The organism is Microbacterium sp. KNMS, assembly GCF_053851835.1.
Map to the genome: position 1 here is coordinate 1 of NZ_JBSQBP010000018.1, position 57,671 is coordinate 57,671.

At 72.2% G+C, this 57,671-nt stretch carries 46 protein-coding genes (1 of these 46 running past the window's edge); 29 read left to right on the forward strand and 17 right to left on the reverse strand.

What is annotated here, in order from left to right:
- Window positions 1-311 precede the first annotated feature (311 nt).
- Entirely contained in the window at window positions 312-2,291 is a 1,980-nt protein-coding gene (locus tag ACWXWW_RS11940; protein WP_455970055.1) for a DEAD/DEAH box helicase, read from the forward strand.
- 60 nt (window positions 2,292-2,351) lie between these two features.
- Here the strand turns inward: ACWXWW_RS11940 and ACWXWW_RS11945 are convergent, their stop codons facing one another.
- Entirely contained in the window at window positions 2,352-4,562 is a 2,211-nt protein-coding gene (locus tag ACWXWW_RS11945) for an MMPL family transporter (protein ID WP_455970056.1), read from the reverse strand.
- Window positions 4,563-4,747: 185 nt separating this feature from the next.
- Between ACWXWW_RS11945 and ACWXWW_RS11950 the strand changes: the two genes are divergently transcribed.
- A complete protein-coding gene (locus tag ACWXWW_RS11950; protein ID WP_455970057.1) occupies window positions 4,748-5,233 on the forward strand; it encodes a hypothetical protein in 486 nt (161 codons plus the stop codon).
- A 33-nt stretch (window positions 5,234-5,266) separates the two neighbouring features.
- On the opposite strand, the gene ACWXWW_RS11955 is transcribed toward ACWXWW_RS11950, so the two are convergent.
- Window positions 5,267-5,455 carry a hypothetical protein gene (locus ACWXWW_RS11955; RefSeq protein ID WP_282979334.1) on the reverse strand — a complete coding sequence of 63 codons (189 nt, stop codon included), beginning with the start codon at window positions 5,453-5,455 and terminating at the stop codon, window positions 5,267-5,269.
- A 188-nt stretch (window positions 5,456-5,643) separates the two neighbouring features.
- On the opposite strand from ACWXWW_RS11955, the gene ACWXWW_RS11960 reads away from it, so the two are divergent.
- Entirely contained in the window at window positions 5,644-6,171 is a 528-nt protein-coding gene (locus ACWXWW_RS11960) for a hypothetical protein (protein WP_455970058.1), read from the forward strand.
- Window positions 6,172-6,178: 7 nt separating this feature from the next.
- Here the strand turns inward: ACWXWW_RS11960 and ACWXWW_RS11965 are convergent, their stop codons facing one another.
- Window positions 6,179-6,661: a hypothetical protein gene (locus tag ACWXWW_RS11965; protein WP_282979336.1), complete on the reverse strand. Its 483-nt coding sequence runs from the start codon at window positions 6,659-6,661 to the stop codon at window positions 6,179-6,181.
- A 549-nt stretch (window positions 6,662-7,210) separates the two neighbouring features.
- Between ACWXWW_RS11965 and ACWXWW_RS11970 the strand changes: the two genes are divergently transcribed.
- A complete protein-coding gene (locus ACWXWW_RS11970) occupies window positions 7,211-8,128 on the forward strand; it encodes an aldose 1-epimerase family protein (RefSeq protein ID WP_455970059.1) in 918 nt (305 codons plus the stop codon).
- A 4-nt stretch (window positions 8,129-8,132) separates the two neighbouring features.
- On the opposite strand, the gene ACWXWW_RS11975 is transcribed toward ACWXWW_RS11970, so the two are convergent.
- Window positions 8,133-9,188: an Rv2578c family radical SAM protein gene (locus tag ACWXWW_RS11975; RefSeq protein WP_324012813.1), complete on the reverse strand. Its 1,056-nt coding sequence runs from the start codon at window positions 9,186-9,188 to the stop codon at window positions 8,133-8,135.
- A gap of 106 nt (window positions 9,189-9,294) precedes the next feature.
- On the opposite strand from ACWXWW_RS11975, the gene ACWXWW_RS11980 reads away from it, so the two are divergent.
- Window positions 9,295-10,278, forward strand: coding sequence for a M15 family metallopeptidase (locus tag ACWXWW_RS11980; protein ID WP_455970060.1), 984 nt, complete (start codon window positions 9,295-9,297; stop codon window positions 10,276-10,278).
- Between the two features lie 10 nt (window positions 10,279-10,288).
- Here the strand turns inward: ACWXWW_RS11980 and ACWXWW_RS11985 are convergent, their stop codons facing one another.
- The 6 genes from ACWXWW_RS11985 to ACWXWW_RS12010 are packed head-to-tail and all read right to left on the reverse strand — an operon-like array spanning window position 10,289 to window position 15,617.
- The gene (locus tag ACWXWW_RS11985) at window positions 10,289-11,128 is read right to left on the reverse strand and encodes a siderophore-interacting protein (protein ID WP_455970061.1); all 840 of its coding nucleotides are present in this window, start codon (window positions 11,126-11,128) and stop codon (window positions 10,289-10,291) included.
- Between the two features lie 22 nt (window positions 11,129-11,150).
- Window positions 11,151-11,963 carry an energy-coupling factor transporter transmembrane component T gene (locus ACWXWW_RS11990; RefSeq protein ID WP_455970062.1) on the reverse strand — a complete coding sequence of 271 codons (813 nt, stop codon included), beginning with the start codon at window positions 11,961-11,963 and terminating at the stop codon, window positions 11,151-11,153.
- The gene (locus ACWXWW_RS11995) at window positions 11,960-13,663 is read right to left on the reverse strand and encodes an ABC transporter ATP-binding protein (protein WP_455970063.1); all 1,704 of its coding nucleotides are present in this window, start codon (window positions 13,661-13,663) and stop codon (window positions 11,960-11,962) included. Before ACWXWW_RS11995 ends, ACWXWW_RS11990 begins: the two co-directional genes overlap by 4 nt.
- Before the next feature lie 45 nt (window positions 13,664-13,708).
- Window positions 13,709-14,275 carry an ECF transporter S component gene (locus tag ACWXWW_RS12000; protein ID WP_455970064.1) on the reverse strand — a complete coding sequence of 189 codons (567 nt, stop codon included), beginning with the start codon at window positions 14,273-14,275 and terminating at the stop codon, window positions 13,709-13,711.
- A 20-nt stretch (window positions 14,276-14,295) separates the two neighbouring features.
- Window positions 14,296-15,282 (reverse strand): pirin family protein, encoded by a 987-nt coding sequence (locus ACWXWW_RS12005; protein ID WP_455970065.1) that lies wholly within the window; start codon window positions 15,280-15,282, stop codon window positions 14,296-14,298.
- Entirely contained in the window at window positions 15,279-15,617 is a 339-nt protein-coding gene (locus ACWXWW_RS12010; protein ID WP_271173511.1) for a GNAT family N-acetyltransferase, read from the reverse strand. Before ACWXWW_RS12010 ends, ACWXWW_RS12005 begins: the two co-directional genes overlap by 4 nt.
- An 86-nt stretch (window positions 15,618-15,703) precedes the next feature.
- Between ACWXWW_RS12010 and recQ the strand changes: the two genes are divergently transcribed.
- From recQ to ACWXWW_RS12040, 6 genes are all read left to right on the forward strand, one after another.
- Window positions 15,704-17,698, forward strand: coding sequence for a DNA helicase RecQ (gene recQ, locus ACWXWW_RS12015; RefSeq protein WP_455970066.1), 1,995 nt, complete (start codon window positions 15,704-15,706; stop codon window positions 17,696-17,698).
- Between the two features lie 141 nt (window positions 17,699-17,839).
- A complete protein-coding gene (locus ACWXWW_RS12020; RefSeq protein ID WP_455970067.1) occupies window positions 17,840-21,580 on the forward strand; it encodes a choice-of-anchor G family protein in 3,741 nt (1,246 codons plus the stop codon).
- Between the two features lie 189 nt (window positions 21,581-21,769).
- Window positions 21,770-22,471, forward strand: a complete 702-nt coding sequence (locus ACWXWW_RS12025) for a DUF5819 family protein (RefSeq protein WP_310090260.1) — start codon at window positions 21,770-21,772, stop codon at window positions 22,469-22,471.
- The gene (locus tag ACWXWW_RS12030; RefSeq protein ID WP_455970068.1) at window positions 22,468-23,658 is read left to right on the forward strand and encodes an HTTM domain-containing protein; all 1,191 of its coding nucleotides are present in this window, start codon (window positions 22,468-22,470) and stop codon (window positions 23,656-23,658) included. The genes ACWXWW_RS12025 and ACWXWW_RS12030 overlap by 4 nt, the downstream gene beginning before the upstream one ends.
- Window positions 23,659-23,733: 75 nt before the next feature.
- Window positions 23,734-25,158, forward strand: coding sequence for a DUF222 domain-containing protein (locus ACWXWW_RS12035; RefSeq protein WP_455970069.1), 1,425 nt, complete (start codon window positions 23,734-23,736; stop codon window positions 25,156-25,158).
- A gap of 169 nt (window positions 25,159-25,327) precedes the next feature.
- Complete coding sequence (locus ACWXWW_RS12040; protein ID WP_455970070.1) at window positions 25,328-27,394, forward strand: acyl-CoA dehydrogenase family protein; 2,067 nt, start codon at window positions 25,328-25,330, stop codon at window positions 27,392-27,394.
- 10 nt (window positions 27,395-27,404) lie between these two features.
- Here the strand turns inward: ACWXWW_RS12040 and ACWXWW_RS12045 are convergent, their stop codons facing one another.
- Both ACWXWW_RS12045 and ACWXWW_RS12050 read right to left on the reverse strand, forming a co-directional pair.
- Window positions 27,405-29,456 carry a SpoIIE family protein phosphatase gene (locus ACWXWW_RS12045; protein WP_455970072.1) on the reverse strand — a complete coding sequence of 684 codons (2,052 nt, stop codon included), beginning with the start codon at window positions 29,454-29,456 and terminating at the stop codon, window positions 27,405-27,407.
- 10 nt (window positions 29,457-29,466) lie between these two features.
- The gene (locus ACWXWW_RS12050) at window positions 29,467-30,024 is read right to left on the reverse strand and encodes a MarR family winged helix-turn-helix transcriptional regulator (RefSeq protein ID WP_271173519.1); all 558 of its coding nucleotides are present in this window, start codon (window positions 30,022-30,024) and stop codon (window positions 29,467-29,469) included.
- An 84-nt stretch (window positions 30,025-30,108) separates the two neighbouring features.
- Between ACWXWW_RS12050 and idi the strand changes: the two genes are divergently transcribed.
- The 17 genes from idi (at window position 30,109) to ACWXWW_RS12135 (ending at window position 52,246) form a co-directional block, all read left to right on the forward strand.
- Window positions 30,109-30,654, forward strand: coding sequence for an isopentenyl-diphosphate Delta-isomerase (idi, locus tag ACWXWW_RS12055; protein WP_455970073.1), 546 nt, complete (start codon window positions 30,109-30,111; stop codon window positions 30,652-30,654).
- Complete coding sequence (locus ACWXWW_RS12060) at window positions 30,654-31,700, forward strand: polyprenyl synthetase family protein (protein WP_455970074.1); 1,047 nt, start codon at window positions 30,654-30,656, stop codon at window positions 31,698-31,700. The genes idi and ACWXWW_RS12060 overlap by 1 nt, the downstream gene beginning before the upstream one ends.
- The gene (locus ACWXWW_RS12065; protein WP_455970075.1) at window positions 31,697-32,569 is read left to right on the forward strand and encodes a phytoene/squalene synthase family protein; all 873 of its coding nucleotides are present in this window, start codon (window positions 31,697-31,699) and stop codon (window positions 32,567-32,569) included. The genes ACWXWW_RS12060 and ACWXWW_RS12065 overlap by 4 nt, the downstream gene beginning before the upstream one ends.
- Window positions 32,566-34,110 (forward strand): phytoene desaturase family protein, encoded by a 1,545-nt coding sequence (gene crtI / locus ACWXWW_RS12070; protein ID WP_455970076.1) that lies wholly within the window; start codon window positions 32,566-32,568, stop codon window positions 34,108-34,110. The genes ACWXWW_RS12065 and crtI overlap by 4 nt, the downstream gene beginning before the upstream one ends.
- Window positions 34,107-34,436 (forward strand): lycopene cyclase domain-containing protein, encoded by a 330-nt coding sequence (locus ACWXWW_RS12075; RefSeq protein ID WP_271173523.1) that lies wholly within the window; start codon window positions 34,107-34,109, stop codon window positions 34,434-34,436. The genes crtI and ACWXWW_RS12075 overlap by 4 nt, the downstream gene beginning before the upstream one ends.
- Window positions 34,433-34,735 (forward strand): lycopene cyclase domain-containing protein, encoded by a 303-nt coding sequence (locus ACWXWW_RS12080; RefSeq protein WP_271173524.1) that lies wholly within the window; start codon window positions 34,433-34,435, stop codon window positions 34,733-34,735. Before ACWXWW_RS12075 ends, ACWXWW_RS12080 begins: the two co-directional genes overlap by 4 nt.
- Entirely contained in the window at window positions 34,725-35,585 is an 861-nt protein-coding gene (locus ACWXWW_RS12085; protein WP_455970077.1) for a prenyltransferase, read from the forward strand. The genes ACWXWW_RS12080 and ACWXWW_RS12085 overlap by 11 nt, the downstream gene beginning before the upstream one ends.
- Before the next feature lie 32 nt (window positions 35,586-35,617).
- Window positions 35,618-36,784, forward strand: a complete 1,167-nt coding sequence (locus tag ACWXWW_RS12090) for a ferrochelatase (protein WP_455970078.1) — start codon at window positions 35,618-35,620, stop codon at window positions 36,782-36,784.
- Between the two features lie 134 nt (window positions 36,785-36,918).
- Window positions 36,919-43,020: an Ig-like domain-containing protein gene (locus ACWXWW_RS12095; RefSeq protein WP_455970079.1), complete on the forward strand. Its 6,102-nt coding sequence runs from the start codon at window positions 36,919-36,921 to the stop codon at window positions 43,018-43,020.
- A 27-nt stretch (window positions 43,021-43,047) separates the two neighbouring features.
- Window positions 43,048-44,010 (forward strand): AAA family ATPase, encoded by a 963-nt coding sequence (locus ACWXWW_RS12100; RefSeq protein ID WP_282979370.1) that lies wholly within the window; start codon window positions 43,048-43,050, stop codon window positions 44,008-44,010.
- Window positions 44,007-45,269, forward strand: a complete 1,263-nt coding sequence (locus ACWXWW_RS12105) for a DUF58 domain-containing protein (protein WP_455970080.1) — start codon at window positions 44,007-44,009, stop codon at window positions 45,267-45,269. Before ACWXWW_RS12100 ends, ACWXWW_RS12105 begins: the two co-directional genes overlap by 4 nt.
- A complete protein-coding gene (locus tag ACWXWW_RS12110) occupies window positions 45,266-47,605 on the forward strand; it encodes a transglutaminase family protein (protein ID WP_455970082.1) in 2,340 nt (779 codons plus the stop codon). Before ACWXWW_RS12105 ends, ACWXWW_RS12110 begins: the two co-directional genes overlap by 4 nt.
- A gap of 1 nt (window position 47,606) precedes the next feature.
- Window positions 47,607-48,902 carry an RDD family protein gene (locus tag ACWXWW_RS12115; protein ID WP_455970083.1) on the forward strand — a complete coding sequence of 432 codons (1,296 nt, stop codon included), beginning with the start codon at window positions 47,607-47,609 and terminating at the stop codon, window positions 48,900-48,902.
- Window positions 48,899-49,708, forward strand: a complete 810-nt coding sequence (locus tag ACWXWW_RS12120) for a PP2C family protein-serine/threonine phosphatase (RefSeq protein WP_271174725.1) — start codon at window positions 48,899-48,901, stop codon at window positions 49,706-49,708. Before ACWXWW_RS12115 ends, ACWXWW_RS12120 begins: the two co-directional genes overlap by 4 nt.
- Entirely contained in the window at window positions 49,705-50,220 is a 516-nt protein-coding gene (locus ACWXWW_RS12125) for an FHA domain-containing protein (protein ID WP_455970085.1), read from the forward strand. The genes ACWXWW_RS12120 and ACWXWW_RS12125 overlap by 4 nt, the downstream gene beginning before the upstream one ends.
- Window positions 50,217-51,761 carry a serine/threonine-protein kinase gene (locus tag ACWXWW_RS12130; RefSeq protein WP_455970086.1) on the forward strand — a complete coding sequence of 515 codons (1,545 nt, stop codon included), beginning with the start codon at window positions 50,217-50,219 and terminating at the stop codon, window positions 51,759-51,761. The genes ACWXWW_RS12125 and ACWXWW_RS12130 overlap by 4 nt, the downstream gene beginning before the upstream one ends.
- Before the next feature lie 62 nt (window positions 51,762-51,823).
- Window positions 51,824-52,246, forward strand: a complete 423-nt coding sequence (locus ACWXWW_RS12135; RefSeq protein WP_271174722.1) for a recombinase family protein — start codon at window positions 51,824-51,826, stop codon at window positions 52,244-52,246.
- A 13-nt stretch (window positions 52,247-52,259) separates the two neighbouring features.
- Here ACWXWW_RS12135 and ACWXWW_RS12140 read toward each other — a convergent pair whose 3' ends face one another.
- Window positions 52,260-52,523: a glutaredoxin family protein gene (locus tag ACWXWW_RS12140; RefSeq protein ID WP_271174721.1), complete on the reverse strand. Its 264-nt coding sequence runs from the start codon at window positions 52,521-52,523 to the stop codon at window positions 52,260-52,262.
- A gap of 58 nt (window positions 52,524-52,581) precedes the next feature.
- Between ACWXWW_RS12140 and ACWXWW_RS12145 the strand changes: the two genes are divergently transcribed.
- Window positions 52,582-53,385 carry an alpha/beta fold hydrolase gene (locus ACWXWW_RS12145; RefSeq protein WP_455970088.1) on the forward strand — a complete coding sequence of 268 codons (804 nt, stop codon included), beginning with the start codon at window positions 52,582-52,584 and terminating at the stop codon, window positions 53,383-53,385.
- Window positions 53,386-53,394: 9 nt separating this feature from the next.
- On the opposite strand, the gene arfA is transcribed toward ACWXWW_RS12145, so the two are convergent.
- The 4 genes in view from arfA to ACWXWW_RS12165 are tightly spaced (at most 20 nt apart) and all read right to left on the reverse strand, a layout consistent with a single transcriptional unit that may run on beyond the window.
- Complete coding sequence (gene arfA / locus ACWXWW_RS12150; protein ID WP_455970089.1) at window positions 53,395-54,930, reverse strand: arabinosylfuranosidase ArfA; 1,536 nt, start codon at window positions 54,928-54,930, stop codon at window positions 53,395-53,397.
- Between the two features lie 20 nt (window positions 54,931-54,950).
- Window positions 54,951-55,847: a carbohydrate ABC transporter permease gene (locus tag ACWXWW_RS12155; RefSeq protein WP_271174718.1), complete on the reverse strand. Its 897-nt coding sequence runs from the start codon at window positions 55,845-55,847 to the stop codon at window positions 54,951-54,953.
- Window positions 55,844-56,809 (reverse strand): carbohydrate ABC transporter permease, encoded by a 966-nt coding sequence (locus tag ACWXWW_RS12160; RefSeq protein WP_455970090.1) that lies wholly within the window; start codon window positions 56,807-56,809, stop codon window positions 55,844-55,846. Before ACWXWW_RS12160 ends, ACWXWW_RS12155 begins: the two co-directional genes overlap by 4 nt.
- Window positions 56,806-57,671 carry the 3' portion of an extracellular solute-binding protein gene (locus ACWXWW_RS12165; RefSeq protein WP_455970091.1) on the reverse strand. The gene runs 472 nt beyond the window's last position, so only the last 866 of its 1,338 coding nucleotides appear in the window; the start codon falls outside the window, past its right edge; the stop codon is at window positions 56,806-56,808. The genes ACWXWW_RS12160 and ACWXWW_RS12165 overlap by 4 nt, the downstream gene beginning before the upstream one ends.

Below are 57,671 nucleotides of genomic sequence, written 5' to 3' on the forward strand. Positions count from 1 at the left end.
GATCGCTGGGGCTGGTGTGCGCGTGTCGGGCTCATGAGTCGACAGGGGCCCCATGAGTCCGATTCGGGGGACGGCGGATGGCCTGCCGGGCGGTTTCCCAGACCGGTCCGGTAGTGTCGTCCGGTCGGCTTCGGACACCGCGCGCGCAGCGCGGACGTTTTGGCAAGGTGTGAGTCCAGGGGCCGATGGTGAGCGTCGATCGACGCGCATGAACCATCACATGAATGGCCCCCGGCCGACGACTGTCCGGGTCTGCTCGCGCCTGCGTGCGTCGAGCGCTGTTCTCGTGCGAGAACCCGAAGGACACACCCATGCCCAAGAACAAGAAGCCCGCCGGCGGTCGTCCGGCTCAGAACTTCGACCCCCGCTACGCCAAGAAGAGGCCCGGCGGCCCCTTCCGCGGCAACGACGGTGCGTCTCGCGGCCCGCGTCGCGACGACGCGCGCACTGCGCGTGACGGCGACCGCTTCGACCGCTCGTCGAGCGACCGCTTCGAGCGCCGCGACGACCGCGGTTTCGGTGGTCAGCGCCGTGAAGGCGGATACGCCCGTCAGCGTCGCGAGGGAGGTTACGAGCGTCGCGACGACCGCGGTTTCGGTGGTCAGCGCCGTGAAGGCGGATACGCCGGCCAGCGTCGCGAGGGTGGCTTCGAGCGTCGCGAGGGCGGCTACGCCGGCCAGCGTCGTGAGGGCGGTTTCGCCGGTCGTGACAACGGTCAGCGTCGCGAGGGTGGCTTCGAGCGTCGCGAGGGCGGCTACGCCGGCCAGCGCCGTGAGGGCGGTTTCGCCGGTCGTGACAACGGCCAGCGTCGCGAGGGCGGCTTCGAGCGTCGGGAGGACCGTGGTTTCGGCGGTCAGCGTCGCGACGGTGGCTACCAGCGTCGCGAGGGTGGCTACGAGCGCCCCCGATTCAACCGCGACGACCGTACCGAGCGCCCGCGCTTCACCCGCGACGACCGCGCGCCCCGGACGGACCGCCCGTCGTTCCGCGACGACCGTCCGCGTCGGGACGAGCGCCCCGCGCGCTCGGACGCGCAGGAGCAGCAGATCGACGTCGTCCACGAGCGTCTCGAGGCCCAGGCGGTCCAGACGAGCGAGGCCGTCGACGTGTCGTTCGGCGAGCTCGGCCTCGGCGACAACATCGAGCGCGCTCTCGCCGAGCTCGGCGCGGCGAAGCCGTTCCCGATCCAGGCTGCGACCATCCCCCCGATCATCGAGGGCCGCGACGTCCTCGCTCGCGGACGCACGGGCTCGGGCAAGACCATCGCGTTCGGTGCACCGCTCGTCGAGCGCGTGCTCCGCTCGAAGGCCGGCCAGAAGCGCGAGTTCGGCCGCGCGCCGGTCGCGCTCATCCTCGCCCCGACGCGCGAGCTCGCCCTGCAGATCGACCGGACCATCCAGCCGATCGCGCGCAGCGTCGGCCTCTTCACGACGCAGATCTACGGCGGCGTGCCGCAGGCCCGCCAGGTGGGCGCGCTGAAGAAGGGCGTCGACATCATCATCGGCACTCCCGGGCGCATGGAGGATCTGCACGCGCAGGGCAAGCTCGACCTCTCGCAGATCAGCATCGCCGTCCTCGACGAGGCCGACCACATGTGCGAGCTCGGCTTCCTCGAGCCCGTTCAGCGTCTCCTCCGTCTCACGGCCGACGGATCGCAGAAGCTGCTGTTCTCGGCCACGCTCGACCGCGAGGTCGCCGCGCTCGTCGACGAGTTCCTCGTCGAGCCGTCGGTCTACGAGGTCGCCGGCGAGACGCAGGACTCGGGCACGATCGACCACCGCGTGCTCGTGATCGACCAGCGCAGCAAGGGCGAGATCCTCGAGACGCTCGTCGACCGCGAGGGCAAGACGCTCGTCTTCTCGCGCACCCGCGCCTACGCCGAGCAGCTCGTCGAGCAGTTCGAAGACGCGGGCCTCACGGCCGTCGCCCTCCACGGCGACCTGAACCAGGCCAAGCGCACGCGCAACATCGAGAAGTTCTCGAAGGGTCGCGCGCAGGTGCTCGTCGCGACGGATGTCGCCGCGCGCGGAATCCACGTCGACGACGTCGATCTCGTGGTCCAGGCCGACGCGCCGACGGAGTACAAGACGTACCTGCACCGCGCGGGCCGCACAGGTCGTGCCGGCCGCGAGGGCCGTGTCGTCACGCTCATCACGCGGATGCGCCAGCGCCGCATGAGCGAGCTGCTCGAGCGGGCCGAGATCGACGCGCCCTTCGACCAGGTGCGCCCCGGCGACGACCTCCTCGAGGAGCTCGCGGGCGCCCCGACCGCGGAGCAGCTGACCGCGTAGCCCCGGTACATGAAGAACGGCCCCGTCATCCGACGGGGCCGTTCTGCGCCAGCGCTCCGGTCAGCGCTCGCCGCGGCTGAGCTTCGACGGCCACCAGACGGCACGGCCGATGTCGTATGCGAGCGCCGGCACGAGCAGCGACCGGACGACGAACGTGTCGAGCAGGACGCCGAACGCGACGATGAACGCGAGCTGCACGAGGAACAGCACCGGGATCACCGACAGCGCCGTGAACGTCGCCGCGAGCACGAGGCCAGCCGACGTGATGACGCCGCCCGTGATCGCGAGACCGCGCAGGACGCCGTCGCGGGTCCCGTGCGCGAGCGACTCCTCGCGCACGCGCGTCATGAGGAAGATGTTGTAGTCGATGCCGAGCGCGACGAGGAAGACGAACCCGTAGAGCGGCACCGCGGGGTCGGCGCCCGGGAAGCCGAGGAGCTCGTTGAAGACGAGCGCCGAGACGCCCATCGCCGTTCCGAACGACAGCACGGTCGTGAGGATGAGCAGCACGGGCGCGAGGATGGCGCGCAGCAGCAGCATGAGGATCACGAGGATGACCGCGAGGATCACCGGGATGATGAGGTTGCGGTCGTGGATCGAGGCGTCGTTCGTGTCGACGTCGGTCGCCGTGACGCCTCCGACGAGCGCACCCGGAACGGCGTCCTCGAGGGTCGCGCGCAGGTCGCGCACCGTCTGCTCCGCATCGGCCGAGTCGGCGGCATCCGCGAGCGTCCCCTGGAGCAGCACATCGCCATCCGCCACCGTCGGCGCGGGCGCGGGCGTTCCGGGAGGCCCGAATGCCGTGACGCCGTCCTCCGTGACGGGCGCCGTGCCGCTGTCGGTGTCGGCCGACACGGCCACGCCGTCGATCCCGTCTTCGGCGAGGAGCACGTCGGCCGCGGCCTGCAGGTCGTCCTCCGCGACGACGACGTACACGGGGCTGCCCGAGCCTGCCGCGAAGTGCTCGCCCAGCACCGCCTGCCCGTCGCGCGCCTCGGACGAGCCGAGCACGAGCTCGGACTGCGGCACGCCCGACGCCTGGAACTGGGTGAAGCCGAGCGATCCCGCCGCGAGGACGAGCGCCGTGACGATCCAGATGAGTCGGGGCCGTCGCTCCACGAGACGCGAGACACGCGCCCAGAGCCCGCGCGACGGCACCGCGGCCGACGGCGCGTTCGGCGCGTAGACCGGGCGGCGGGGCCAGAACGACGCCCGCCCGAACACGTACAGCAGAGCGGGCAGCAGCGTCAGCGCCGAGAGCATCGCGAAGACGATGCCGATGGCGGCCACCGGGCCGAGGGTGCTGTTCGACTTGAGGTCGCTCAGGAGGAGGCAGAGGAGCCCGGCGATCACGGTGCCGCCCGACGCGAGGATCGGCTCGAACGACCCGCGCAGCGCACGCATCGAGGCGGTCCAGCGGCGCTCCTCGTGGATGAGCTCGTCGCGGTAGCGGGCGACGTAGAGGAGCGAGTAGTCGGTCGCGGCCCCGATGACGAGGATGAAGAGGATGCCCTGCGTCTGCCCGCTCAGCAGCAGGACGCCCGCCTTGGCGAGCCACCACACGGTGAGCAGCGCGACGCACAGCGCGAAGAGGCTCGTCGACAGCACCGCGAGCGGCAGGAGAAGCGATCGGTAGACGATCACGAGGATGACGAGCACGGCCAGCAGCGCGACGAGCAGCAGGATGCCGTCGATGCCGGCGAACGCCGACACGAGGTCGTTCGAGAAGCCCGCCGGGCCCGTGATGTGGACCTCGACCCCGTCCGGGAGTCCGTCGCGGAGCGTGCTCCCGAGCTCGGAGATCGCCTCCCCGAGCTCGGCCCCCGACGACACGGGCACGAACGCCTGCGCCGCGAGCTCGTCTTCCGAGGGGATGGCCGGCGACACCTCGTCGACGGCGGGCAGGTCGGCCGCGGCGGCGAGCCGGTCGTCGATCGCGGCGAGGGCATCGCCGTCGAGGGGCTCATCCGACGAGAACACGACGACGGCGGGGATCGCGTCGCCGTCCGTGAAGTCGGACAGGCGCTGCTGCACGGCGGTCGCGTCGGCGCTCTCCGGCAGGTACGTCGTCTGGTCGTTCGATGAGACCTCGTCGACCTTGCCGAAGTACGGCCCGCCGATGGATGCGGCGGCGAACCAGACGAGGATGAGCACTGAGGGGAGGAGGATGCGCAGCCAGCGCGGTGCACGGGGGCGGCTGCCGTCCTGCGGCCTCACCGTCTGGACCCGGGGTGCGGAGGGAAGGGCTGCGGGCGTGCGGCGGTCGCGCATGGAGCTCCTGTTCGGCGAAAGTCTTTAGCCAGGCTAGCAAACTCGGAGGGCCGGCGAGCGCGGTCATTTGGCCCTATGCCACGATGGTGCTGGTCCGTTCGGGGGGACCGTCGTAATCCGCATTGACGGGATGGATCATTGTGAAGAGGACGATCGCGGCGCGCGCCGCTGTCACGACCGCCGCCGTGCTCGGCCTGACCTTCGGCGTCGCGGCATGTGCGCCGTCAGCGCCATCCGGCGGCGCTCAAGCGCCGGTGCCATCGGGGCCCACGGAAAGCCCCGCCTCCCCCACTCCGACGCAGCCTGAACAGGAGGCGCTTGCGGTTCCCGACGGCGTGTACTACGCCGTCTTCGACGACCAAGGCGAACCAGGCACCCCGCTGTCGCAGCGCGGGATCTTCACCACGTGGACGTTCGAGGGAGCCGCCGTCGACTTCGGGGAATTCGAATGCACCGAGGAGCGTCCGCTGTTCGAGCGATCGGGGGAGATCGTCGGGCAGAGCGTCCGCTGGAACAGCTATGACGGCGAGACGCCGATTCTCACGCCTCACGAAGACGGGAGCGTGGGCGTCGAGGACATGTACGACACCTTCGTCCTCTTCCCCGACGGCTCACCCGAGGCAGACGATGTGAAGGCACTCGTCGCGGCGAATCCCAACTGCGCCGGGTGACGACCGCCGCAGCGAACGAGGCCTATCGGAGTTCTACTCGGCGCCGTTCGGCTCCGGGGAGCCGGCCTTCTGCTCGGCCTGTTCGCGTTCCCACTTCTCGCGCTGGGCGGCGGCGAGTTTGGTCTCCCAATCGGGGTCCTCTCCGTCGATGCCGAATTCGTCGAGAGTCTTCTCCCAGGCCATGAACTCGTCGAGCCACTCGTTGTCGTGCGCGTCACTCATCTCGGCTATCCCTCTCCGTCTAAAAGGCGCTGCCGTCGGGAGGCTACACGGTATCGCAGAGGGGTGGCCAGGCCGTCGGAGTCGGTGAAGGTACCCGGTGAGTGCGTTCATGGCGTCGATCGCCTATGCCAGGATGGTGCTGGTCCGTTTGGGGGGACCGTCGTAATCCGCATTGACGGGATGGATCCATGCTGAAGAGGACGATCGCGGCGCGCGCCGCTGTCACAACCGCTGCCGTGCTTGGCCTGACTTTCGGCGTCGCCGCGTGCGCGCCGTCAGCGCCGTCGGCAGGAGGCGCTGAGGAGCCGGTGCGCTCGGCGGAGGCCACCCAGGCCCCCGCGACCCCCGAGCCGCAGCCTGAGGAGGCGGTCGTTGTCCCGGACGGCAGGTACCTCCTCGATGACGGAGACGACACCCCCACAGAGCTCTCGATGATGGGCGCCTTCTGGACGTGGACGTTCGAAGGCACGACGGTGACGTGGGAAATGAGCCAGTGCGACCAGTCGGACATCTGGGTGGAGGACACTGGACTAATCGTCGGCGCACGTGTCGATTGGGGTTCGGAGCACATTGCATCGTCGACACTCACGTTGAATGAGGATGGGACGGTATCGGCCACGTCGTCGAACTCCGACCTCACTCTCATCCCCGAGGGTACGCCCGGTGCAGAGGCGATCAAGGCCCGCGCCCTCGAGCAGCCTGGGTGCGAACAGTAAGAGCGCGTCAGAGGTTCTTCAGCCGCTCGGCGTCGTACTCGGCGATCGTCTCGGGTGGGCGCCCTCTGCGGGGCGCATGGCGGTCGATGTAGTCAAGCACCGCCCATTCAGCCGCCTGCGTCAGGCGCGAGCGGCTCACAGTGATGATCACGATGAGCGCGGCAACGGTATTCGCGATCGCGTAGGCCGCGATGGCGACCACAACGAGGACGTGAGGTGAACCCGTTCCGAGCCACCACGCTGCGGCGGCGCACGCGCCGAGATTGACGAGGACGGCGGCGAGGTAGGCGTCGAGCAGGTCGTCCAACGGAGCCAGCTGAGTCGGAATGCACCGTGCCCGCAGCGCGGTGCGTATGCGACGCGGCATCAGTGCGCTGGCTATGACGATGAGCGTGCGAGTGCCCATGTCGACGAAGCCGGCTCGCCACCACGCCGCCGAGCGCCACCATCCCGGTGGGAAGTCGTCACGGACGTCCTGACGGAAGCCCACGTCACATCATCTCCGGCGATCTCGCGCTGCGCGTCGCGTGAGCGGAGCCGGCGCTGGTGTGGCGGTCGGCCTCGGCGCCGCAGTGGGAGGCTGCGCCGGTGTGCTCGCGGGCGGCATCGCGTGTGCCGGCGGTACCGGTGCCGGCGGGCGCGCCGGAACGGCCGCCCTAGTTGGAACGGGGCGTACCGCAACTGGCGGGGGTGTCGGAACGGGTTCGACACCCGTGACGCGCTCGGTCTGCCGGGGGACATGCGCGGCGGATCGGGCACGGCCGTCGCCGGTTGCGGCGCGGCCGCTGACGGCTCGCGCTGAAGCGAAAGCCGAGTGCGAGCGCATGACTCGCTTCCCCTGACTTGTCGCGCGCTCAATCTACCCCATTCAAGAGAGACGCGAATGGCTATCGAATTGACCACCGGTCGATTCGCATAGGGCAGTCCGACGCGATCTGCTTCGATCGAGTGCCGCCAGCGAGCCGCGCCGGCGGGCTCGGACGGCCGCGGAGCGCGATACTGGGGATGCGGCGGGTGGTCGCGGAAGCAGGGAGTGGCGATGAAGCGAATCGATCCGACCGGCGAGCAGGTCGTTCTCCGGGCACAGGGCGCGTTGGGCGAGGTCACCGCGCAGATCGCGCAGGTCGGGGCGTCGCTGCGCGCGCTGACGGTCGGCGGCGTCGACCTCGTGTCGCGGTACCCGGAAGGCGAGCGGACGCCATCCGCATCGGGCATCGTGCTCGTGCCATGGCCGAACCGCATCCGCGACGGACGCTGGTCGCAGCGCGGCGCCACGGAGCAGCTCGGCATCTCCGAGCCGAAGTACGGCAACGCGAGCCACGGGCTGCTCCGCTTCGCGCCGTACGAGATCGTCGCGGGCGACGCCGAGGCGACGCTGTCGGCCGTCGTCTATCCCCAGACCGGCTACCTGTTCACCCTCGCCACGAGCGTGACCTACACCCTGGTCGACGACGGGCTCGCGGTGACGCACCGCATCCGGAATGCGGGAGATGGCGAGGCGCCCGTCGCGCTCGGCACTCACCCGTTCTTCGAGATCGGCGGCGTCGACACGGCGGATCTCGTCATCGCTGCGCCGGGGACGACCTGGTTCGAGGTGGACGACCGGATGCTGCCCGTCGCCGAGCACGACGTCGACGACGCGACAGACCTCCGCGGCGGCGTGCGCCTCGGCGACGTCGCGCTCGATCGCGCGTACGGCGACGTCGTGCGAGGGGAGGACGGGCTCGCCCGCACCACTCTGACCGCACCCGACGGGCGCACGCTCACCGTGTGGCAGGACGAGAGCTTCGGCTTCGTGCAGGTCTTCACGACCGAGAACTATCCCGGGCGCGACCTGGCCGTCGCGATCGAGCCGATGACCGCCCCCGCCGACGCCTTCAACTCCGGTCGAGCGCTCACGTGGCTCGCGCCCGGCGAGGAGTGGGTGCTGCGGTGGGGCGTGTCGTACTCGGGGTGAGCGCTCAGAACAGCGTGGGCGCCGCCGCCGGAGCCGAGCGCGTCTCGATGAACCGCGGTGCCGCGCGCGGCGTGACGCGTGTGCGCGGGGGCTCGTCCTCCTCGGCATAGCCGTTCAGTCCGTGCGCGCGGATGAGCGGGCGGATGCGCTGCGCGAGCCACGTGCGGTACCCCTTCGGCGCCTCGACGGACGCCCCGGGATAGAGCCCGCGATACGCGGGGACGAGGTCGGGATGCTCGCGCTGCAGCCACTGGAAGAACCACGGCTTGACGCCGGGCCGCAGATGAAGCGCGCCGTAGACGACCCGGTGCGCTCCCGAAGCCTTCACGCGCGCGAGCGCATCGTCGAGCGCTTCGACCGAGTCGCTGAGGTGCGGCACGATCGGCATGAGGAAGACCTGCACCCGGAATCCGAGGTCGGCCGCCGCGCGGACCGTGTCGAGCCGCGCCTGCGCCGAGGGCGTCCCCGGCTCGATCGCGTGCTGGAGCGCATCGTCGTAGACGGCGATCGACATCGCGAGCGAGATGTCGACATCCGCTCTGCGCCTCGCGAGCTGCGGGAGATCCCGCCGCAGCAGCGTGCCCTTCGTGAGGATCGAGAACGGCGTCCCCGAGTCCGCGAGCGCATCGATGATGTCGGGCATCAGCCGGTAGCGCCCCTCCGCTCGCTGGTACGGGTCGGTGTTCGTGCCGAGCGCGACGTGCTCGCGCTGCCACGACGGGCGGGAGAGCTCGCGCCGCAGCACCTCTGCGACATTCACCTTCACGACGATCTGGGAGTCGAAGTCGCGCCCGGCGTCGAGCTCGAGGTACTCGTGCGTTCCGCGAGCGAAGCAGTACACGCAGGCATGGCTGCAGCCCCGATACGGGTTGATCGTCCAGTCGAACGGCATCGAGCTCGGCCCGGGAACGTGGTTCAGCGCCGACTTGGCCATCACCTCGTGGAACGTCATCCCCGCGAACTCGGGTGTGGTGACGGTCCGCACGCCGGCGTCGACGCGGTCGAGACCGGGGAGTGCCGATGCGTCCACGGCACCCAGACGCTGCCCCTGCCACCTCATCCCTCCATAGAACAGATATCCGAAACTGATGTCAAGTCTGCACTGGACAGAAGTTCGATCTGGGGAGTCGGAGGATCGTCAGGGTCGGGTCCGCGACAATGGGGGCATGACGAACGGGCGCTACGCACGGCGCCGCGGGCTCGTCGCGCGACATGCGGCGCGGCCGCCGCGGCTGCTCTCGGGGCGCGGCCTCGTCGTGCTCGCGACCGCAGCGGGCGTCGTCGCCGCGTGCGTCCTGGGTGCCGTCTGGTCGGTCGCCCACGACGAGCGCCCCGCGCACGCGTCGTCCGTGCAGACGGCGTCGCCGGCGCCCGTCGAGACGCCTCCCGGCTCGATCGAGTCGCTGCCCGTGCCGCAGTTCGAGGTGGTCGTCGCGGAGGATCCGTGCCAGTCGCCCGCCGCAGCGGCGGCCGGAGACGCCGCCGCGGTCATCGCCGCGTTCGGCGGAGCGGAGGAGTTCCGCGAGGCCGCGGCGGAGGGCGCCTCGTGCATCCGCCTCGACGACCCGACGCAGCCCTGGGTCGTCGTGAACAAGCAGCGGCCCGTGAACCCGATCGACTACGCCCCCGAGGTGATGGTGCCCGCGGGTACGCGGAGCCTCGTCGGCGGCGGCCTGCGGCCGGACGCGGCCGCCGCTCTCGACGCGCTCGTGGCGGATGCCGCCGCATCGGGCGCGGGGGACGTGGCGCTCCAGAGCGGGTACCGCTCGTATCAGACCCAGGTCAGCACGTTCCAGGGGCAGATCGGCGCGCTCGGAGAGGAGGGCGCCGAGGCGATCTCCGCGCGCCCGGGCTTCAGCGAGCACCAGCTCGGTCTCGCCGCCGACGTCGTGGCCTGCACGTCGGGCGGCTGCGGCACGATCTACGACATCGCCGGCACGCCGCAGGGCGACTGGATCGTCGAGAACGCGTGGCGGCACGGCTGGATCGTCCGCTACGAGAGCGGCCACACCGACACGACCGGCTACAACCCGGAGCAGTGGCACCTGCGCTACATCGGGGTCGAGCTCGCGCAGGCCTACCACGAGGGCGGCTACCACACGCTCGAGGAGTTCTTCGGGCTCCCCGCTGCGCCCGACTACGCCGACTGAGCGGCCTCGGTCACCCGCCCGCGCCGGCCCCGACCCGCCAGTATCCGCAGAAGCCGATATCGGCCTTGTCGACGCCGCGCTCGTGGACGAGGAGCCGTCGCGCGCCGGTGGCGAGCTGCTGCTCCCCGACGAGGAAGGCGTGGAAGCGCTCGGTCGGGAGCGCGGCATCGCGCAGCGCCGCGAGGGCGGCGGCGCCCGGGCGGGTGTGCGGATCCTCGCGGATGACCCAGTGCACGGCGACTCCCTCGGGGTGCGCGAACGGGAGCGCGTCGTCGTGCGACGGCACCTCGATGATCGCGAGGCCGGTCGCGTCGGCGGGGAGCGATGCGCAGATGCCCGCGATCGCCGGCGCCCCCGTCTCATCCGAGACGAGCACCACGCGATCGGTGCCGCGCTCGGGATGGAAGACGAGGCCCTCGTCGATGATCGCGACGTCCTCGCCCGGCTGCGCGGCGACCGCCCACCTCGGCGCGGGGCCCATCGAGCCGTCCGGAGCCTCGTGCACGACGAAGTCGACGTCGAGCTCGGCGCCCGCCGCGCCATCCGCGGGGCGGAACGCGCGCACGGTGTAGCTGCGCATCGCGGGCCGCATCCCCTCGGGGATCCGCAGGAACTTCAGGTACCCGAAGAGGCGGTTCGCCTTCGCGGGCACCCGCTCGAGCCCCGCCTCCCCGTGCACGGGGAGGAAGATCCGGAACCACTGGTCGTAGCCCATCGGGCGGAAGCGCGCGATGTCGCCGCCGCCGAGGGTGACGCGCATCCAGTGCGGGGAGAGTCGCTGCGTGCGCAGCACGGTCAGGCGCAGCAGCTCCTGCGTCTCGGGCTTCACGAGTCGGCTGGCGACGGCCATGGCGTTCCTTCGGGTCGGGGCGTCAGCCGAACGGGCGGATGAGCGCGATGAGCAGGGCGGTGCACGCCCAGAAGGCGAGGACGAAGACGGTGTCGCGGGTGCGCCAGAGCACGACGTGCCGCTCGGTGCGCGTGGGATGGGCGCCGAACGCGCGCGCATCCATGGCCAGGGCGACGCGCTCGGCATGCCGGATGGCTCCCGCGAGCAGCGGCACGATGGTGCCGAATCCGCGTCGCACTGCCGCGAGCGGGCCCCGGCCGCCGTGGTGCCCGCGCACGCGGTGGGCCGCGCGGATGAGCTCGAGCTCGTGCCGGAACCGGGGCACGAACCGGTACGCCGCGAGCGCCGCGTAGCCGATGCGGTACGGCAGCCGGAGCGTCCGGATCGCGGCGCGCACGAGATCGGGCCCCTCGGTCGTCGCGCCGCCGATGAGCGCGAGGGCGAGGAGCGCCGCGAGACGCAGCGACGTCGCGAAGCCGACGGCCAGCGCTCCCGCGTGCAGCCGCCATCCGCCGATCTCCGCGACGACGGGCGTCCCCGCGACACTCGCGGCGTCGGTCCAGATCGAGAACCCCGCGCCGACCGCGAGCACCACCGTGGGCAGGGCGACGCCGAGCAGGAGCGCGACGCGCCGCGTGAGGCGGGCGCCCGCGAGGATGAGCGCGCACGCGAGCGCGAGGAAGGCGGCGGGAGTCGCGAGGTCGCGGCTCAGCAGCACGATCGCCATCGCCGGCAGCGGGGCGGCGATCTTCGCGAGCGGATTCAGGGCGAGGAGGGGAGGGCGGCGGCGGACGGATGGCGCGGTGCGCGCGACCGAGGACGAGGCGATCGTCACGCGGGCACCTCCGCCTCGAGCGCGGCCGCTGCCGCGGGGTGCGCTGCGAGCACGCGCCGCAGGGGCGGCGGGCGCAGACCGGCGCGCGCGAGCAGCCCCGCGTCGTCGAGCGCATCCGCTGCCGCGCCGAACCCGACGACCGTGCCGTCGGCGACGACGGCGACGTGCGTCGCGTGCTGCTCGACGACGGAGAGGTCGTGCGTCACGATGACGACGGTCGTGCCCGCCTCGTGCAGGCGCGTGAGGATGGCGAGCAGCTCCTCGGCGCGTGCGCGGTCCTGGCCGAAGGTCGGCTCGTCGAGCACGAGCACGCTGGGCGCCGTGATGAGGGCGGTCCCGACGGACAGGCGCCGCTTCTGGCCGCCGGAGAGGCGGAACGGGTGCGCGTCGGCATGCGCGGTCAGGCCGAAGCGCTCGAGCATGTCGCCGACGCGCTCTCGGATCTCGGGCTCGGGAACCCGCCGGATGCGCAGCCCGTGCGCGAGCTCGTCGAAGACCGTGTGCGCGATGAACTGGTGCTCGGGGTTCTGGAAGACGAAGCCGACCCGCGCAGAGATCTCGCGTGCCGACGCGCGCCCGACATCGAGGCCCTGCACGCTCACACTCCGCTTCGGCGGGGCGACGACGCCGGCGATCGCCTGCACGAGCGTGGTCTTGCCTGCGCCGTTCGGGCCGACGACGGCCGTGAACGACCCCGCGGGAAGATCGAGATCGACGTCGCGGATGGCGACGGCGCGGCCCAGGCGGACGGTGAGACCGCGCACGCTCACGGCGGTGCCGCGAGCCTCGACACCTCGGGTGGTCGCGGCGGGGGACGGTGCGATGCCCGACGGCGGCTCCTGCCCGTTGAGCGCCGATGCGAGCTCATCGGGAGTGAGCGGCAGGGCGTCGAACCGCCATCCCTGCCGCTCGAGGCGGCGTGCCGCGATGAGAGCGGACGGGAGCCAGATGCCCATCCGCTCGAGTGCGTCGACCCGCGTGCGCAGGACCTCGACCACCGGTCCGTCGAACGCGAGCCGGCCGGAGGCATCGAGCACGATCGCGCGCGTCGCGAGGGCGACCGCGGCGTCGAGATCGTGCTCGATGAGCACGATCGCCCGGTCTCCGGCGGACACGAGATCGTGCAGCGCCTCGTACACGTCGGCGACGCCCTGCGGATCGAGGTTCGCGGTCGGCTCGTCCAGGACGACGACGTCGGCGCGCGCCGCGAGTGCGCACGCGATCGCGAGGCGCTGGCGACCGCCGCCCGAGAGGGCATCGGGGTCGAGGTCGCGCTGCTCCCACAGCCCGACGCGGCGCAGGGCCGCCTCGGAGCGGGAGAGCACCTCGTCGACGGGGAGCAGGAGGTTCTCGAGGGTGAACGCGACCTCGTCGAGCACGGTCGCGGTGACGATCTGGGCGTCGGGATCCTGGAACACGATGCCCACGCGCGTGCTGAGCCGGGCCGGCGAGCTGTCGCGGGTGTCGATGCCGTCGACCTCGACCGTGCCGGCGAGCTCGGCGTCGATCGCGTGCGGGATGAGCCCGTCGAGCGTGAGCGCGAGCGTCGACTTGCCCGAGCCGCTCGGTCCGAGGACGAGCACGACCTCGCCGCGCCGGACCTCGAACGTCACGCCGTCGGGTGCGCGTCGCTCGCTCTCCGGGTAGGCGACCGAGACCTCGCGCACGCGCAGGAGCGGCTCGTCGTCGGCGGGGGTCACCCCACCAATTTAGCCTTACCTAACCTGAGTGAGCGGTCTGTCGGCTCACGGGGTCCGCGCGGGCTGCCTCCGTGGCGTCGCGACGCCGGCGCGTCGGAGGCCGGCGCCGACGGCGAGCCCGACGAGCGTCCAGGCGAGCGGCCCGAGCACCGAGAGCACGAGGTAGGCGACCTGCGCCCAGGTGGGAAGGGCTGCGATGTCGGCGGCCAGTGCGACGATGACCGCCACGAAGACGCCGATCGCCGCACCGGAGAGGAGGAAGCTCCACCACGACCACGCGCGATAGCGGAACAGGGCGGCGACGCCCTCCTGCAGACCGCCGAAGAGCAGCGCCGTCATGAGGAACTGGAGCGTGAACGGCGGCGCGACCGTGGCGCTCACGAGCGCGGCGAGCACGTGCGCGAGAAGCGCGACCCAGGGCATCCGGAGCAGCTCCTGAGCGACGATGCCCGGGAGCACGTGCACGCCGAGGAGGAACCCGTAGATGATCGGCGCCCCGGCCAGCACCGGCGTGACGAGCCATCCCTCGATGCCGCCGAGAGCGCCGGTCGCGACCCCGATCGCGGCGCAGACGAGCAGGACGCGCGTGGACAGGGCGGAGTTGCGGGGCACGAAGCCCAGCCTAAGTCCGCTCAGATGCGACGGCGCCGAGTGGTCAGGCGGACGTTCGGCAGGGGAGGGGCCGGGATGCGCTGCTCGGGCGGATGGCCCTCGACCGTGCCGAAGCGGGCCCCCGCCGCCTCCCACTCCTCTCGCGCGACGGCGATCTCGTCGTGCGATCGCCCCACGAAGTTCCACCACATGACGATGTCGTCGGGAAAGGGCTCGCCGCCGATGAGGAACAGGAGGGCGCCCTCCTCCGTCGCGAGCTCGATCTCGTCGCGGTGCACGCCGAGGTAGAGGAGATCCTGCGCCCGCACGGGCGTCTCCTCGGGGTCGGAACCGGTCACGACTCGGAGGTCGCCCTCGATGCCGACGACGGCGTGCTCCCAGTCGTGCTGCAGCGGAACGCGCACGCGAGAGCGGGGCGGGAGCGAGATCTCGGCCCCGACGATGGGCGTGTGCATGGTCGCCGGTGAGGCGACGCCGGCGAGCTCGCCGACCACGACGGTCGCCTGTGCCGCGTCGCCGTCGCGGGTCGGGAGCGACAGGGTCGGCAGGCGGTCGTGCCGCTCGAACGCGGGGCCGCCGTGGCGGCGCTCCTCGGGGAGCGCGACCCACAGCTGCAGGGCGTCCAGGGGCACAGCGCCCTCGCCGAGCGAGTACTCCGAGTGCGAGATGCCCGCCCCCGCGGTCATGATGTTGAGCGAGCCGCGGCGGACGACGACGTCGCTGCCGATGCTGTCGCGGTGGTGCACCTCGCCGACGAGCGGCCAGGTCACCGTCTGGAGCCCGATGTGCGGGTGCGGGTCGACGCGCATGACGGCCTCCTGCGGACCGAAGCGGTCGAGGAAGCACCACGCGCCCACCGTCGGGAGCTCGCGCTGCGGGAGCGAGCGGTGCACCTCCATCGCACGCACCCCGCCCAGCGGGACCTCCCGCGCGGCGAGGAGCACGGCCCGCGGGCCGTCGCACCGGGTCGAGCCGCTCTCCTCGACGCCGGCGTCGAGCCGGGTCATCCCGGCTGCTCTCCCGGGGTCGCGGCGTCGTGCGGCGTGCCGTCGGGCCACTGCACGACCGCGCCGGAGACCTCGTTCTCCTTGAGGTACTTCGCGATGAAGGGACACAGCGGGATGATCGTGTCGCCGCGGCGGGCCACATCGGCGAGGGCGTCGGACGCGAGCATCTCGCCGTACCCGCGGCCCCGGAACTCGCGCTCCACGACCGTGTGCGTGAACCGGATCCGGCCCGTTCCCTGCTCGAACTCCGCGTAGCCCGCGACGACGCCCGCTTCGCCGTCGTGAAGCTCGTACCTGCTCAGCTCGTCGTTCCGGGTGACCGTGAGATCGCTCATGGACGCTCCTTTCCTGGGGCTTCCACGCTAGGGCAGATCCCGGGCACCGGGGACGGATGTCGCGGGTCGTCTTTAGACTCGAGGGCATGCCCGCGCATCTGCAGAGCGACCCCCAGGGCGATCCGTGGATCGTCGCGCGCATCCCCGACGACGACAGCTGGGTCCCGCCGGAGGAGCCGTACGACGACGGCCCGCCGGAGGGATGGATCCCACCGGATGACGCGCCCCGGGCGCCCCGCGAGCCGTCCCGCGCGCCGCGGGCCGCGCCATCCCGCTTCCCCCGCGCGATCGACGCACTGCGCACGGTCTACGGCTACGAGTCGTTCCGCGGCGATCAGGAGGCGATCGTCGAGCAGGTCATCGCGGGCGGCGATGCCGTCGTGCTCATGCCGACCGGTGGCGGCAAGAGCGTCTGCTACCAGGTGCCGGCGCTCGTGCGCGAGGGCACGGGGCTCGTCGTGTCGCCGCTCATCGCACTCATGCACGACCAGGTCGACGCGCTGCGCGCGAACGGCGTGCGGGCAGCGTACCTCAACTCCACGCAGGCGCCCGACGAGCGCGCCGCGGTCGAGCGCGCGTACCTCGCGGGTGAGCTCGACCTGCTCTACGTGGCACCAGAGCGGCTGAACGGCGAGCAGACTCTCGCACTGCTCGCGCGCGGAGCGCTCAGCGTGATCGCGATCGACGAGGCTCACTGCGTGAGCCAGTGGGGCCATGACTTCCGACCCGACTACCTCGCGCTGGGCGGGCTCGCCGAGCGCTTCCCCGGCGTTCCGCGGATGGCCCTGACGGCCACGGCCACGCGCGAGACGCATCGCGAGATCACGGAGCGGCTGCGCCTCCCCGAGGCCAAGCACTTCGTCGCGAGCTTCGACCGCCCGAACATCCGCTACCGCATCGAGCCGAAGACCGACGTCCGTCGCCAGCTGCTGCAGTTCATCCGCTCGCAGCCCGAGGGATCGGCCGGCATCGTCTACGCGCTGAGTCGCAAGTCCGTCGAGCAGGTCGCGGCGTTCCTCGCCCAGCAGGGGATCGACGCCATCCCATATCACGCCGGTCTCGACGCGCGGATGCGCGCGGCGCATCAGGCGCGGTTCCTCCGCGAGGACGGTGTGGTGGTCGTCGCGACGATCGCGTTCGGCATGGGCATCGACAAGCCCGATGTCCGCTTCGTGGCGCACGTCGACCTGCCGAAGTCGGTCGAGGGCTACTACCAGGAGACCGGGCGCGCGGGTCGCGACGGCGAGCCGTCGGTCGCGTGGATGGCATACGGCCTGGGTGACGTCGTGCAGCAGCGGCGGATGATCCAGCAGAGCGACGGCGACCGCGCCATCCAGCAGCGCCAGGGGCAGCATCTCGACGCGATGCTCGCGCTGTGCGAGACGGTCTCGTGCCGTCGGCAGAATCTGCTCGGCTACTTCGGGCAGGAGTCGGGCCCCTGCGGCAACTGCGACACGTGCCTCGAACCGCCCGAGACGTGGGATGGCCTCATCGCGGCGCAGAAGCTCCTCTCGACGGTCGTGCGGCTGAAGCGCGAGCGCGGGCAGTCGTACGGCGCGGGCCACATCATCGACATCCTGCGCGGGGCGTCGACGGATCGCATCCGGAAGTTCGGGCACGAGTCGCTCTCGACGTACGGGATCGGGCAGGACCTCTCCGAGCAGGACTGGCGCAGCGTCATCCGACAGCTCCTCGCGCGAGGCCTGCTCGCGGCCGAAGGGGAGTACGGCACCCTGGCGCTGAGCCCGGCGTCCGCGGGCGTGCTCCGAGGCGAGACGGCGGTGCCGCTGCGGAAGGACGTCATCGGACGCGCGTCGCGCGGTCCCCAGCGCAAGGCGAGTGCCGCCGATGCGCTCGCGCCCGAGAATCGTGACCTGTTCGAGACGCTGCGGGCCTGGCGGGCGGAGACAGCTCGCGAGCAGGGCGTTCCCGCGTACATCGTCTTCGGCGACGCGACCCTGCGTGCACTGGCGGAGATCCGCCCCACGACGCTGTCGCAGCTCGACGGCGTCACCGGCATCGGCGCGAAGAAGCGCGATGCCTACGGCGAGGCCGTGCTCGCCGTCATCGCGCGGCATTAGGCGACTCGCCGCGTCACAACCGGTATCCCAGACTGGACACCCGTACTGATATAACGCCATACTCAAATTCGACGTGTGTGCACAGTGTGCCCGGGGGGTGCCCGTGCATGGCGTTCTCCCAACCCCAGAACCAGGAGACCCATGGATAACTCGACTGCGGGCGCGAGAGCGCCCCGCAAGCGAAGGCTCGCGCCTATCGCGACGCTGGCCGCGGCCAGCCTCGTCGCGGGCGGCGTCGCCTACGCGGCGAATGTGAACACGACAGGCGCGGCGAACGCCGCCGCGTCGGACAACTCGGAGGCGCTCGGCCAGCTGATCGCCTCCGAGCTCCTCGGAGCAGAGCTGCTCGAAGCGGCAAGCTCGCAGACCGGCAACCCGAGTGCACCCGGCCCCGTCTCGACCCCGCTCAATCTCGAGGCCCTCGGCGCGCTGGACATCGACCTCGGCGGGGGCCTGGTCCTCCCGCTCATCAGCGGTCCGGGTGGAGACGGCCTGCTCGACCTGGGCCAGGTCGGCGCGCTCAACTCCTTCGCGACCTCGCCCAGCGGCACCACCTCGACGGCCAGCGCCGGTGCGGTCGGCGCCGACGGCGCTATTGCCGTCGACCCGGAGAACCCCGGCGCGTTTGGCCCGGCTACGGTCAACCTGACCGATCTGTTCACGCAGCTCGGAATCGACCCGGTCACTGACGGCATCGTCGACTTCGCGGGCCTCGAGATCGGCGCACTCGCGTCGACGGCCACCTCGACGAACGACGTCGTCACCTCGGAGTACGTCATCGCCGGCGCAGACCTGCGTGTCAGCAGCCCTCTCGTCGAGACGCTGGCCGCGACCCTCGGTACGGCACTGAACGGCGTCGCCGATCAGGTCGGCGGCGCTCTCGCTGCCGATGGCCTCGTCGACCAGATCGTCGGTCTCGTCGACCTCGATCTCGGCATCGCGTCGCTGAGCCTCGCGGGCGGAACGGTCAACGTCACGGGTGTCGAGGAAGGCATCAACTCCCTCGTGACGGACGTTTTCGACACGCCGATCACGAGCGGAAACGGCCTCGTGACCGTTGACTTCTCGACCGGCGACATCGTCGTGCACCTCGAGAACCTCGTCGAGGGCGGCAGCCTCAACGGTCTCGATCCCAACACGCTCCTCCTCAGCAGCGAGACCGGCACCGCCATCTCGGGTGCGGTGACCGAGGTGCTCCAGACCGTCACGGACCAGCTCGTGTCCGGTGTCACGGGCGTCATCAACGGCATCACGCTGACGATCGACCTGCCTGCCGAGCTGACAGCAGTCCTTCTGCCTGTCGCCGAAGGCAATATCAACATCACGACCACAGTGGGCGACTTGCTCACGGGCACCGCGCCGGTCATCGACGTGGATCTCGTCGCGCTCGGCGCGATTGATCTCGGGCCGCTCACGACGGCCGTGCTCAACGCGTTGACCGGTCCGGTTTCGACCGTGCTCGGCGGCCTCGTTGCGCCCGTCCAGACGGTTCTGGGCACCCTCGGCAGCACGGTCGATGGCGTCGTCGACCCGCTCCTCGCCGGCCTCGACCCCGTCTTCGGGGTGGTCAACCAGCTCGTCGAGATCACGATCAACGAGCAGCCCGCGCCGGGTTACCTCGGCGATGAGTCGTTCACCGTGAACGCGCTCAGCCTCGAGCTTCTCCCTGGGCTCAGCGCAGTCAACCTCGACCTCGCTTCCTCGACTGTCCGCTCGGCCGCTGTCGCGCCGTACGACACGTCGATCGAGGCGAACCCGAGTGAGGTGCCGGCCGGCGGGACCACGACGATCACCGGTGAGGGCTTTGCACCCGAGGAGACCGTGACGATCACCGTCGGCGACGACGAGCCCTTCACGGTCACGACGACGCCCGAGGGCACCTTCTCGACGCCCTACGAGGTTCCGGCCGACGCGACGCCGGACACCGTGACGGTCACGGCGGAGGGCGAGGTCTCGCAGACACCGGCAACGACGGAGCTCACGATCACCGAGGGCAACGCAGAGGTCGACGCATCGGCCGACACGTCGGCTTCGGCTGAGGCGAACACCAACGCATCGGCATCCGCCGCTGCTTCGGCTGACGCCACCGCTGATGGCGACCCGGCGGCGCAGGCCGCGGCGCAGGCCACTGCCCTCGCGGACGCCACGTCGGTTGCGTCCGCGGCCTCGGACGCGGACGCGACGGCTGCTGCCGCCGCTGCCGCGAACGAGGAGGCATCGGCTGACGCCTCGGCCGAGGTCGAGACGGACGCCAACGCCTCCGCAGCTGCCGCTGCGACCGCCGCCGCTCAGGCCGACGCGACCTCGGCTTCGGAGGCCGACACCAGCGCTGCCGCCAACGGCAACGCATCCTCCGCTGCCGCAGTTGCGGCCAACGCCGACTCGTCGTCCGACGCTTCGGTCGAGGCCTCGGCCAACGCCAACGCATCGTCCTCGGCCGCCGCTTCGGCGAACGCCGACGCGGACAGCAACGCGGTGGCTGAGGCCGCTGCTCAGGCTGCTGCCTACGCGGATGCAACGGCAGAGACGTCGGCTGCTGCCGACGCCACGGCGAACGCCGCCGCCCAGGCGGCTGCGACTGCTGACTCGTCGACGAACGCGTCGGCTGACATCTCGGCTGACGCGAACGCATCGTCGGCTGCGGCTGCTCAGGCTGCCGCTCTTGCGGACGCGACGACGGACGCCAACGCAGAGGCCTCGGCCGCTGTCGAAGGCAACGCTTCGGCTGCCGCGGCTGCGGCATCTGACACCGACTCGTCCAACGAGGCCTCGGCCAACGCCGCAGCTGACGTGAACGCGGACGCTGACGTGAACGCGGACGCTGACGTGAACGCGGACGCTGACGTGAACGCGGACGCTGACGTCGATGGCGCGAACGCTGCCGCTGACGCGGACGTCAACGCGTCGGCTTCGGCCTCGGCCTCCGCTCGAGCGGACGACGAGTCGAACGCCTCGGCTCAGGCCGCGGCGCAGGCTGCTGCCCTTGCGAACGCAGAGACGGACGCTTCGGCTGCTGCCGACGTGGACGCTTCCGCGGCTGCACAGGCTGCGGCCACGGCGGATGCTTCGACGAACGCGTCGACGGATGTCTCGAGCGACGTCAACGCTGCGGCTCAGGCTGCTGCGCAGTCATCGGCTGAAGCGGACTCGCAGGCGGACTCCACGGCCGCTGCCAACGCGAACGCATCGGCCGCTGCTTCGGCGGCTTCGAACGCTGATTCGTCGACCAACGCTTCGGCTGAGGCCGCTGCGAACGCGGATGCGACGGCCAACGCCAACGTCGACGCGAACGCGGATGTCGAGTCCGAGGCCAACAACGACGCCGACAGCTCGGCCGCCGCAGAGGCGTCGTCCGCCTCGGACAGCGACTCGACTTCGGACAGCGACTCGACTTCGGACAGCGACTCGGCTTCGGACAGCGACTCGGCTTCGGACAGCGACTCGTCGGCGACGGCCTCGGCCAACGCCAACGCGTCGAGCGACTCCGACGGCAGCGCGATCTCGATGGAGCTCGAGCACGACCGCCGCATGGTCGGGCAGGTGCAGATCGCCTACGGTCACGGCTTCGAGCCGGGTGAGACCGTCGCGGCGACGATGTACTCGACGCCGCACGAGCTGGGCACCCAGGTGGCTGACGAGAACGGCGACGTGACCTTCACGTGGACGATCAAGTCGGGCACGCCCACGGGCGACCACCGTGTCGAGCTCGTCGGCGCGACGTCCGGCTCGGTCGATGCGACCTTCGAGGTCTACGCGAAGTCCGGTCAGCTCTCGCCCACGGGCGGCGACCTGACCCTCCCGCTCGGCGGCCTCGCCGCAGCGATGCTCCTCGGAAGCGCCGCCATCTGGATGATGGTGCGCCGCCGCGGGGCGGACGTCTGATCCAGACGTGAGAGCCGGGTGCTTCGGGCTGGCAAGGCCCGAAGCACCCGGTAACCTTTTGGGATATCGGCAGTGCCCCGGTGAACGCTCACCGGGGCACAGTCGGTTGGCAAGGAACTCCGGCCAGGGGAGGCGGCACCAGTGCCCGAAAAGACCGTCCCACGACGACGTGTGTACACGCGCGTCGTGATGATCCTCGCGGTGGCCTTCACGGCCTGGCACGTCTTCGCGTCGTTCCTCTGGATCGCGCCGTGGTCGCCGTTGCGCGAGGTCGTCTCGCAGAAGGCGCTCTCGGCGTACATGCTCCCGTTCTTCGGCCAGTCCTGGAGCGTCTTCGCCCCCGAGCCCATCAACGGCGACTACCGGTTCGAGGTCCGCGCGATCGTCGACGGGCAGGAGACCGAGTGGGTCAGCGCGAGCGACGTCGAGCTCTCGATGATCCGCTACAACCTCTTCACGCCGCGCGCCGGCATCCAGGCGATGGATGTCTCGAGCCAGCTCAAGGGCGCCTGGGCCGATCTCAACGACGATCAGAAGGCCGTCGCCGAACTCAACTACTTCAAGGACGACTGGGAGGCGCGGATGTCCGAGGCTATGACGGCGTACGGCGACGCGGAGGTCGTCGACGCGTACGTCGCTCAGGAGCACCGCGCGACCGCCTACGCGACGCAGGTCGCCCTCGCGGTGTGGGGCGACGACGTCGAGCGGGTCCAGTACCAGGCCACGCGGCAGAACGTCATCCCGTTCGCCGATCGCCACGATCCCGAGGCCGAGCGCCCGGCCATCCAGTACTCGCCGACCGGATGGCGCGGGCTCGTGGTGAACGACGGGCAGTCCCAGCAGGCCTTCGAGGACGTCTTCCTTCCCGCCTACGAGCGGATGGCCGAATGAGCGCGCGCGAGAAGGCCGGGATCGCGGATCGCCTCGGCGAGGCGCGCGCGATCGCCGCCCGCACGCCGCGCGCGCTCGGTCGTCTCGTCTCCGAGCTGCTGCGCATCGTGTGGGATGTCGCCCGGCGCGCGTGGCTCTTCACGGAGGCGTGGCTCCTCGACTCCAAGAAGTCGCTCTACGGCATCGCCGTCACGCGCATCCTGCTCGGCCTCACCGGCGTCGGCCTGCTCCTCACGAACTTCTCGACCCGCCTCTACACCTTCGGCTCGGGATCGGCATGGAACGGCGAGGCTGCCGAGCCGGTCAGCGACTTCCCGAAGATCTGGCTGTTCGGACTGTTCGACAGCGTGCGCCTCGACGACGGCCTCTTCACGGCCCTGTACCTCGTGCTGCTCGCGCTGGCCGTGCTGTTTACGCTCGGATGGCGCTTCAAGATCGTGCTGCCGGTCTACTTCGTGATGTGGGTCAGCTTCATCGAGATGAACGACGCCGTGGGCGACCAGGGCGACAACATGTACCGGATCGTCCTGATCCTGCTCTTCTTCGCCGACCCCGCCGCCCGCTGGTCGCTCGACGCCCGTCGTCGCGCGCGAGGCGGCGACCGGACCATCCTGCCGCGCGAGATCAGCAACCTCCTCCACAACCTCGCCCTCGTCGCGATGACGGCGCAGGTCTGCTTCGTGTACGTCTCGGGCGGCCTGTACAAGGCCGGCGGCGACCCCTGGTCAGGCGGCTACGCGGTCTACAACCCGCTCATGACCGAGCGCTTCGGCACGTGGCCCGTGCTGAGCGAGCTCATCACCGCATGGGGCCCGGCGGTGACGATCGCGAGCTGGGGGTCGATCATCCTGCAGATCGCCTTCCCGTTCATGCTCCTATCGCGCCCCACCCGCATCCTGGCGCTCTTCGGCATCATGAGCTTCCACATCGGCATCGGCGTGCTGATGGGCCTGCCGTGGTTCTCGCTCGCGATGATCGGCATCGACTTCATCTTCATCCGCGACCGCACATGGCAGCGCGCGCTCGAGATCGTGAAGGGCAGCTTCCGCAACGACGACGACGCGAAGCGGGAAGCGGCCGCGGAGACCGAGCCCGCACCCGCGGCGGACCCCGTCGCGAGCGACGATCGCGCGGAGCGCGGGCGGCCGGTCGGCGCGGGAGGCGGAGCGCGCGCTCGACGTCGCTAGCGTCGTTATCGATTCGTTACCTGCTGATGATGCGAATCTCTGTACGAATGTCGGGATCCAGAGTAGCATAGTGGCATGGAACGGATGTTCCCCGCGATCGATGAGGATCTGCGGGAGGCCTGCGAGGCGCTCGAGCGGGTGTGCGACCGGCTCGAGCCCGGCGGTGCGGCTCCCGGCGAGCTGTCGTCGCTCCTCGCTCGCTTCGGCGAGGTGAAGCGGAGAGCGGATGCGGGGTTCGCGGCGGTCGCTGCGGAGGTCTCGCGGCAGTCCCGGCGCGAGCTCGGCAAGGACGGGTTCGCGCGCCGGCAGCGGTTCTCCTCACCCGCGGCCCTCATCTCGGCGGAGACCGGGGCCGCGACCGCGGAGGCTGCCCGGCTCATCCAGGTCGGCGAGGCGATCGCGCCGCGCGCCAACCTGGTCGGGGAGACCCTTCCCGCGAAGCATCCGCACGTCGCGGCCGCGATGCGCGCGGGCCTGCTCGGGATGGCGTCCGCCGGCGCGATCATCTCGCTGCTCGACCGAGTGGTGGTCCGCGCCGGAACGGCGGCGTGCGAGCGGATGGAGGAGGTGCTCGTCGAGCACGCGCAGGGCCTCACGAGCGACGCGCTGCGGAAGCTCCTCCTCGAGGCCGAGGCCCGTCTCGATCCCGACGGCGCGGCGCCCCGCGAGGGCGCGGCGCACGCGGCCCGTCGTCTCACGTTCCGCCGCGACCGCGACGGTGGCGTCTCCTTCTCCGGCTGGCTGGACGCGGAGTCCGCCGCACCGGTGCTGACGGCGATCGACTCGTCGGTCACGGGCATCCTGCGGCGCAGAGAGCAGTGCGCCGATGAGGCCATGCGCGACGACCGCTCGGTCGTGCAGATGCAGGCCGACGTGCTGGTCGACCTGGCCCGCCACGGGCTCGGCTGTGAGCAGGTGCCGACGCGGCCCACATCGACCGTCGTGGTGCGGATGGCGCTGGATGACCTCCTCGCCGCGACGGGCGTCCGCCCCCTCGGCGAGGGTGCCGCGGAGGTGCACGTGCCGGGCGAGCCGGACGGGGTCGCGGGGTGCGCGGTCGGATTCGCGACGATCGACGGCGTCGAGCAGCCGGTGACCGCCGGGATGGTGCGGAGGATGGCCGCCGATGCCGACATCATCCCCATGGTGCTCGGCACGGGAAGCGAATGCCTCGACGTGGGCTACCGCTATCGGTCTTTCACTCCCGCGCAGCGCGTCGCCCTCGCGGAGCGCGACGGCGGGTGCGCGTTCTGCGGAGCGCCCCCGGGGCACACGGTCGCGCACCACATCCGATGGTGGTCGCAGGGCGGTCGCACGGATCTCGACAACGGCATCCTCCTGTGCACGCGATGTCACCATCGGATCCACGACGACGGGTGGGAGATCCGGATCGAGGGGCTCGGCCGTGACGGCATCCCGTGGTTCATCCCACCCGCGTGGCTCGATCCGCTGCGCGCGCCGCGCATGGGCGGCCGGGCGCGCTACGCCCTCACCGCCTGAGCGCGGAGGCGGCGGCGGACCACCGTCGTCCGCATCTGTCGCCGACGGACAACGCCGCGGCCGTGCGCCGCCGGGCCGTGCTGTGCGCCCTGGACAAACTCCCGGACGCGTCGTTGTCGAGCGCCTAGCGTGAAAGACATCCTTCCCACCCCGCAGAAGAGGTGTGCCCATGGTCGACACAGTCGTTCGTCCCGCTCAGCCTGGCTCGCGTCCGGTCGCCGCAGAAGCCGACGACGCCCGCATCGACATCCCGGCCGTGACCCGGATGCTCCTCGGCACCTGGGCGGACATCCGGCTCGAGGCGCGCGAGATGATCAAGGACTCGGCGTTCTGGCGCATCGACGGCCTCAGCCACCACGCGCACCGCGAGCGCGTCCTCGAGCAGACGCAGCTGCTGGCGGACGCCGGCGCCGGAGCCCGTGCCTACCCGACCGAGTACGGCGGTCGGAACACGAACGGCGGCAACCTCGCCGGCTTCGAGGAGCTCGTCCTCGCCGACCCGAGCCTGCAGATCAAGTCGGGCGTGCAGTGGGGGCTCTTCGGGAGTGCGGTCCTGCAGCTCGGGACGAAGAAGCACCACGACCGCTGGCTGCGCGACATCATGAGCCTCGAGATCCCCGGCGCGTTCGCGATGACCGAGAGCGGGCACGGCTCCGACGTGCAGTCGATCGGGACCACCGCCACCTACGACCCCGAGACGGAGGAGTTCGTCATCCACACGCCGTTCCGCGGCGCCTGGAAGGACTACCTCGGCAACGCGGCCGTGCACGGCAAGGCGGCGACGGTCTTCGCGCAGCTCATCTCGAAGGGCGTCAACTACGGCGTGCACTGCTTCTTCGTGCCGATCCGCGACGACAACGGGGTCTTCCTCCCGGGCGTCGGCGGCGAGGACGACGGCGTCAAGGGCGGCCTCAACGGCGTCGACAACGGGCGCCTGCACTTCGACCACGTCCGCGTGCCGCGCGAGAACCTCCTGAACCGCTACGGCGACGTCGCCCCCGACGGCACGTACTCGAGCCCGATCGCGAGCCCCGGCCGCCGCTTCTTCACGATGCTCGGCGCGCTCGTGCAGGGCCGCGTCTCGCTCGATGGGTCCGCCACCTGGGCGTCGGGCCTCGCGCTCAAGATCGCCGTCACGTACGGCAATCAGCGCCGGCAGTTCGACAGCGGCACGGGCGCCGGCGAGACCGTCCTCCTGGACTACGCCAAGCACCGCCGCCGGCTGCTCCCGCTCCTCGCGACGACCTACGCCCAGGCGTTCGCGCACGACGAGCTGCTCGTGAAGTTCGACGGCGTGTTCGGCGGCACCGCCGACACCGACGAGTCCCGTGAGGACCTCGAGACGCTGGCGGCGGCGCTCAAGCCGCTCTCGACCTGGCACGCGCTCGCGACCATCCAGGAGTGCCGCGAGGCCTGCGGCGGAGCGGGCTACATGGCCGAGAACCGCCTCGTTACCCTCCACCAGGACCTCGACGTCTACGTCACGTTCGAGGGCGACAACAACGTGCTCCTCCAGCTCGTCGGCAAGCGCCTGCTCTCGGACTACGGAAAGCAGTTCACGGGCAAGGACGCACGGGCGCTCGCGGCCTACGCGGTGGGCGAGACGGCCGACAAGATCTTCCACGGCGCGGGCCTGCGCCGGCTGGGGCAGGCGTTCGCCGACCTCGGCTCGACCGCGCGCTCGGTCGAGCTGGGGCTGCGCGCCCACGACCAGCAGGAGCTCCTCACCGATCGCGTCCAGCGGATGACGGCGGATGTCGCGGGCCGCCTGCGTCTCGCGTCTCGCCTCTCGCCCGCACAGGCGGCAGAGCTGTTCAACGAGAACCAGGTCGCCCTGCTCGAGGCCGCCCGCGCCCACGGCGAGCTGCTGCAGTGGGAGGCCTTCACCGATGCCGTGGAGCGCGTGGAGGACGAGGGCACCCGTCAGGTGCTCACGTGGCTCCGCGATCTCTTCGGCCTCGGGCTCATCGAGAAGCACCTCGCCTGGTACCTCCTGAACGGGCGCCTGTCGACGCAGCGCGCGGCCGCCGTGTCGAGCTACATCGATCGTCTCTGCGCGCGGCTCCGCCCGCACGCTCAGGACCTCGTCGACGCGTTCGGCTTCGAGCCCGAGCACGTCCGGGCGCCCATCGCTTCCGGGCAGGAGCAGGCGCGTCAGGAGGAGGCAGCGGCGTACTATGCGGCCCTCCGTGCCAGCGGCGAGGCCCCGGTCAAGGAGAAGAAGCCCGCGCGCTGACCGCCGCCGGTCAGCGCCTGCGGAGCGCGATCACGGTGAGGTCGTCGTCCGGCGTCCCGTGCGACGCGAGCTCGACGACCGCCTCGACGGCCTCGGGCGCCGAACGCGCCGACGACACCCGGCGCCACACGGGCGCGAGGTCGTCGAGCCCGCCGCCGACCGCATCGAGCACGCCGTCGCTCACGACGAGCAGGGTCTCGCCGGGTGCCAGGCGCTCGGCGCCCGCCTCGCGCTGCTCCTCCGGCGCGATGCCGAGGGGCAGGCCGACCGCGGGGAGGCGCCGGACGTCGCCCTCCGGCGGGACGATCGCCGCGAGCCCGTGGCCCGCGTCGGCGTAGGCGATCTCTCCGGTCGATGCGCGCACGAACGCGCGGAAGGCCGTCACGAAGGCACCGGCATTCGCGAGGTCGGCGTCCATGCGGCGCTCGGTCTCGACGAGCGGCCGCACGACCTCGCCGTCGGCGCTGTGGGCGCGCAGGAGCGAGCGTGTCGTCGCCGCGAGGATCGCCGCGCCCATGCCCTTGCCCATGACGTCCGCGAGCGTGATGACGGCGCCGTCGTCCACCTCGTGCCAGTCGTAGAAGTCGCCGCCCACCGAGCCGGCCGGCACGAAGCGCGCGGCGAGGCTGTAGCCGGGCAGCCGCGGCTGAGCGACCGGCAGGAGGGCCGCCTGCACCTGCGCGGCGCGCTCGAGCTCGGCGCGCTCGAGCGTGACGTCGCGGAGGACGGTGACGACGCCGCCTCCCGCGCGAGCGGGCAGCCGGGCCGTTGTGAACGCGACGGTGCGCTCGTCGGCGACCGGCGGCCGCACGAGAAGCGGCAGGTCCTTGACGTCCTCGCCCGCGAGTGAGCGGCGGAAGGGGAGCTCATGGTCGGCGAGCGGGCTGCCGTCCAGATGGCGGAGGCCCGCGAGGTCGTCCGCGTCGCCTGTGCCTTCCGCGGGCTCGGTGTCGTCGCCGGTCAGGAGGCGCCGTGCGGCGGGATTGCGGACGACGATGCCGCCGTCGCGGTCGACGACCCGCACGCCCTCCGTCATCGTGTCGACGATCGTGCGCAGCAGCTCGGCCTGAGCCTGCGCTCCGTCGCGTGCCTCGCGCAGCGCGGTGGCGAGCGCGTGCCGGTCGTCCCTGTCGAGCGCGAGCGCGAGTCCGATCGTGCACACGAGCACGGTGTAGAGCTGGGCGACCGCGATCTGCGTCGTCGCGTCGTCGAGCCCGAGGAAGGGGCCGATGCCGCTCGCGGTCAGGGCGATCGCGACGACCGCGACGAGGGCCCCGTGTCCGATGACGAACCGCGCCGGGAGGCGCACGCCCGCCCAGCAGGCCAGTGTGAGCAGCGGGAAGACGACGGTCGGCTCGGCGAATCCCGAGAACCAGGCGGCGTGCACGGCGGGGGAGAGCACGAGCACCGCGAACCACTCGAGCGGGCGCGACGCGAGGCCGGCGCCGAGGTCGGACAGGCGGATAATCGGGAGCCCCGCGCGCCGACGACGCACGCTGTCGCCCACCATGAAGCCGAGGGGCACGAGCACGACGATGCTGCCGAGGTTGCGCGCGCACCAGAGGAGGATGACGTTCCACGGCCATCCGGTTCCCGACAGTAGCCCGTCGAGCTCGATGAGCGGCGACGAGATGAGCGGGCCGGCCAGTGCCGCGAGCAGGAACCACCACAGCTCGCGGCGGTCGAGAAGGCGACCGGCGCGGCTGAACCAGACGCGCGGGCAGTGCCGAGCCAGCACCGTGCGGCACACGACGGCCTGCACGACGGCAGCGAGCCCGCCGAGCGCGCTCTGCAGCGGGGCGCCGCCGGTCGCCGAGACGACCGCCCACGTGAGGACCCCCATGAGCGCGAGGTCCAGGGCGATCCAGGGACGCCGCGCTCGCGCGACCATCCACAGCACCGAGACGCCGGCGGCCGGCCACACCATGCTGATCCCGCTGTCGGGCAGCACCGTCAGGCGCCCCGCGATCGCGGCGAGGGCGTACGCGAGGGCGAACCCCGCGAGCAGCGATGCCTCCGAGGCGACCGTCACAGCCATCCGCGCGGGGCGGTTCGCGGTCATGGCGCTGTCCTCACTCCGGGGCGTCGGGGGCGGGCGCGGTGGCCGCGAGTGCCTCGAGGAAGCGGATGACGACCTCTCGCTCGTCGGGCGCGAGGGCCGCGGCGACGTCGAACCTCCGCGCATGCGTGCGACCGACGCTCGCCCGCGCCGATGCCCGCGTCTCCTCGGTCACCTCGATCGCCAGGCTCCTCCGATCGTGGGGGTGGGGGAGGCGCCGGATGTGGTCGCCCGCCGCGAGACGATCGAGGAGCTTGGTGGTCGACGCGGTCGAGATGCCCAGGTGGGCCGCGATCGAGCTCGGCGTCACGACCGCGCCGTGACGCTGCGACGCGATGATGTAGCGCAGGGCGCGCATATCGGTCTCGCCGAGCTTCATGTAGCGGCGCGAGGCCTCGCTCATGGCGCGCTCGGCGTTCCGCCAGGTCTGCAGCGCCTCCAGCACGCGCACGACCTGAGCGAGCTCGTCATCCGTGAGGTGCGCGCGCTGGACGAGCTCCTCGTCGGGATCGATCACGCGGGGATCGAGCATCGAGAACCGCTCGTCGCGGGGCGCGTGGTCTTCTGGCACAGCGTGAGCTTACCCTCCGTCGGAAAATCAGCTATGTTGATTGCTAGCTTAGCTAATAACACGGTGGGAGAGGCGATGCGGACGATGACGGGTCACGACGAGCGGGTGGTGCTCCTCGACGAGGACGGCCGTCCCACGGGCGTCGCCGACAAGGCGAGCGTCCACGGGGCGCGCACGCCGCTCCATCTCGCGTTCTCCTGCCACGTGAGCGATGACGCGGGGCGCATCCTGCTGACCCGCCGCGCCCTGTCCAAGCGCACGTGGCCGGGGGTCTGGACCAATGCCTTCTGCGGTCATCCGGCCCCCTTCGAACCGATCCCGGATGCGGTCGAGCGACGCGCTCGCGAGGAGCTGGGTCTCTCGCTGCGCGCGATCCGGCTTGCCCTGCCCGACTTCCGATACCGCGCGGTCGACGCCTCGGGGATGGTCGAGAACGAGCTCTGCCCCGTCTACCTCGCGGTCGCCGACAGCGAGCTCTCTGCGCGCCCGGACGAGGTGGTCGAGGCCCGATGGGTCGACCCCGCCGACCTCGACGTCGCGCTCGCCGCGGCGCCGTGGGCATTCAGCCCGTGGCTCGTCCGGCAGCGGCAGGAGCTCGTGCAGGCGGGCGCCGCGGCGAGGACGCCGTGATGTCGGCGCTGCGCAGCGCGCCTGAGCGGGTGGAGGACGTGCTCGGCGCCTTCCTCGCCGAGCGGGTCGAGCGCGCGGCGAGCCTGGGGGCGCCCTACGCCCGCCTCTGGCAGCGGCTCGCCGACGCGTCGCGCGGCGGGAAGCGCCTGCGCCCCCGGCTCGTGCTCGCCGCGCACGACCGTCTCGGCGGCAAGGACGACTCCTCGGCGCGGACGGCCGCCGCCGCGCTCGAGCTCCTGCACACCGCCCTGCTTCTCCATGACGACGTCCTGGACGGCGATCTCGTCCGCCGCGGCCGTCCGAATCTCGCGGGGGCGTTCGCGACCGAGGCCATCGAGAGCGGCCTCGGATCCGACGCGGCGACGTCCTGGGGCGCCGCGTCCGGCGTGCTGGCGGGCGACCTGCTCCTCAGCGCGGTGCACGCGCTCGTGTCCCGCATCGAGTCGCCGGCGCGCGCCGCCGTGCACGAGATCGTCGACGAGAGCCTCTTCCTCACGGCGGCGGGCGAGCACGCCGACGTCGGCTTCAGTCTCGGCGCCGTGCCCGCGGACACCGCCGGGATCGTGCGCATGATGGAGCAGAAGACCGCGAGCTACTCCTTCGCCGCTCCGCTGCGCGTCGGCGCGGTCCTCGCCGGCGCCGGGCCGCTCGTCGACGCGGCGCTGCAGCGGATCGGCACGCAGCTCGGCTTCGTCTACCAGCTGCGAGACGACGTCCTCGGCGTCTTCGGCACGGAGGAGCGCACGGGCAAGACCGCTCTCGGCGACCTGCGCGAGGGCAAGCGCACCCTGCTCGTGGCCTTCGCCGAGCCGCATGCGGCGTGGCGCGAGGTCGCGCATCTCTTCGGCCGGCGCTCTCTCGAGGAGGACGACGCCGTTCTGCTGCGCGACGCGATCCGCGCGAGCGGAGCGGCGGACGAGATCGAGCGGCTCATCGCGGAGCAGAGCGCGGCGACGCGCCGCGAGATCGCGGCCGCGCCGATCCCCGACGGGCTGCGGGCGGAGCTGGATGCGCTCGTCGGGCGCTGTGCGGAGCGGGACGCATGACGGCCTTGGACCTCTACACCCGAACGGCGCGCGCGGCGTCGTCCCGCGTGCTTCCCGCCTATTCGTCCTCGTTCGGGCTCGCGAGCCGCCTGCTGCCCCCGCGCGTCCGCGCCCACATCGCCGACGTCTACGCGCTCGTGCGCGTCGCCGACGAGATCGTCGACGGCCCCGCGAGCGAGGCGGGACTCGGCGATGCTGCGCGGCGAGCCGCCCTGGACGAGCTCGAGGGCGAGACGCTGCGGGCGCTCTCGTGCGGGTTCAGCGCGAACCTCGTCGTGCATGCCTTCGCCGACACCGCGCGGCGCACGGGCATCCCCGAGACGCTCGTACGCCCGTTCTTCGCGTCGATGCGGATGGACGCCGACGGCGTCGAGATCGGCGACGAGGCGACGTACCGCGCCTACATCCACGGCTCCGCGGAGGTCGTCGGGTCGATGTGCCTGCGCGCGTTCGCCCAGGAGGACCGCGCGCTCCTCATCGACGACGAGCTCGAGGAGGGAGCGCGGCGCCTCGGCGCAGCCTTCCAGAAGGTGAACTTCCTGCGCGATCTGGCGGATGACCGCGAGCGGCTCGGCCGCTCGTACTTCCCGGGGGTCGACCCGCGCGCCCTGTCGGAGGACGACAAGCTCCGCATCGTCTCCGATGTCGACTCCGACCTCGCCGTCGCGTCGTCGGCTCTGACGCGGCTGCCGGGGCGGTCCCGTCGGGCGACCGCCGCGGCGGCTGGCCTCTTCTCCCGTCTCAACGACGTCCTCCGTGCGACGCCCGCGCGCGAGCTCCTCGAGCGGCGGGTCTCCGTGCCGCGCCGCGTGAAGGCCGCCGTGCTCGTGCGGGCCGCGCTCGACCGCCCGACGGCGGTGCGCGCATGAGCGCGCGCACAGTCGTCGTCATCGGCGGCGGCATCTCGGGCCTCGCGACCGCCGCCCTGCTCGCGGCGGAGGGCGACGATGTCACTCTCATCGAGGCCCGCGACGAGCTCGGCGGTCGCGCGGGCCGGCGCCGCGTCGACGGATTCACGTTCGACACGGGCCCCTCGTGGTACCTCATGCCCGAGGTGTTCGACCACTTCTTCCGTCTCCTCGGCACCACGGCGGCGGAGCAGCTCGACCTCGTGCCGCTCGACCCCGCCTACCGCGTGTGGTTCGAGGGCGACGAGGTGCCGTTCGACCTGCCGGCGCACGGCGCGCGGGAGGCGCTGCGGGCGCTCGATCCCGGCGCTGCGTCGCGGATCGACGCCTACCTCGCCTCGGCCGCGGAGACCTACGACCTCGCCACGGAGCGGTTCCTGTACAGCACGTTCGCGTCGCTCCGCCCCCTGTTCGACACCCGCACGCTCCGGCGGCTGCCGCGTCTCGCTCGCCTTCTGGCCGAGCCGCTCGACCGCCTCATCGCGCGGCACGCCGACGACCGCAGGGCGCGCCAGGTGCTCGGCTACCCCGCCGTGTTCCTCGGGACCTCGCCGTCGCGCGCACCGGGCATGTACCACCTCATGAGCCATCTCGACGTGGGCCAGGGCGTGCTCTATCCGCGCGGGGGATTCGGGACGGTGATCGACGCGATCGCGGCGCTCGCCCGTGACCGCGGCGCGCGCCTGCACACCGGATGGCGCGCCACCGGCATCGAGGTCGCGGCCGGCGCGGTGCGCGCGGTCGAGGCGGAGCGCGCGGACGGCTCTCGCACGCGCCTCGTCGCCGACGTGGTCGTCTCGAGCGCCGACCTGCGGGTGACCGAGAGCCTGCTGCCCTCGCCGCATCGCTCGCGCACCGAGGCCTGGTGGGACCGCCGCGACCCGGGCCCCGGGGCGGTGCTGGCCCTCCTCGGCGTGCGCGGCGAGCTGCCGCAGCTCGCGCACCACTCCCTCTTCTTCACGCGCGACTGGGATGCCGGATTCGACGCGATCTACGGCCCCGCGCGTCGCATCCCCGATCCCGCGTCCCTGTACGTGTGCCGCCCGAGCGCGACCGACGACACGGTGGCGCCGGCCGGCCACGAGAACCTCTTCGTGCTCGTGCCGGTGCCGGCCGACCCCGGGATCGGATCGGGCGGGGCGGATGGCGCGGGCGACGCCGACGTCGAGCGCACGGTCGATGCGGCGATCGACCAGATCGCCTCATGGGCGCGGGTGCCCGACCTGCGCGAGCGGATCGTCGTGCGGCAGACGATCGGGCCAGCGGACTTCGAGCGCGACTTCGGCGCCTGGCGCGGGGGAGCGCTCGGCCCCGCGCACACGCTCCGCCAGAGCGCGCTCCTGCGCGGCTCGAACGCATCCGCCCGCGTCGGCGGCCTCCTCTACGCGGGGGCGACGACGATCCCCGGCATCGGGCTGCCGATGTGCCTCATCAGCGCGGAGCTCGTCGTGAAGCGCCTGCGCGGCGATGTCTCCGCGGGCCCGCTGCCGGAGCCGCTGTGAGCCTCGTCTACCTCGGATGCCTCCTGCTCGCGCTCTCGTGCGTGCTGGCGGTCGACCGGCGCTTCCGGCTGTTCGTGTGGCGCGCTCCCGCGCACGCGGCGCTCGTCCTCGCCACCGGGCTCGTCTTCCTCCTCGCGTGGGATGCCGCCGGCATCGCCCTCGGCATCTTCTTCCGCGCCGAGACCGCGGTCATGACCGGCCTCGTGATCGCGCCCGAGCTGCCCGTCGAGGAGCCCGTGTTCCTCCTCTTCCTCTGCGAGCTCACGATGGTGCTCTTCTGCGGCGCCGACCGACTTCTGGCCGCTCGCGACAGGGGGCGGCCATGACCTACGTCGTCCTGTGCGCGGCGTTCCTCGCCGTCGCCGTGGCCTCCGCCCTGGCACTGTCCGCCCGGCGCCGCCCGCGGCTGAGCGCGGTCGCGCTCGCCGCCGCCGCGCTCGTCGTGCTCACGGCGGTCTTCGACAGCGTCATGATCGCGGTCGGCCTGTTCGCGTACGACGACGAGCGGATCTCCGGCGTGCGGATCGGCCTCGCGCCCCTCGAGGACTTCGCCTACCCGCTGGCGGCGGCCATCCTGCTGCCCGCGCTGTGGGTCGCCCTGAGGAGGCGCCGAGATGATCCGTGACCTGCTGGTCGCATCGCGGCCCCTCAGCTGGATCAACACGGCCTTCCCCTTCGCCGCCGCGTATCTCCTGACCGCGCGCGAGGTCGACCTCGCTCTGATCGTGGGCACCGTGTTCTTCCTCATCCCCTACAACCTCGCCATGTACGGCGTGAACGACGTGTTCGACTACGCGTCCGATCTCGCCAATCCCCGCAAGGGGGGCGTGGAGGGCGCCCTGCTCGCCCCGGCCGCGCACCGCGTCGTGCTCACCGCCGCCGCGGTGTCGTGCCTGCCGTTCGCGATCGCGCTCGTGCTTCTCGGCGGGCCGGTGTCGTGGGGCGTCCTGGCCGTGAGCCTCTTCGCGGTCGTCGCCTACTCCGCGCCGCCCTTCCGGTTCAAGGAGGTGCCGTTCCTCGACTCGCTCACCTCGAGCGTGCACTTCGCGAGCCCCGCCCTCTACGGGATCGTGCTCGCGGGCGCCGCACCCGATCGCGGAGCGCTCCTCGTGCTCGCGGCATTCCTGCTGTGGGGCGTGGCCAGTCACGCGTTCGGCGCCGTGCAGGACGTCGTGCCCGACCGAGAGGGCGGGATCGCGTCGATCGCGACGGTCCTCGGCGCGGCCCGCACGGTGCGCTTCGCGCTCGCCGCGTGGATCGCCGCGGCCCTGCTCGTGCTCGCCGCCGGCGGCACGGCGGCCTGGGCCGCTCCGCTCGCGCTCCCCTATCTCGCGACCGCCGCTCCGTACGCGCGCGTGTCCGACGCCGACTCCGCGTGCGCGAATCGCGGCTGGCGGCGCTTCCTCTGGATCAACTACGCCGTCGGCTTCGCGGTGACGATGCTCCTCATCGTCTTCGCCCTGCAGACGGCCTGAGCCCGACCACCCTCGAACGACAGGAGCACGCCATGACCACGGCATCCGTCCCCTTCGCCTCGCCCGCCGCGCGCGACGGCGCCCCGTACGCGACCGTCCCGCAGCGCTACGACGCCATCCTCCTCGCGGGGTTCGGCGGCCCCGAGGGGCAGGACGACGTCATCCCCTTCCTGCGCAACGTCACGCGGGGCCGCGGGATCCCCGACGAGCGTCTCGAGGAGGTCGCGCACCACTACCGCCACTTCGGCGGCGTGAGCCCGATCAACGCCCAGAACCGCGCGCTCAAGGCCGCGCTGGAGGCCGAGATCGCCCGGCGGGGCCTCGACCTGCCGGTCTACTGGGGCAACCGCAACTGGGCGCCGTACCTCTCCGAGGCCGTGCAGGAGGCCGCCGACGACGGGCGCACGCGCCTCCTCGCGGTCGCGACGAGCGCCTACAGCTCGTACTCGAGCTGTCGTCAGTATCGCGAGGACTTCGCGCGCGCCCTCGACGAGACCGCGCTGGAGAGCGTCGTCGAGATCGACAAGGTGCGGCAGTTCTTCGACCACCCCGGGTTCGTCGAGGCCTTCGTCGACGGGCTCGTCGACGCGATCCGAGGCTTCCTCGCCGACCGGCTCCGAGTGCGCGTCCTCTTCGCGACTCACAGCATCCCGGTCGACGACGCGCGGCGATCCGGCCCTCGTGACCTCGATCTCGGGCCGGGTGGCGCCTACGAGGCGCAGCCTCGCGCGGTCGCCGCGGCGGTCATGGAGCGGGCCGCCACGATCGTCCCCGAGGCGGCCGATGTCCCGTGGGAGCTCGTCTACCAGTCGCGGTCGGGCCCGGCCTCGCAGCCCTGGCTCGAGCCCGACATCTGCGACCGGATCGCCGAGCTGCCCGCGGAGGGGGTCGAGGCCGTCGCGATCGTCCCGGTCGGGTTCCTCAGCGACCACATGGAGGTCATGTGGGATCTCGACGAGGAGGCGCTGCAGGCGGCGGCCGACGCCGGCCTCCGAGCGGTGCGCACGCCGACGCCGGGCGCCGACCCGCGGTTCGTCGCGGGCGTCGTCGACCTCGTGGAGGAGCGGATGGCCGCCACGCCGCGCGAGGAGCGGCCGGCCGCGACGCCGCTCGGCCCGTGGTTCGACGTCTGCCGCCCCGGGTGCTGCGAGAACGTGCGCGCGGGGTTCCGCCCGGCCGCCGCGGGCATCGCGCCCTGAGGCGTGGGCACCTGTGCCCATGCGCTCGCATGGGCGGATCAGGGGGCACAGGTACCCTGGAAGTCCGTGACCGCGCGCCGCCACGCTCCCTGCGGCCCGCGGCGAGGCGAGCATCAGGGGGAGGCCGACCGCGGATGAAGGCATGGACCCGTCTGCGCGCACGCCGCAAGACCCTCATCGGCACGGCGGTCGTCACGGCCGCGACGCTCGCGATCGGCACGATGGCGTTCGCCTACGACGGCAACCCGACGACCGAGGTCGACCTGCACGACGGGAGCGTGTGGATCACGCGCTCATCCAGCCTCCTCGTCGGCCACTTCAACCACGAGTCGCGTCTCCTCGACGGGAGCCTGCGGACGACGAGCGAGCGCTACGACATCCGGCAGGACGGCGGCAACGTCCTCGTCGTCGACGAGGCGGATGCGGCGGTCGCCGTCGTGAACCCCTCGACCGTCTCGCTCGGCGATCGCGTCGAGCTCCCCGGCAACGCGCGGGTCGAGCTCGGCGGCGACACGGTCGCGATCCTCGACCCGGAGTCGGGCGACCTCTTCGTCGCGCCGGTCGCGGCCCTCGGCGGGTTCGACCCGGCGGAGGCCGAGCCGGTGGCCGAGCTCGGCGAGGGAGCCGCTGTCACGGTCGGGCTCGACGGCACGGTGCACGCCGTCTCGCCGAAGAAGGGCATCGTGACGGTCCCCGTCACGCCGGAGGGCGAGCCCGGCGAGCCCGAGGCGCGGGAGCTGGACCTCGAGAAGGGCGCCGAGCTCTCGATCACGTCGGTCGGCGACCGGGCGGTCGTGCTCGACCGGTCGACGGGCGTCGTGCACCTCGACGACGGCACCGAGATCGAGGTCCCGGGAGGGAAGGACGCGGCGCTCGCCCTCGACGCCGCCGCAGCGTCGAGCGTCACGGCCGCGACCGCCTCCGAGCTCGTCACGATCCCCCTCGACGGCTCCGAGATCGTCTCGGTCCCGAGCGGCGCGGGCCCCGGCGACCCGGTCGAGCCCGTCGTCCTCGGCGGATGCGCGTACGCGGCCTGGGCGGGCGCCGGCCACTTCCTGCGGGACTGCGCGGGCGACGCGCACGACCTCGCCACCGCGGTGCAGGACTACGACTCCGATGGCGAGCTCGTCTTCCGCGTGAACCGCGACGTCGTCATGCTCAACGACTCCGTGAGCGGCGCCGCATGGCTCGCGAGCGACTCGATGCTCCGCGTCGACAACTGGGACGAGCTCACTCCGCCCGACGACGGCGACGAGGAGCAGGAGGAGGAGACGACCGAGGAGACGCTCGAGACGACGCTGCCCGAGCGGAGCGAGGAGAACACCGTCCCGATCGCGGCAGACGACCGGTTCGGCGTCCGCGCGGGGCGCACGACGATCATCCCCGTGCTCGACAACGACTCCGATCCCGACGGCGACGTCCTCACCGTCTCCCTGCCCGACGGGAGCCCCGACTTCGCGGACGTCCAGCTCATCCACAACGGGACGTCGCTGCAGGTCGCGGTGCCCGAGGGACGCACGGGCTCGGGCAGCTTCACATACCAGGTCGACGACGGCCGCGAAGGGCGGGACCGCGCGACCGTGCGCATCGACGTGCACCCGGAATCGCAGAACGCGGGGCCGGAGCAGACGCGCACGCCGACCGTCGCGGTCGAGACCGGCGGCACCGTCACCTACGACGTCATGCCCGACTGGCGCGACGACGACGGCGACGACACCTATCTCGTCGACGTCTTCCCCGCCGAGGGCGACGAGGCGGACTTCACCTCGGATGGGCGCATCACCTACCGTGCGATCTCCGGCGCACAGGGGCCGCTCGAGGTCGAGGTGGTCGTCTCGGACGGGAGGCTCGCGCAATCGGGCACGCTCAAGCTCGACGTGCGGCCGGCCGGCTCCGCCCCGCCCGTGACGAACGCCGACCACGTCGTCGTGCGACTGGGACAGCAGGCGACCGTCTCCCCGCTCGCGAACGACATCTCCGCGAGCATCGACCCGCTGCGGCTGACGCGCGTCGACGAGGAGGAGGGGCTCATCATCACCCCCGACTTCTCCGACAAGACCTTCACGGTGGAGGGGACGCGCGTGGGCACGAGATACGTGCAGTACCTCGCGGCTTCGGGGGCCGACGGCGTGCCCGGTCTCGTCCGAGTCGACGTCGTCGCCGACGAGGGCAGCGATCTGCCGCCCGTCGCGGTGCGCGATCTCGCCCTCCTCCCGGCGGGCGGCGAGGTGCTCGCGGGCGTGCTCGACAACGACTCCGACCCCGCCGGCGGCGTCCTCGTCGTGCAGTCCGTGTCGGTGCCCGACGACGCGGGCATCTCCGTCTCGGTCCTCGGGCACGAGACGCTCCGCATCGCGGACCGCGCCCAGCTGGCGGAGCAGACCACGGTGACGTACCGGCTGTCGAACGGGAAGGAGAGCGTCGAGGGCGAGGTCGTGATCATCCCCGTCCCCGCCGACGAGAAGCTCCGGCCTCCCGTCGCGAACGACGACGAGGTGGTCGTCCGCGCGAACGATCTCGTCACCATCCCGGTCCTCGACAACGACTACCACCCGAACGACGACGAGATCCACGTCGCCCCCGAGCTCGTGGAGGCGCCGTCGGCCGAGGTCGGGCAGATGTTCGTGTCGGAGGACACCGTGCGCTTCCGCGCGAGCGATGTCGCTCAGACGGTGTACGCGACCTACGACGTCGTCGACTCGACCGGGCAGAAGGACGCCGGCCTCATCACGATCCAGGTGCTTCCCGTCGACGCCGAGACGAACGCGCCGCCGAACCCGCCCGACGTGACCGTGCGCGCCCTCGCCGGCGAGACTGCGAACATCCCGATCCCGCTGAACGGCATCGATCCCGACGGAGACTCGGTCGAGCTCGTCGAGCCCGCGTCCGCCGCGAAGCGGGGGACGATCGACGAGGTCGCCGTCGACCATCTCGTCTACCGCGCCTACGACGACGCCGCGGGGCTCGACACCTTCACGTACCGCGTGCGCGACGCGCTCGGCGCCGAGGCGATCGGGACCATCCGCGTCGGAGTGGCGCCCGCGGAGTCGGCGAACCAGGCGCCCTACGCCGTGACCGACTCGCTCCACGTGCGTCCGGGGCGCATCGTCGCCGTCCCCGTCCTCGCCAACGACTCCGATCCCGAGGGCAAGCAGCTGCTCGTCGTCCCCGACGGGCTCGTGGTCCCCGACGTCGACGGGCTCGAGGCGGAGACCCTGCCCGGCCTCGTCGAGATCACGGCGCCCGGCCGCGAGATGGAGACCTCGGTCCAGTACACGATCGAGGACGAGCAGGGCGCACGCGCGCAGGGCGTGATCCAGGTGACCGTCGACGACGAGGTGCCGCTGCAGGCTCCCGTCGCGAAGGACGCCCATGTGCTCCCGGCCGACATCCAGGACGACTTCACCGCCGACGTCGATCTGCGCGAGCGGCTCTCGGATCCCGATGGCACGCCGAGCACCCTCGAGCTGACGGCGGACGGCGGCGAGCTCGTCGACCCCGAGGCCGGCGTCCTCCGGGTGTCGATCGGGGAGGAGCGGCAGCTCATCCCCTTCACCGCGACCGACGAGGACGGCCTGACCGCGACGGCGTACGTGCACGTCCCGGCGAGAGCCGACCTCCGCCCCGTCCGCACGAGCACGGAGCCCGTCGTCGTCCAGAGCGGCGAGACGGTCGAGATCGCCCTCGCGGACCACGTGCGCTCGGCGACCGGCGACCCGGTGGTCATCACCGAGGCGGCGAAGGTGCAGGCGGGCAACAGCGACGGCTCGCCGCTCGTGCGCGACCAGCAGACCCTCGTCTACACCTCGGCGTACCGCTGGTCGGGCGATGACGCCATCACGTTCGAGGTCACCGACGGGACGTCGCCGGACGACCCCAGCGGCACGAAGGCGACGCTGTCCATCCCGATCCACGTGCTCCCTCCCGAGAACGAGCCGCCCGAGTTCGTCGACAGCGAGCTGACGGTGGGGGCGGGCGACGGCCCCGCCACGCTCGACCTCGCGCCGCTCGCGAGCGACATCGACGAGGACGACCTGACCTTCGCGGTCGCCGCCACCGCGGACGCCGGCGACATCGCCGTCTCGATCGACGGCACCGTCCTCACCGTGGAGGCCCAGCCCGACAGCGCGGGCACGGAGCGCACCGTCAGCGTGACCGTCTCGGACGGCGTCAACGACCCCGTCCGCGGCGAGGTGCGCGTGGCCGTGACCGCATCGAGCAAGCCGCTGCCGGTCGCGAACGACGACGTCTTCGATGCATGGAACCAGGGCGAGACGCTCACCGTGCCCGTCCTCGACAACGACGTGAACCCGTTCCCCGAGACCCCGCTCGAGCTGCTCTCGGCGACCCTCGAGACCGGCGAGGCCGAGGTCGCGGCCGAGGGCGACCAGGTCGTCGTGACGCCCGCGGCAGACTTCCACGGGACGGTCGTCGTCCGCTACCGCATCGCCGATGCGACGGGGGATCAGTCGCGGATGGTCGAGGGCCGCGTGCGCGTCACCGTGCGCGGCGTGCCGGATGCGCCCGGCAAGCCCACGGTCTCGAGCGTGCAGGACCGCAAGGTCGCGCTCAGCTGGACGCCGCCGTCGGACAACGGCGCGACGATCGCCGAGTACGTCGTCACGAGCGTCGCGGGCGACTACGAGAAGCGCTGCGCCGCGACGACGTGCACGCTCGAGGGGCTCACGAACAACGTCGAGTACCGGTTCACGGTCGTCGCCGTGAACGAGGTCGGCGCATCCGAGCCCTCGCTGCCCAGCCAGCCCGCGCGCCCTGATGCGCGCCCCGACCAGCCGCAGGCTCCCAAGCTGCCGTCCTTCGGCGATCGCGCCCTCGGGGTCACCTGGGAGACGCCGGAGACGCCCGGCTCGCCGGTCTCGAGCTTCACACTCGAGATCTCGCCCGCGCCGCCCAACGGGATCTCGCAGAAGACCGGCGTCACGGGCAACAAGATCACCTGGGAGGGCCTCGAGAACGGCACCGCCTACCGGGTGCGCGTGCGCGCGCACAACCAGGCGCCCGACCCGTCGAGCTGGAGCGCCTGGTCGGCGGCCAACATCCCGGCGGCCCCTCCGGCCGTCCCCGCGCAGCCGTCCGCGCAGATGGCGGCGCCGGTCGGCGATCAGGCGCAGATGACCGTCTCCTGGACGAAGCCGGCGACGAACGGCGACGAGATCGACGCCTACCAGCTGCAGGTGCTCCGGGGCGGCGAGCTCGTGCGCACGGTGGACGTCCCCGGCGACCAGACGACGCAGAACGTGACGCTCGACACGTCCGAGACGGACTACAGCTTCCGCGTGCAGGCGAAGAACAAGGCCGGCTGGAGTGGCTGGAGCACGGAGTCCGAGCCACGACGGGCGTACACCGCGCCCGATGCGCCCACGAACGTGAAGGCCGCGCCCCACGACAACAGCATCTCCGTGAGCTGGACCCCGGCCGCGCGCAACGGCATCAAGGAGAGCGAGATCAGCTGGCAGTACTCGCTCAACGGCGGCGCGTGGAGCAGCCAGTGGTCGGGGGCCGCGGACCCCGCCGGATCGACGATCGCCCAGGGCATCTCGAACGGCGCGTCGTACACCGTCAGCATCCGCGCGGTCTACGCGGCCACCCTGGGCACCGGCAACGGCACCGTGGCGAGCCAGGGCTCGGCGCCGTCCAACGCCGTCGTCCCGTTCGGGCCCGTCCGGAACCCCACGGTCGACGCCCAGCGCACGGGCGACGGTCGGGAGATCACCTACTCGTGGGCCGCACCGCAGCCGAACGGGCGCGACGTCGCGATGCAGATCCGCATCGACGGCGGCGCGTGGCAGGATGTCGCCCTCACCGGCTCGACGAGCGCCCGGTACGGCTACTCGACGACGCACACGATCGAAGCCCGCGCGACGGACACCGAGCGGCAGCAGAGCGCGATCGTCTCGGCGAAGGCGACCACCGTGCCCGAGGCGAAGGCGTGGACGACGCAGGGGCCCGACCGCAGCGCCAAGGACGAGAAGAACTGCGACACGGACAACTGCGAGTACCTCGTCCTCAACACGGAGAACTTCCCCGAGGGCGACTACCGCGCGACCTGCAACGACGCCGACGGCGCGTTCCGCGACGTGGGCGTCATCCACATCCCCGCCAACGGCTCCATCTACGTCGGGAAGAACCCGCACTGCTACTTCGGTTCGCCCGGCGACACGGTCTACGTCCACATCGAGGGCTGGGGCAACGCGCAGTCCGTCGTCTGGCGCTGACCGCCCACCTGAGAAGAGAGAACACGCATGACGATGACGCCCGAGCAGGCATCCTGGTTCGAGGGGACCTTCGCGCGCCTCGTCGACAACGTCGACCGCGCCCTCATGGGCAAGCGCGACGTCGTCGGGCTCGTGCTCTCGGCGATGCTCGCCGAGGGCCACGTGCTGCTCGAGGACGCACCCGGAACCGGCAAGACGAGCCTCGCGAAGGCGCTCGCGGCGACCGTGCAGGGCACCTCGAACCGCATCCAGTTCACTCCCGACCTCCTGCCGAGCGACGTCACGGGCGTCACGATCTACGACCAGCAGAGCCACCGCTTCGAGTTCCACCGCGGACCCGTGTTCGCGTCGATCGTGCTCGCGGACGAGATCAACCGCGCCTCTCCCAAGACGCAGTCCGCGCTCCTCGAGGTCATGGAGGAGTCGCGTGTCACGGTCGACGGCGTCGCGCACGACGTGGGCCGCCCCTTCCTCGTGATCGCGACGCAGAACCCCATCGAGCAGGCGGGCACGTACAAGCTGCCCGAGGCGCAGCTCGACCGCTTCCTCATCAAGACCTCGATCGGGTATCCGACGGTCGAGGTGACCGAGCGCATCCTCGCGGGTTCCGCCGACCGCAACCCCTCCGCGGGGCTCACCCCGATCATCACGACGGGCGCCGTGGCCGACATGGCCGACCTCGCGGCGACCGCGCACGTCGAGCCCAGCGTGCTGCGCTACGCCGCCGAGCTCGCGGAGGCGACCAGAGACGACTCCGACACGATGCTCGGCGTCTCGGTGCGCGGCGCGATCGCGATGGTGCGCCTCGCCAAGGTGCGTGCGGCGTCGCTCGGGCGCCACTACGTCCTCCCCGACGACATCAAGGCGCTCACCGGCCCGGTCTGGACCCACCGCCTCGTGCTCGACCCGGAGGCGGAGTTCTCGGGTGCGACCGCGGAGCGCGTGATCGCACGCGTCGTGTCGCAGGTGCCGGCGCCGCAGGTGCGATGAGCACGGAGGCTCCCGAGGCGGTCGACGCCGAGCAGGCGGAGGAGCGGGCAGGCTGGGCCGCGGTCCTCCGCTACGTCCTCGCGCGCGGATGGCGCGGCGTCCGCGTCGTCGCGGCCGTCGTCCGTCCGCTGGGCTGGGTCCTCCTCGTCGCCGCCGTCGCGCTGTGGGCCCTCGGCATCGCGTTCGGGTGGGTCGAGGTGCGCGCGATCGCCGCCATCCTCACCGCGACCCTCGTGCTCTGCGCGGGCTTCCTCTTCGGGCGCACGTCGTACGACGTCGAGCTCGACCTCACGCGCACGCGCGTCGTCGTCGGCGAGCGCGCGGTCGGCGCGCTCCGGCTCGCGAACACCGGCAGCCGCGCCATCCTCCCCTCCCGGATCGTCCTGCCGGTCGGATCGGGGCGCGGCGTCTTCGGCATCCCGCAGCTCGCGCCGGAGGAGTCGATCGAGGAGCTGTTCGCGATCCCGACCCAGCGCCGCGCCGTGCTGCCGGTCGGGCCCGTGAGCATCGTGCGGGGAGACCCGCTCGGGCTGTACGAGCGGATCGACCGCCGCGACGAGCCCGTCGACCTGTACGTCCACCCGCGCACGGTGAGACTGGATGGGCAGTCCATCGGCTTCGTGCGGGATCTCGAGGGCATGGAGACGCGCGACCTCGCGCGCGACGACATCGCCTTCCACGCGCTCTCGGAGTACCAGCCCGGCGACGACCTCCGTCACGTGCACTGGCGCTCGACCGCCCGCACGGGCACGCTCATGATGCGCACGTACGAGCAGACCCGCCGCTCGCACTTCGTCATCGGCCTGTCGACCGCGACCGCCGACTACGCGTCGCCCGAGGAGTTCGAGACCGCGATCTCGGCGGGCGGCTCGCTGGGCCTGCGCGCCATCCGCGACGCCTTCCACGTGGATGTGCGGACGCCGGCCGGTCCGCTTCGCGCCGGCACCGGTCGCCAGCTGCTCGACTCGCTCTCGGGTGTCGAGCACAGTCGTGCGCGGGCGGGGAGGGTGGCCGACCTCGCCGGCGCGGTCGCCGCGGCGGCTCCGCTCGCGAGCGTCGTCGTGCTCCTGTGCGGCAGCACGGCCGACCCCGCCGACCTCCGCGACGCCGCGTCGCGCCTGCCGCTCGGCGCACGCACGCTCATCGTCGTGTCCGCCGCCGACGCGGATACCGGGCGCCGGCGCATCGGCGAGACCGACGTGCTCACCCTCGCGACGGTCGACGACCTGCCGCGCGCTCTGCGGAAGGTGCTCGGATGAGCGTGCGCGACAGCGGGCGCCTGGGCGGATGGCGCGGTGACGCGATCGACCTGGGCGCGGTCGCGCTGCTCCTGCTCGTCCCCGTGATCGGCTTCGCGCCGACCTTCGACGGACCGCAGTACCTGATCCCCGCGCTCGCCGGCCTCGTGCTCGGGCTCGGGATCGCCTGGACGGGTGCCGTCCGGCGGTGGAGCGTCCTCCTGCTCGCAGCGGCCGCCGTGGGCGTGTACTTCGTGCTCGGCGGGGCGCTCGCGCTGCCGCACACGGCGATCGGCGGGGTGATCCCGACCATCGACACGCTCCGCCAGCTGGCGGCGGGCGTCGTGACGTCGTGGAAGTCGCTGCTCACCTCGATCGCGCCGGTCGCGGCCGCCGACGGGCACCTCATCGTGCCGCTCCTCCTCTCGCTCGCCTTCGCGACGCTCGCGGGGAGCCTCGCTCTGCGCGTCGTCCCCGCCGCCTGGACGCTCGTTCCCGCCGCGGCGCTGCTCGTGCTCCAGATCGCCCTCGGGACGGCGCAGCCCGCCGCACCGTTCGTGCAGGCGGCCGTGTTCGCGGTCGTCGCGGTCGCCTGGCTCGCGCTGCGGACGGCGCTCGCGCCGCAGCGGAGCGCGGTCGCGACGGCCGAGTCGCCACAGGCTGACGGGGGTCGCTCGAGCGTCGTCCGCCGGGTCGTGTCGGGCGCCGTCGTCCTCGCGATCGCGGCGGGTGCGGGCGCGGTCTCACTCGCCCTCGCGCCCGCGAACGAGACCCGCTACGTGCTGCGCGAGGTGATCATCCCGCCGTTCGACATCCGCGAGTACCCGAGCCCCCTGCAGTCGTTCCGGCTCTACGTGCGCGACTTCGACGAGGACGCCCTCTTCACGGTCCGGGGCCTGCCGAGCGGGGCCCGCCTGCGACTCGCGACGATGGACGCCTACTCGGGAGTGGTCTACGACGTCGCCGACTCGTCGAGCGACTTCACCCCCATCCGCTCGAACATGGCGCAGGGGGCCGCGGGGGAGGCCGCGCGCCTCACGGTCGAGGTCGGCGGCTACGAGGGGGTCTGGGTTCCGGCCGCCGGCGCGGTGCGCAGCCTCGCGTTCGACGGCGACCGCGGAGAGAGCCTGCGCCGCAGCGCGTACTACAACGCCGACACGGGCACCGCGGTCGTCCGCGACGGGCTCCGCGAGGGCGATCGGTACACCGCCGATGTCGTCATCCCGCCGACGTCCGCCGACGAGGCGCTCGCCGACGACGATTTCGCGGACGTCGACCTGCCGCGGCCCGTCGACGTTCCCGGTGATGTCGCCGAGCTCGCCGCCGACGCGGTCGCGGAGGCGCGCACGCCGATCGAGAAGGCGCGCGCCCTCACGTCGTTCCTCTCGGAGGGCGGCTTCTTCAGCCACGGTCTCGAGGGCGAGGTGCCCTCCCGCGCGGGGCACGGGTCGCAGCGCATCGCGAGCCTGCTCGGCGCCGAGCAGATGGTCGGCGACGACGAGCAGTACGCGGTCGCGATGGCGCTCATGGCGCGGGAGCTCGGCATCCCGGCGCGCGTCGTGCTGGGCTTCCACCCCGGCGAGGACGAGACGGCGGAGAACCCGTACGTCGTCACGGGCGACGACGTGCACGCGTGGGTCGAGATCGCCTTCGAGGAGGCCGGATGGGTCGCCTTCGACCCCACGCCCCCCGAGGACCAGCAGCCGAACGACCAGACGACCCGGCCGAAGAGCGCACCGAAGCCGCAGGTGCTGCAGCCGCCTCCGCCGCCGCAGGAGCCGGTCGAGCTCCCGCCGCTCGTGCCCGACGATCGGAAGGCGGATGAGGACGCCGAGCCCGAGGACGGCGCTCTCGGCCTGATCCTCCTCGTGGGCGGGGCCGGCGTCTCCGTCCTCCTCCTGCTGCTCGCGCCCTTCGTCGTGATCGGCGCCGTGAAGGCCGCCCGCCGTCGCCGACGGCGCGCGGCAGAGCGAGCGGCCGACCGCATCAGCGGCGGCTGGGATGAGCTGCGCGATCGCGCCGTCGACTACCGCGCCTACCCGCTCGACGGCGCGTCGGCCGGCGGAACGCGCTCGGAGGAGGCCGCCGTGCTCGTCGCGACCCTCGAGGACGCCCGCGTGACCGACCTCGCCGCGCGCGCGGACGCCGGCGTCTTCGGGCCGGGCGAGCCCGCCCCCGAATTCGTCGCGGCGTTCTGGAGCGAGGTCGACGCCCTGGTGGACGGGATGGGCGAGAAGGCGACATTCTGGAGTCGCCTGCGCGCCCGACTGAGCCTGCGCTCGCTGCGGCGCAGGACCGGATCGTCGTGGATCCGGAGGCTGCGCGCCGCCGCGGCCGATCGACGGAAGGATGGCTGACATGACCGCGTCGAATCCCCACCGCGCACCGCTGCCGCCCGGGTACGGGCTGCCGGCCGCTGCGCCCGCGCCGCGCCCTGCTCCGCTCGGCCGGCGCGCCGGCGCCTACATCGTCGACATGCTCATCGTCGGCGCGGTGATGTCCGTGCTCTCGGGCGTCACGGTGTGGGTCGCGATGAACGGCCCGCTGTGGCTCACCCTGACGCTCTCCGCGGTCGTCGGCCTGCTCGCGATCGGCTGGGTCCTCCTCTACAGCTGGTGGCAGGGCACCCGTCGCGGGACGCCGGGCATGCGCGCCCTGCGCGTGCGGCTCGTCCGCGACGACGACGCTGCGCCCCTCGGGTTCGGCCGCGCCTTCCTGCGCAACGTGATCTGGGGCCTTGGCGCCGCCATCGTCGTCGGGTACTTCTCGCCCCTGTTCGACGGCTCCCCGTGGCACCGCGGATGGCACGATCGGGTCGCCGGATCGCGGATGGTCGACGCCGACTCCGCGCGCGACGCCGCTCCGCTGGACCAGGCGAGCGCGCCTGCGGCCCCCGTCGCGCCCGCGGCCCCCGTCGCGCCCGCGGCGGCGGTGCCGCCGCTGCCCGTCGCCGTGCCGCCGCGTCCGCCGGCTCCGCCGGCCGCCGCCCCCGTTGCCCCGGCCGCCGCGCCAGCCGCCGCCCCGGCCATCCCCCCGCGTCCGCCGATGCCCCCCGCACCCCCCGCACCCCCGCGCGTGGGGGGCGGTTCCGCTCCAGTGGCTCCTCCTGCGCCCGCGACGCCGCCCCCGCCACCACGCTCGGAGCCGAGCGCCTCTCTCGGCGTGATCGCGTACGTTCCCGGCATCACGCAGGACCCGCCGGCGCCCACACCCGCGGCCCCGGCGCCCTCCCCGGCGGACGAGGTCTCCGACGACACGATCGTGCCGGGAGGCGACGCGCACGACGGGTACGACCCCCTTCTCGATGACACGATCGTCGTGCGCCGCGAGCCGCCGCGGCCGACCGCGACGCTCGTGTGGGACGACGGCGCCGTGCACACGGTCGACGGCTTCACGCTCTTCGGCCGGAACCCCGCGGGGGAGGGCGAGACCGTCGCCGTGCGCGACGAGAGCCTCTCGCTGTCGAAGACGCACTTCGCGCTCGACGTCGACGGCGACGGCGCGTGGATCACCGACCGCCACTCGACGAACGGCGTCGTCATCGTGCGCGGCGGCGCCCGCATCGACGTCGTGCCCGGAGAGCGCACGCCGCTCGTCGAGGGCGACGTGCTCGAGATGGGCGACCGGACGGCGACCTACGGGGCGCCCGCATGACCGCGCCGATCACGGTCGCGGTCGGCGCCGCGACGGACACCGGCCGCCGCCGGGCGATCAACGAGGACGCGCTGCTCGCGTCCGCCCCGGTGTTCCTCGTCGCAGACGGGATGGGCGGGCACGACGCGGGCGAGGTGGCATCGCGGATGGCGGTGGCCGCGTTCGCGGACCTCGTCGGGCGCGATCACCTCACGGTCGACGAGGTGCGCGAGGCCGTCGAGGCCGCCCGTCGGCGCATCGACGCGTTCTCGTCCTCCCGCGAGACGGGCGCGGGGACGACCCTGTCGGGAGTCGTCATCGTCGACGTGCGCGGAGCGGGCTACTGGCTCGCGCTCAACATCGGCGACTCGCGCACCTACCGGCTCGCGGGCGACCGCCTCGAGCAGATCAGCGTCGACCACTCGCTCGTGCAGGAGCTCGTCGACTCGGGGCGCCTCGCCGAGGCCGACGCCGAGCGCGACCCGCGCCGCAACGTCATCACGCGCGCCCTGGGGGCCGGCAGCAGCGAGCGGGTGGACTTCTGGATGCTCCCGGCGAGCCGCGGCGACCGCCTGCTCATCTGCTCGGATGGCCTGCCGCGCGAGGTCGGGCGCGACCAGATCGCGGCCATCCTGAGCGCCGAGGACGACCCGCAGACCGCAGCCAGCCGACTGGTCGAGGCGGCCGTCGCGCGCGGCGGCCGCGACAACGTCTCGGTGATCGTCGTCGACGCCGTGCACGTGGCGTGGCACGACGGAGACACCGGCACCCGCGACATCGACGCCGACACACGGCCGCGCGAGCCGGTGGGGGGTCGCCGGGCATGACGGCGGGCGATCAGCGCGAGGCAGCAGCCGACACGATCGCCCCGACGGGAGACGGGCTCGGCGACCACGACGGCGCGACGATCTCGGCCGCCGACCTCCGGCGCCTGCGCGGGGACCACGACGGCACGACCATCCCGCGCGGCGCGCGCTCGGCCGCTCCCACGCGGACGGCACGCGCCCGCATCCGCCTCTCGAGCGGCGAGGTCGTCGCGCTCGATCGTCCGATCGTGATCGGGCGCCGTCCGCGCGCGACCCGGTCGACCGGCGCCGAGCTGCCGCACCTCATCTCGGTCGAGAGCCCGTCGCTCGACATCTCGCGCAGTCATGTCGAGGTCATCCCCGACGCCGACAGCGTCGTCGTCGTCGACCTCCACTCGACCAACGGCACGACGCTCCTGCGCGGCGGGGAGGAGCCCGTGCAGCTCCACCCGGGCGAGCACACGGTCGTCGTGACGGGCGACGTCGTCGATCTCGGCGACGGCGTCTCCTTCGCGTTCGAGGACCTGCCGTGAACCAGCGTCGCCCGCCCGCCCCGCCGCCGCGCATCCCGGGCTTTCAGTGCATCGAGCTGCTCGGGTCCGGCGGCTTCGCCGACGTGTACCGGTACGAGCAGGAGCTCCCGCGTCGCCAGGTCGCGATCAAGGTCCTCCTGCCCGATCGGATGGGCGCGACCGCAGGCCAGTTCACCGCCGAGGCGAACACCATGGCGATGCTCTCGAGCCATCCCGCGATCGTCACGATCCTGCAGGCCGGCGTCTCCGACGACGGCCGGCCCTACCTCGTCATGGAGTACTGCCCCGGCGCGAACCTGCAGGTGCGGTACCGACGCGAGCCGTTCTCGGTCGCGGAGGCGCTGCGCGTGGGCATCCCGATCGCCGCGGCCGTCGAGACCGCGCACCGCGCGGGCGTGCTCCACCGCGACATCAAGCCCGCGAATATCCTGGTGACCGAGTACGGGCGGCCCGCGCTCACCGACTTCGGCATCGCCGCGACCGCGCACGGGCCGACCGAGACGACCGGCATGTCGATCCCCTGGTCGCCGCCCGAGTCGTTCGGCGACGTCGCGCGCAGCGGCCCGCGCTCCGACGTGTACCAGCTCGGCGCGACCGTCTACACGCTGCTTGCGGGCCGCTCGCCGTTCGAGGTCGCGGGCCAGAGCAACGCGAGCGCCGACCTCATCGACCGGATCGAGCGGATGCCGCTGCCGCCGCTCGATCGGCCGGACGTGCCGGAGGCGCTCCAGAGCGTGCTCGAGCGCGCGATGGCCAAGGATCCGGCCGACCGCCACACGAGCGCGCTGGCGTTCGCGCGCGCGCTGCAGAAGGTGCAGATCGAGCTCGCGCACGCGGTCACGCCGATCGACATCATCGACGAGGGCGCCAGGGGCGACCGCGACGAGGACGAGGACGGCGGCCTCACGCGAGTCCGCGCCGTCATGAGCATCGCCCCCGACGCCGCCGACGTGGCGACGTCGCCGCGCCCGGCGTCGGCAGAGACCGTCCGCCGGGGCGCGCAGGACGAGGCGACCGTCGTGCGCGGGGCCCGCAGCATCCATCCCGACGACGCCACGGTCATCCGCCCTCCCGTGCCCGCGTCGGCTCCCGAGTCGACCATCCCGCGCCGCGAGATCGCGGCCGAGGCGCCGCGGCGGGGTCGGTGGGGATGGTGGGTGTCGGTCGGCGTGATCGCGCTCGCCGCGGTCGCCGTCATCGGGTTCGGGCTGCCCGCGCTGCTCGCCGAGCCCGAGCCGGAGGACACGCCGGCGCAGACGGTCGCGCCGCAGGACCCGATCGTCGCCGTCCCGTCCGTCGCCGACCTCCAGGGCGCCGTGCGGGGCGACGAGGTCGTGTTCACCTGGACGAACCCCGAGCCGGAGGAGGGCGACAGCTACCTCTGGACCATCGCGAGCGTCGCCGGCGAGCCGGACTACGAGCGGACCGTCGAGCCGACGGTGACCGTGCCGGCCGCGGAGGGCGAGACGTGCGTCGAGGTGGTGCTCCGGCGCGCGAGCGGGACGAGCTCCGAGCCCGCTGTCGCGTGCTTTGGCGGCTGACCGGCGCGCCGGGGGTGGGCATCCGCACCGCGGGCACGGCACAATGGACGTGGAGGAGCACCATGAGCCACGCAGACACCGCCGAGACCGAGATCCATCAGGCTTCGGAGTGCCCGAAGTGCTTCGTCGAGCTCCAGCGGGACGGCGGATGGTGGCAGGCGCGTCCTGCGGGATCGCGTCTCGTGGGCCTCGTCGTGCAGCGCGACGACATGCCGTCGGTGATCCAGCAGCGCGAGGACCTCACGCGCTTCGGCGTGCCGATCGAGGGCTTCCGGCACCCCGCGCCCGACATCCTCGAATCATGGGAGGAGCGCCTGCAGCGCCTCTTCTCGCGCCTGAAGTCGGGCGATGTCGTCGTCGTCGCGAGCGTGCACGCGCTGGGCCGCGACGCGGCGGAGGAGGTGCGCACGATCGCCGAGCTCTCGCGCCGCGGCGTCGTCGTGAAGGTGCTCGGCCACGGCCAGAAGCACCTCCACGACGCCTGATCGCGCGAGGGCCTCAGATGAGGGCGAGCTCCTTGAGCTTCGCCTCGACGTCGGCGTTCGACGGCTCGACGTGGTGGGTCGCGTCGGGGTAGACCACGACCGGGATGTTCGTGCGTCCCGAGATCTCCTTGGCGACCTCGGCGGCCGCGGGCTCGGCCTCGAGGTCGACGTACGTGTACGCGACGCCGAGCTCATCGAGCTGCGCCTTGGTGCGGCGGCAGTCGCGGCACCACTCGGCGCCGAACATGGTGATCTCGTTGGTGGCGGAAGTCGTCATGCCTTCCAGGTTACGCGCGCTGCGGGGCGCGGGATCCGCGCGATCGTAGGCTGAGAGGATGGGTGCGCTCGAGGACGCGGCGGAGGCCGCGGATGACGTGATCGACGAGCTGGCGGGGGCGCCGGAGGACGGCCGGATCTCGCGCTTCACGTCGCAGGGCGCGACCCTCGTCGCCGAGGAGCGCGGAGCGGGCGAGCCCGTCTTCCTCCTCGTGCACGGGATCGGCATGGGCCGCCGCGTCTTCGCCGACGTCGCCGTCCACCTCGCCGAGCGCGGGCGGGCGATCGCGATCGACCAGCCCGGATACGGGGAGGCGCCCGAGCCGCCGCGGACGCCGTCGATCGAGCGCGTCGCCGACCTCATCGCGGCGTTCATCCGCGATCGCCGTCTCGAGCGCCCGGTCCTCATCGGGCACTCGATGGGCACGCAGGTCGTCGCCGAGATCGCGGCCCGCCACCCGGATCTCGCGGGACCGGTCGTCCTCGTCGCCCCGACCGTCGACTCCGAGGCGCGCCGCGCCGTCCCCCAGCTGCTGCGCCTGGGGCGCGATCTCCTCGGCGAGAGCCTCAAGGTGCTCGTGCTCGGTGCGAGGGAGTACCTGCGGGCGGGCCCGAACCTGCGGCGCAAGATGAAGGCGATGCTCTCGCATCGCCCCGAGGACGCGTACGAGAGGATCCGCTCGCGCACGCTCGTCGTGCGGGGCGCGAACGACGTCGTCTGCCCGCCCGTGTGGGTGCGCCGCGTCGCGCAGCTCGTGCCCGATGCGACCTCGATCGAGATCCCCGGCCACGGGCACGAGACGATGATCCGCGACGGCGCCCCCGCGGCCGAGCGCATCCTGGCGTGGCTCGACCGCGGGTGACGCGTCGGATCAGGCCGTCGCGGCGTCGAGGACGATGACCGCCCACGACATCGGCGGCAGGGTGGCGCGCACGGCGCCGTCGGCGATGCCCGCGTCGCGCAGGGGGACGAGCCCCACGCGGTCCTGATCGTCGGCCACGTTCGCGGAGCGCCGGTCGCCGCCCTCGGGCACGGTCAGCACCTCGGCCGAGCGGATGGCCGTGGCTGCGAGCCCGCGCAGGTCGACCGTGACGTCGCCGGCCTCCTCGAGCGAGCGGTTCGCGACGAACAGCGCGATCGTCCCGCTCGCCTCGTCCCACGTCGCGGCCGCGTCGATCGCGTCGACGTCGCCGAACTTGCGCGTGCTCGTCTGCGACGAGTCGACCGCGAGCCGCAGGATCCGCCCCTGCGCGAGACGCGCCATCCGCGCGAACGGCCAGAAGATCGACTGGCGCCACGCGGGCCCGCCCTCCTCCGAGCGGATCGGCGCGATGACGTTGACGAGCTGGGCCTGGTTGGCGATGCGCACGCGGTCGCCGTGGCGCAGCAGGCTGTGCAGCAGGGTGCCGACGACGACGGCGTCAGCGACGTCGTACGTGTCCTCGATGAGGCGCGGGTGCTCGCGCCATCCCGCCGCCTCGATCTCGCGCGCCTCGTGGTCGTTGTACCGGTCCTGGTCCCAGACGTTCCACTCGTCGAACGAGATGTCGACCTGCTTGCGGTGCTTGCCCGCGGCCTTCACGGCGTCGATCGTCGCGATCACGCCGTCGATGAACGCGTCCATGTCGACGCCCTCGGCCAGGAACGACGCGGCGTCGCCGTCGCGCTCCTGGTAGTACGCGTGCATCGAGATGTAGTCGACCTCCTCGTACGCGTGCGTGAGCACGGTGTGCTCCCACGTGCCGAAGGTCGGCATCTGCCGGTTCGACGATCCCACCGCGACGAGCTCGATCGTCGGGTCGACCAGGCGCATCGCCTTCGCCGTCTCCTGCGCGAGGCGGCCGTACTCGTGCGCGGTCTTGTGGCCGATCTGCCACGGCCCGTCGAGCTCGTTGCCGAGGCACCACAGGCGGATGTTGAACGGGTCGGCCGCGCCGTTGCGGCGGCGCAGGTCCGACCAGTAGGTGCCGCCGGGGTGGTTCGCGTACTCGACGAGCGCGCGCGCCTCCTCGACGCCGCGGGTGCCGAGGTTCACGGCCTCCATGACCTCGACGCCCGCCTCGCCCGCCCACTCGACGAACTCGTGCAGGCCGAAGGCGTTGGTCTCGATCGTGTGCCATGCGCCGTCCAGCCGGCGCGGGCGCTGGTCGACCGGTCCGACGCCGTCCTCCCACAGGTAGCCCGAGACGAAGTTGCCTCCGGGGTAGCGGACGACGGTCGGCCCCAGCTCCTTCACGAGCTGCAGCACGTCGCGCCGGAAGCCCCGCTCGTCGGCCTGCGGGTGGTCGGGCTCGAAGATGCCGGTGTAGACGCAGCGTCCCATGTGCTCGACGAACGATCCGAAGAGCCGGCGCGGCACGTCGGCGATCGTGAAGTCGCGGTCGATGGTGATGCGGGCGCGGGTCATTTCTCTCCTGGTTCCGGGTGTCACTGGCCGCCGAAGCCGGTGGTCGCGACGCCCTTGACGATCTGCTTCTGGAAGATGAGGAACACGATGATGAGCGGCAGCGCGGCGAGCACGGCCTGGGCCATCACCTGCGCGTACTGCACGCCGTAGGCGCTGATGACGGTCTGCAGGCCGACCGGCAGCGTCATGAGCGTCGTGTCGTTGATGACGAGGAACGGCCAGAGGAAGTTGTTCCACGCGCCGATGAACACGAAGATCGCGACCGACGCGAGGATGGGCCGCGACAGCGGGAGCACGATCGACCAGAACACGCGGAAGCGGCTCGCGCCGTCCACGCGGGCGGCGTCCTCGAGCTCGATCGGCACGGCGTCGAAGAACTGCTTGAGGATGAACACCATCGCCGGGGCGACGACCTGCGGCAGGATGAGGCCCCAGTGCGTGTCGATCATGTTGAAGGCGAGCATCTCGTAGAACAGCGGGATGATGAGCGCCTGCGGCGGCACGACGATCGCGGCGATGACGGCCACATAGAGCCAGCGCCGCCCGGTGAAGTCGAGCCGCGAGAACGCGTAGGCGGCCATCGCGGAGATCGCGAGCGTGATGGCCGTCACGGCGGCCGACGTCCAGAGGCTGTTGAAGGCCCAGATCCACACGTTGCCCTGCGAGAGGATGGCCGTGAACGCGTCGGTCGTGGGGCCGCTCGGCCCGATCCACGAGGGGTCGCCCGACGCGGCGTCGGTCTCGGTCTTGAACGCCGTCGCGACCGCCCACAGGAACGGCAGCAGCCATCCGATCGCGAGGAGCAGGAGCACCGCGAACGCGACGATCCGCAGCGGGCCGAACCGCCGGGCCCCGGGCTTGCGCTCGGCGCGGCGCGCGGTGGAGGGGGTGACGAGGGTCTGCGTGACGGTGGTCATCGCTGCTCCTTCCTGCGCGCGGCGGCGGCACCACGGGACATGATCGCCGCCTGGGCGACGCCGATGATGACGATGAGCGCGAAGAACACGTAGGAGATGGCTGCCGAGTAGCCGAAGCGGTAGCCGACGAAGCCGGCCTCGTACATGTACTGCACGATGGAGCGCGTGGTGTCGCTCGCGACGCCGCCGAGCATCTGGTACGCCTGGTCGAACAGCTTGAGCGACGCGAGGATCTGCAGCATCACGATGAGGACGGTCGCGGGCCCGAGCTGCGGGATCGTGATCGACCAGAGCTGGCGCCACGGCCCCGCGCCGTCGAGCGACGCCGCCTCGTACTGCTGGGCGGGGATGTTCTGGAGGGCCGCGAGGTAGAGCAGGAAGTTGAACCCGACCGTCCACCACACGGTCGCGATGACGATCGCGATCATGTTCGTGTCGGGGTTCTGCAGCCACGCGATGGGGGCGAGCCCGAGCGCCTCGAGGATGTTGTTGGCCGCGCCGATCTGCGGGTTGAAGATCCACACCCAGATCTGCGAGATGACGGTCGAGGCGAGGAGGAACGGCATGAAGAACGACAGCCGCCACAGCCACTGGCCGGGGATGCCGCGGTCGACGAGCACCGCCATGACGAGCGCGATGACGACGAGGGGAACGGTCGAGAGCACCGTGAACCAGAGGGTGTTCCCGAGCGAGCGCCACATGACGGGGTCGGCGAGGGCCTCGACGTAGTTCGCGAAGCCGACGAGGTCGCCGCCCGCGCCGGTCAGGGACTGGTTCGTGAAGCTCAGGTAGATGCCGTGGAGGATCGGCCACACGAGGAAGAGCGCGAACGCGATGAGGAACGGCGCGAGGAAGACCCAGCTCACGAGCTGCTCGCTGCGCTGGGCTCCGACGTGACGGCGTCCGCCGCGCTGGGCGCCGCCGGTGACGATCGTGCGGGTGGTGGGAGCTGCGGTCGTCATGACTGCCACGTCCCCTCGGGGTCGGCCGGGTTCGGCTTGGAGAGCATGCTGTCGACGCGCGCCTGGAAGGCCGCGATGGCGGCGGCGGGGTCGCCGCCGCTGAGGAGCACGTCCTGCACGGACGCGCCGAAGTCGCCCTGGAAGTTCGACCCCGAGCCGGTGAACCACGCGGGCGGGTCGTATGCGACGTTCTCGGCCGCATTCGCGTAGTGCGCCTGGGGGACGAGATCGGCGTAGTCGGGCGACTCCGTGATCGGCAGGTAGGCCGGGATGTGGCCCGCCCCCGCCCAGTCGAACGAGCCCTTGAGGATGTCGGCGACGAACCGGTAGGTGAGGTCGCGCTTGACGGGGTCGGGGCTCGTCTGGTGCGGCAGCACGAACGAGTGCGAGTCGGCGTACACGGAGTCGGTGCCGTAGAGCGTGGGGATGGTCGTCGCGTCGAACGGGATGCCCGCGTTCTGCATGGTCCGCAGCTCCCACACGCCCGTGAGGAACATGCCGCTGCGGCCGGTCGCGAACTCGGCGACGGCCGACTGGTAGTCGTTCTGCGGGGCGGCGATCTCGCCGTCCAGCAGGCTCTGCATGAGCGTGAGCGACTCGACGGCCGCATCCTGGTCGAGCACGCTCTTCCCGCCCTCGGGCAGCTCCATCGCGAGCCCGTGCTGCGTGTAGAGGGTGTAGAAGAGGCGCCACATCTGGGCGCCGTCACCGAGGTACCCGTACGAGAGGCCGTGGCTCTCCGACGATCCGGCCACGGCCCGCGCGAGCTCGAGGAACTCCTCGGGCGACGACGTCGGCAGGAGCCGCCCGTCGCTGTCGAGCACGCCGGCGGCGTCGCAGATGTCGGTGTTGAACATGAGGA

Bases quoted from the DNA above. Each gene is read 5' to 3' on its own strand.
- ACWXWW_RS12110 (WP_455970082.1), top strand. From the start codon at position 45,266: ATGAGCGTGCGCGACAGCGGGCGCCTGGGCGGATGGCGCGGTGACGCG.
- ACWXWW_RS12100 (WP_282979370.1), top strand. From the start codon at position 43,048: ATGACGATGACGCCCGAGCAGGCATCCTGGTTCGAGGGGACCTTCGCG.
- ACWXWW_RS12035 (WP_455970069.1), top strand. From the start codon at position 23,734: ATGGAACGGATGTTCCCCGCGATCGATGAGGATCTGCGGGAGGCCTGC.
- idi (WP_455970073.1), top strand. From the start codon at position 30,109: ATGACGGGTCACGACGAGCGGGTGGTGCTCCTCGACGAGGACGGCCGT.
- ACWXWW_RS12025 (WP_310090260.1), top strand. From the start codon at position 21,770: ATGATCCTCGCGGTGGCCTTCACGGCCTGGCACGTCTTCGCGTCGTTC.
- ACWXWW_RS11960 (WP_455970058.1), top strand. From the start codon at position 5,644: ATGCTGAAGAGGACGATCGCGGCGCGCGCCGCTGTCACAACCGCTGCC.
- arfA (WP_455970089.1), bottom strand. From the start codon at position 54,930: ATGACCCGCGCCCGCATCACCATCGACCGCGACTTCACGATCGCCGAC.
- ACWXWW_RS12090 (WP_455970078.1), top strand. From the start codon at position 35,618: ATGACCACGGCATCCGTCCCCTTCGCCTCGCCCGCCGCGCGCGACGGC.
- ACWXWW_RS12120 (WP_271174725.1), top strand. From the start codon at position 48,899: ATGACCGCGCCGATCACGGTCGCGGTCGGCGCCGCGACGGACACCGGC.
- ACWXWW_RS11985 (WP_455970061.1), bottom strand. From the start codon at position 11,128: ATGGCCGTCGCCAGCCGACTCGTGAAGCCCGAGACGCAGGAGCTGCTG.
- ACWXWW_RS12030 (WP_455970068.1), top strand. From the start codon at position 22,468: ATGAGCGCGCGCGAGAAGGCCGGGATCGCGGATCGCCTCGGCGAGGCG.
- ACWXWW_RS12065 (WP_455970075.1), top strand. From the start codon at position 31,697: ATGACGGCCTTGGACCTCTACACCCGAACGGCGCGCGCGGCGTCGTCC.
- crtI (WP_455970076.1), top strand. From the start codon at position 32,566: ATGAGCGCGCGCACAGTCGTCGTCATCGGCGGCGGCATCTCGGGCCTC.
- ACWXWW_RS11945 (WP_455970056.1), bottom strand. From the start codon at position 4,562: ATGCGCGACCGCCGCACGCCCGCAGCCCTTCCCTCCGCACCCCGGGTC.
- ACWXWW_RS11980 (WP_455970060.1), top strand. From the start codon at position 9,295: ATGACGAACGGGCGCTACGCACGGCGCCGCGGGCTCGTCGCGCGACAT.
- ACWXWW_RS12115 (WP_455970083.1), top strand. From the start codon at position 47,607: ATGACCGCGTCGAATCCCCACCGCGCACCGCTGCCGCCCGGGTACGGG.
- ACWXWW_RS12135 (WP_271174722.1), top strand. From the start codon at position 51,824: ATGAGCCACGCAGACACCGCCGAGACCGAGATCCATCAGGCTTCGGAG.
- ACWXWW_RS11940 (WP_455970055.1), top strand. From the start codon at position 312: ATGCCCAAGAACAAGAAGCCCGCCGGCGGTCGTCCGGCTCAGAACTTC.
- ACWXWW_RS12060 (WP_455970074.1), top strand. From the start codon at position 30,654: ATGTCGGCGCTGCGCAGCGCGCCTGAGCGGGTGGAGGACGTGCTCGGC.
- ACWXWW_RS12080 (WP_271173524.1), top strand. From the start codon at position 34,433: ATGACCTACGTCGTCCTGTGCGCGGCGTTCCTCGCCGTCGCCGTGGCC.
- ACWXWW_RS12095 (WP_455970079.1), top strand. From the start codon at position 36,919: ATGAAGGCATGGACCCGTCTGCGCGCACGCCGCAAGACCCTCATCGGC.
- ACWXWW_RS11970 (WP_455970059.1), top strand. From the start codon at position 7,211: ATGAAGCGAATCGATCCGACCGGCGAGCAGGTCGTTCTCCGGGCACAG.
- ACWXWW_RS12020 (WP_455970067.1), top strand. From the start codon at position 17,840: ATGGATAACTCGACTGCGGGCGCGAGAGCGCCCCGCAAGCGAAGGCTC.
- ACWXWW_RS11975 (WP_324012813.1), bottom strand. From the start codon at position 9,188: ATGAGGTGGCAGGGGCAGCGTCTGGGTGCCGTGGACGCATCGGCACTC.
- ACWXWW_RS11955 (WP_282979334.1), bottom strand. From the start codon at position 5,455: ATGAGTGACGCGCACGACAACGAGTGGCTCGACGAGTTCATGGCCTGG.
- ACWXWW_RS12155 (WP_271174718.1), bottom strand. From the start codon at position 55,847: ATGACCACCGTCACGCAGACCCTCGTCACCCCCTCCACCGCGCGCCGC.
- ACWXWW_RS12085 (WP_455970077.1), top strand. From the start codon at position 34,725: ATGATCCGTGACCTGCTGGTCGCATCGCGGCCCCTCAGCTGGATCAAC.
- ACWXWW_RS12160 (WP_455970090.1), bottom strand. From the start codon at position 56,809: ATGACGACCGCAGCTCCCACCACCCGCACGATCGTCACCGGCGGCGCC.
- ACWXWW_RS12010 (WP_271173511.1), bottom strand. From the start codon at position 15,617: ATGAGCGATCTCACGGTCACCCGGAACGACGAGCTGAGCAGGTACGAG.
- recQ (WP_455970066.1), top strand. From the start codon at position 15,704: ATGCCCGCGCATCTGCAGAGCGACCCCCAGGGCGATCCGTGGATCGTC.
- ACWXWW_RS12045 (WP_455970072.1), bottom strand. From the start codon at position 29,456: ATGACCGCGAACCGCCCCGCGCGGATGGCTGTGACGGTCGCCTCGGAG.
- ACWXWW_RS12105 (WP_455970080.1), top strand. From the start codon at position 44,007: ATGAGCACGGAGGCTCCCGAGGCGGTCGACGCCGAGCAGGCGGAGGAG.
- ACWXWW_RS12125 (WP_455970085.1), top strand. From the start codon at position 49,705: ATGACGGCGGGCGATCAGCGCGAGGCAGCAGCCGACACGATCGCCCCG.
- ACWXWW_RS12140 (WP_271174721.1), bottom strand. From the start codon at position 52,523: ATGACGACTTCCGCCACCAACGAGATCACCATGTTCGGCGCCGAGTGG.
- ACWXWW_RS12005 (WP_455970065.1), bottom strand. From the start codon at position 15,282: ATGACCCGGCTCGACGCCGGCGTCGAGGAGAGCGGCTCGACCCGGTGC.
- ACWXWW_RS12040 (WP_455970070.1), top strand. From the start codon at position 25,328: ATGGTCGACACAGTCGTTCGTCCCGCTCAGCCTGGCTCGCGTCCGGTC.
- ACWXWW_RS12145 (WP_455970088.1), top strand. From the start codon at position 52,582: ATGGGTGCGCTCGAGGACGCGGCGGAGGCCGCGGATGACGTGATCGAC.